We start from the raw sequence: 57,671 nt of genomic DNA on the forward strand, positions 1-57,671 counted from the left end.
TGTAGTGTCATAATAAAACTGGACAGCAACTAAGAGGTTATACTAACTTAAAAAAGGAACTTAGTATGACCAAACAGCGTAGCAAATTCACCCGAGAATTCAAACTTGAAGCCATTAGTGCCGTTATTGACGAAAACCGTAAAATCAAAGAAGTGGCCAACTCTCTGAACATTGGTATCTCAACGCTTGATAACTGGGTGCGTAAGTATCGTCAAGAACAGCAGGGTATTGGACCAGTCAAAGGCAATGCTTTAACTGATGAACAAAGAGAACTTCAGCAACTACGTAAGGAGAATAAACGCTTACGGATGGAGCGTGATATATTAAAAAAGGCTTCCGCTCTGCTAGCATTGGACAACCTGAAAGACTATCGCTAATTACTAAGTTATCAGAGCAAGATAAACAAATTAGTAAAAGCCAACTGTGTAACTTACTTGGTATTGTCAGAAGCAGTTACTACTACAGCACTAAGATTAAGCCAATCGATATCGAAGCTATCAAGGTTAAAGCGTTAATTCGCCAGATATTTAATGACTCTAATGGCTCAGCAGGTACGCGCACTATCACAGCTATCTTATGGCATCAACACGGTGTTAGGTTGTCTCGTTATAAAGCAGGTAAGTTTATGAAGCGTATGGGGCTTATCAGCAGACAGCTTAAGCAACCTAAGTACAAACACTGCGATGAGGGTCACAAGATTCATGACAATACCTTAGAGCGCAAATTTAGTCCCATAGCACCTAATCAAGTTTGGACTGGGGATGTGACTTATATCCGTATCAAGGGTGGCTGGTGCTACTTAGCAATCGTTTTGGATTTATATGCTCGGCGCATTGTAGGCTTTGCTGTGTCAGATTCACCTAATAGCTTATTAACTGGATCAGCTTTAAAGATGGCTTATCACACTAGATTAAACCCTGCTGGGGTAATGTTCCACTCCGATCAGGGGAGTCATTATACCAGTCTTGAGTTCTCTATCTATGTGAGTGAGTGCAGTGATATGACTCACAGTATGAGTCGCCGTGGCAATTGTTGGGATAACGCTCCTACTGAGAGATTCTTCAGAAGTTTTAAGACTGAATGGATGCCAAAGGTTGGCTATGAGAATATTAAGGAAGCTAAGTGTGCTATTAATGAGTATATTTGGGGTTATTATCAAACCATCAGACCACATACTTTCAACAATTATCTGACCCCATTAGAGAAAGAGAAACGTTACTTCAATCGAAACCTCTTATCTGTTGTCTAAATTTAGTTGACCACTACAGATTATAATATTATTATTTATTGGTTTTATTACGTTAAGAAGATAAATTAAACATTGATTGAGTCATTAATTATTCAACCCTCGATTTTAGTTGGTTAACTCATTAAATATAATGAGTTTTTGTAAATAAAGCGATGCGCTTGTGTGCTTATGGTTGATTTTGGTACCACTATCCTTATGTCTTTGCTAGGCTTACTAATATGAATGATATTTATCATAAAAATATGAGCAACGTAAGAAAACATAAGAAATAGGGGACAGTGATGACAGATAACACTCAAGACATATCCAAACAAGCAAACCCCATTAATGATGCCAATAACCCGCAGGTAAAAAATCTTATTGAGAGGCTCTCGGGTGAGCATATCAGCAGTGGCAATAATTCTGACAATAAGGCAAAACAAGCCATCATCTTTCGTATGGTGATGGACAAGCACATTTGTCCATTTGGCTTAAAGTCATTAGATGCGCTAAAACACGCAGACTATGACATTATTGATCGTCATATCACCAATGATGAGGAAAACAAACTGGTCAAAAACACCTTGGGTGTTAAGACCACACCGCAGACTTTTATTAATGGTAAACGTATCGGTGGTAATGATGACCTGCAAGTGTTTTTGGGCAATGCTGAACCCGAAAGCGAAGATGATACTTCCTATACACCGATTATTGCGGTGTTTGGTGTGACCGCTTTAATGACTTTGGCATTGTGTTGGGCATCATCAGTGTCAGTGTTGTCCATGCAAGCGTTAATGTGGTTTGTGGCGTTCTCTATGTGCGTCTTAGCCATCAAAAAATTAGAGGATTTGCAAAGTTTCAGCACTGGATTTTTGGGCTATGATTTATTAGCTCGTAAGGTGGTACGTTATGCCTATGTCTATCCATTTTTTGAGGCATTTGCTGGCGTGTCGATGTTGGCAAATCAGCCGTGGTTAAGTGTTATTGCAGGTATTGTGTCATTAAGCATTGGCTTGATTGGTGGTGTGTCAGTTATCAAAGCGGTGTATATCGATAAACGTGAGCTAAAATGTGCCTGTGTGGGTGGTAATAGTAATGTGCCATTGGGGGCTATCTCATTGACCGAAAATGTGATGATGGTGGTGATGGGGGCATATATGCTCAGTCAGGCATTTTAGCCGCTATATTGGACAATATAAGAACCTGTATTCACAACCCACAATGGTCGCTTTTTGCCTAAGATAGACGTACTACTGCGTTAAATTTTGGATTAAATAGAATGACTATTCGCCCCAAAATTTGCCTTGTATTACGCCATTTTAGTCTAAAAATCCCCTGATTTTGGATTATGAATACAGGTTCTAAAAAAAGACAGCCTAGGCTGTCTTTTTTTATTGCAAGTTTATTGTCAGAGGCTTGAACTTAACACATAGCAAGCTAGGTTATCAGCTTAACGATATTGATCAAAGAAAGTTTGTGAAGCGGCTAAGCAGTAAGGCATGACTATACTGTGATATTGGCTAAAGACGGCAAAAGTAGCTGCTTGCGTGGCTTGGGCATTGGCTTGCTCTTGTGATGCCCCGCCTTGTAACGCTGTTGTATAAGCGACAGTATAAGTATTAGTTTTAATCATATTTAACTGCTGAGAAAACTGGCGCTGTAACGGTTTGGCGACTGTTTCAACCGCGCTATTAACCATGGTGGGTAAGGTACTGATATAAGTTTGTCTACCTGCTTTAGCACGTTCAATCTCATTAGAGGTGTCTATATCTAGTAGAGCGAATGTCACATTGATAGTTTTATCATTTTTCCAAATACTGGCAAGAGAGGTACTATTGACATCAAAGAATACGATTGGATCTTGGTTACCGCCACATAATAGCGTTGGTGCTTGTGGTACATAGGGACGCAAATCATTTTCTTTTAGTGCTTTACGCAAAGGTTGTTGCGGATTTAGTGCGGCAAAAGGCAGAGCTGTCAAGTCAGGATATAATCCATCAGGATTGGCTCGCATATCTTTGACATAGTTAGCACGATAATCGGTGCTCACTAAATAATTGTCGCCAAAACCAAAACTAAAGCGTGGGCTAGGTGGCGAGATTTTATCTAATTCAGGGACATTAGGATTGGCAGAAAATAGTTGTGATAGTGGCAGTTTTTGTTCTGCAACCAACTGCTCAAAAGGGACATCTGCTGGTAGTAGGGATGGTACAATTTTGGCATATTTATCAGCATAGATGCCTTGTTGAATGCCACCATATTCTGCTTCGTAGCTGTCTACTAATAAGGGTAAGAATGCGGTACCACCAATGTTGACATTACCATTAACAATGGTATCAGCAAATGCTGCCAAAGCATAAGGACCTGAACCTGGGCTAACTGCGGTTATAGGTGTGCCTTGGTGATCGAGTGCTTGAGCTGTGGCGAGTGCCACATAGCCACCTTGTGAGTAGCCGGAGACAAACAGCTTGTCACTGGGGGTAACATAAGTTGGTGCGTCAGTATTCTCAGCCAGTTTTTTTAGGGCAAGCTTACCTGCTGTAAGGCTATCAACGGTTTGTTTGCCTTGTTGTTTGGTTACATAAGGGGCATAGTCTAGTTTTGAAGCATCATATCCAGGATAATTAGAAGCAATAACAATATCACCTTGAGCAGCGGTGGTTGCGGCTAATAATAATGCTGTTTTATACGCAGGATTTTTATTGTCATTTAATGCTGCTAGGTTATAGTTTTTCTCTGTTGTTGTGCCATGTGCATACAAAGAGATGGGGCGAGCACCCTGACATTTTGGATCCTCACCTGTTGGGATCATCAATGCGCCTGTAGCATTAGTAGCTTCACCTTTTAACCCTGTCGTGGTGTGATTAATATATTCAACTGTCACTCCGCAGACAGGCGCCTTGGGCACAGCTTGGCTCAATCCTGCATTGGCGATTGCTTCGGCAAGTTGGGTTGCTGTAAATGTCTGAGTGACCACAGGATCTGTCAGCAGTTTGACTTCACTGGCAGTATTATTGGTAGCATTACTATTACTATGCTTATCATTATTATCGTCATTATCACCACAAGCAGTCAGTAATAAACTTGCTGATAGTGTGGTGCATAGTAGGGTGGCAAATTGTCTTTTTGCAGAGAAGTATTGTGTCATAAAGCACATCCTTGTGTGGTTACATTATCAATGATTAATGGCAATATTCATTGCATTATGCTAATGATTGCAAACTGTAGCGTATAATTTGTGGTTAATAATGGTGTAAGTCATTAAAAAACTAGGGACATCAATAATGATATAAATGAGTTAGTTTCGCTATAGTTAATTGAATAATAACATTTTATTGAAAATTTTACAGCGGATTTATGCTGACTACTCAATTTTGTGGTGCTATCTGTACTGGCATACTCAAACCTCGGGCAAATGGTTCGGCAAATACATATACATGCTCACTGGCTGCTACATCAGCCGTGGTATGCACAATCAGCCGTACTTCTTTACCATCGGTTAGCTCATGCGACACATAATTATCACCAAGTTGGTCAAACAGTGCAGGTAAGGGTTCATTACTTGCAGTGCCTACGGTTAAGCTATGCTGTGCTTCGGCGGGGGTGACATGAAAAAATTGTGCATAAGACTTAACTGGCTCACTGTCCAATGCAAATGGATATTCAAAGCTATCTGCTGCTATTGGTGTGACCCCCGAATCTATCTTAGCCCAATCTATTGGCTGTGGTGTGGATGTTCCTTTAATTTGCGACTGTGTTTTGGTGGTGGTCTCTGACTCAGCCTGTGCTGTAGTTTGTGCTTTAGTGTGTGGATTGGTTTGCGTGTCAGTTTGTGGTTCAGCGTTATCAGTTTGCGGTTGGCAACCCAATACAAATACGCCACTGAGCAATACCAAGCTATACAGTGTATATTTTTTACCCATATTTTTAACTTCTCTCATCTTGACTACCTTTAAAATGCCTTTGAACTATGTTGCAAATTTAGCTAATTTTTATATAAAAGTAAAAAACAGCTATATCTCTTGTAGATATTAGCCCAACGGGGTGAATGTTCAATAGACCCTAATCAAAGCGATAAATATCCATGCCCAAGCTGTGATGTGCCATCCGCTGTGACACCACTGATACCCGTTGACCTGCCCCCAGTGCAAAAAATAGCGGCAGCAAATGTTCATCTGAAGGGTGTATATGCTCACTATTGGCGTACTGTTGCCATTGTAGTGCCGCAGGAATGTCTGTTTTGAGCTGATGTAACAGCCATGATTTAAAATCTTTGGCAGCCTCATCTTCAGAGTCTGCTGCCCAGCGCATATTTTGTAGATTATGGGTGATGCTGCCTGAGCCGATGAGTAAAAGTTGTTCTGTGCGTAGAGATGCCAGCTTTGCCCCCAACTGATAGCAGGCATAAGCGTCAAATGAATGGGGCAGACTGATTTGCACAATCGGTATGTCTGCTTGTGGGTACAAATGTAGCAAAGGTGACCAGACGCCGTGGTCATAGGCTCGTATGGGGTTGGTACTGGCGCGTATGCCATGTTCGCTTAGCTGTTGTGCCAGTGATTCAGCAAGCTGTGGCTGCCCTAAAGCAGGATAGTTAAGCTGATATAACTTGGGGTCTAGTCCACTAAAATCATGCCAAGTGGTCGGTGCAGGATTACTGTTAATCTCAAGCGTGGGTGATAACCAATGTGCAGACATGATAATAATCGCATGTGGTTTGGGTAGGTTGTGACCAATGCGCCGCAATGCTTGTGTGGTTGCAGAATGTTCTAGTGCCAGTGTTGGTGCACCATGAGAGATAAACAAAGCGGGTAGGGTGGCACGCTTGCTGTGAGTGTCAGCAAATATGGATTGCACACTCAGTGGCTTTTTTACTACTGGCTGGCTGGCATCAGAGCAATTGAGCGGTGACTTTGTGGGATAGTTTGAATAAGGCATGTGTCTATTATGGGGGCAGTCACCACTGATTGCAAAAACGGCTTCATTTGTCATTAACTAGTCGCTATTAGCTAATCACGACTAACTAGTTGCCACGATGATAGGGGTGGTTGTGATTAATACTCATGGCTCGGTATAACTGCTCCATTAGTAACACTCGTACCAGTGGATGCGGTAAGGTTAAAGCAGACAATGACCATTTAAAATCCGCTTGCGCCAGCACCTCAGGCGATACCCCATCAGCCCCACCAATGACCAGTGCAACGTCATCGCCAAGCTGCATGGCATCGGCAAGTTTGGTCGCCAATGCTTCGGTTGAGAGCATTTTCCCTTTAACATCAAGCACCCATAACTGTTCACGACTGGCAGCGCCATGCGTTTGTAAAATGGCTTGCCCTTCTTGCTCACGGTATTGTGCTAAATTAGCTTCTGATGGATTTTTTGCCCGTTTGGCGGCAGCCAGCTCGATAATTTCGGTACTGAGCATCGGCTGGATACGTTTATAATATTCATCAAATCCCGTTTGTACCCAGTTGGGCATTTTGTTACCGACAGTTAGTAGGCGCAGTTTCATGATGATTCTCTTATTAGATGGGTTTCTTATTAATTGCTATCATTAAGATATTTGTTCAGTGATGCATATTGCATGGACAAGTTCAAGTTAATGGCTTGATGGTCTCAGGAATAATCAGCGTATCTGGTTTTTCGTTCGCATCATCAGGCTGTTTTTTTGGAATGACGGTCAGCTTAGCATCACTTTCAAATACAATCGCCTCGACATCTTTAAAATGATGGATACCGTCAGCACGCATGGCACATTCTAATTCTTGGCGATTGAGCCTCTCTTTTTTCATCGCTTCAGGCAAAAACTGTCCTTGATAAAATACCACGGTTGGTTCAGATAAAATCATCGCAGAGAACGGCGCTGAGATGGCAGAGTATTTGGTAACCAAATATTGTAATAAAAATAGGGTAATAATGGCAGCACTACCTTCCACAAAGGGAATGGATTCTAGCAAAATGGTACTTGCGCCGATAGAACCAATCATCACGGTCACCACCCAATCAAAGTTGTTCAGTTGTGAAGTGGAGCGTTTGCCTGATATTTTAGTGACTACCACAATGAGTAAATAGACCAAAGCTGAGGTGATGACGATGCGTCCAAGTTTATCTAAATTATCAAATAAAAGATGCTGCATGGGTTATCCTTAACAAGTGAGTGAGGGCTGATAGGAGATACATTCATAGTTACAATGATGGTTAAAGACATATAGGGTCTGTTGAACTTTCACCCCGTTAGGCTAATATCTACAAGGTATACAACTATTTTTTACTTTCATGTAAAAATTGGCTAAATTTGCCTTATTCTGTGTTAATGAACTTGTTAATATCCTGATATTATCTGTGTTCATTGCCTTGACTAAGACAAATTTATCTCAATTTTTCCTATGAAGATGAATGTTCAACAGACCCTACTATAAAAAGAAATTAAAATTTAATGAGGAGTAAAGTTATGAATACAGAACAAAATATAATATCTACTGTGGATATAAAATTGAATAATAGCCAAAGTGTATCACTACAAGTCATGCAGGCAGATATTACCACATTGGTGGTTGATGCCATTGTTAATGCTGCCAATAGCAGTTTGTTAGGGGGTGGTGGGGTCGATGGGGCTATCCACCGTGCAGCAGGAGCTGAGTTATTGGCGTATTGTCGCACGCTTCATGGGTGCAAAACGGGCAATGCCAAAATAAGCCCTGCTTTTAATTTGCCGTGTGATTATGTTATCCATACGGTCGGACCTGTCTGGCATGGCGGCAAACAAAATGAGGCAGCATTATTAGCCAGTTGCTATCGCAATTCACTACAGCTAGCATTAGAGCAGCAGCTTGGTAGTATCGCTTTTCCTGCCATTAGTACGGGTGTCTATGGTTATCCGCTATTGCAAGCTACTGAGATTGCCATTGATAGTGTGCATCAAACATTGCAGCAAGCTGCCACCCAAAATTCGATAAGCTTAAATAAAGTCATCTTTTGCTGTTTTTCTGCCAAAGATGCCCAAGTATATCAGCAAATGTTGGCAAGATTAGGCAGCTAGCTGTTAACCATTAACTATTAATCATTAACCATACTCAATATTAGTGCTGTGCTGTCCAATCGAGCATGGCATCAAGTACAGGGCGAGCTTTAGCGGCATTAAGCTTGTGATTGGTGTTGATGATGCCGACCACCACATAGTCTTGTCCAGATAATCCTTTTACGTAACCTGCCATAGAAGTCACATTATCGAGTGTACCCGTTTTTATCCATGCTCGACCAATGGCTTGTGAGTGTGGTCGCCGATGCGCATGTCCTGCAATCGTTCCGCTAACCCCTGCGATTCCTAATGAGTCGACATAGGTGGCAAATTTAGGGTGTTGATATGCATATTGTAATAGTTCTGCCATATTAGCAGCAGTTACTGTGCAGTCACGGCATAAACCTGAGCCATTACTCATCATCGGTGGCGGTGAGCTAAGATGAGTTTGCCACCAATCGCTAATTTGCGTTAATGCCGTAGGATAGTTACTGGTTAGGGTGGTTTTATTTGCGCTATAAACAGGCAAAGATAAAGTGAGCTGTTCAGTCATGACATTATTAGAGTAGTGGTTGATGTCATATATTTGTGCTGATAAGGGCAAAGATGGATAGCTGGCAAGTGGTAGCGGATATTGCCATGCTTTGAGTGCGACAATGGGAGGTGAGTTTTTGGGTTTTGTGGAGTGTACATTCGCTGAATGGGTGGCTGTTAATTGGTTATGGGTAATTACCTGACCGTTTAAGCTATTACCTAAGTCTAGCCATTTTTGCTTTACTACACGTCTGGCATAGTCAGTGACATCAGGATATGCAATATAAAACTGGTGTTCGCCGCAGTTACTGGGCATATTTTTATTAAAAGATAGCTGATTTGTTTGCCATTTTGGAGCAAGACTATATTCGATTGAGCCACAACTTGCATGACGTTGTGGTAGTGTTGCGGGCAGTTGATAGTCTGCCAGCATGGGGGTGTAACTGAGTTGAGAATTGCCATGATTATCTGGCAAAGTGGTGATTTGGATGCTGTTAAAATTGATAAGTAACCCATCAGGACTGGCGTTATAAGGACGCAGTGGCTCGTTATCAAAGGCGGCTGGGTCTTTGCCAACTTGCTGAAAGATTGAGGTATCTAAGATAATATTGCCATCAATATGAGAGATGCCCGCTTTTTTGGCTTGATACAGCAGTTGGGTTAAGCGTTCATGAGTCAGCTTAGGGTCGCCACTACCTTTAATAATCATATCGCCATATAGTGTACCGTTAATAATCACCCCAGTATGCAAGATTTGTGTCTGCCAAACAAAATCTTGCCCAAGTGTGTCTAATGCCACAAAAGTGGGAATCAGCTTCATGGTACTGGCGGGTGTACGGGGTTGATTGGCTAAATGATACAGTGGGGTTGTCAATGGTTGTATGGCAGGTTGAGGGTTAGCATCGACCATAGATAACTCATTATCTTGCACTAATAATGGCGCAGACTCTTTAAATATCGGCTGAATCACACTACCATCTTCAAGTGTCACCGGCTGAGTTAGCGTCTGTTCAGTCTGCTTGTTTTCAGTCATACTGACGGTAGTGACATCGGTTGGTAAAGTGTTAGCTGGGTTTTTAGGCAGGATAGCAGCAGGTAAATGATTGTGCTGTGTATCATCACTGACAGGTAGGATGACCATACTAATATCATTGTCTTTGAGGTTGGCAGCAATAAGGGATTGCTCAATCATATTGGGTAGCGCGGCTTGACATAAAGGGGCACTGAGCAATACAGACATGGTCAGTAGCGTTTGGCGATAATAAGTGGTCAAAAGTACACTAAGAGTGGTCATAACGGTCTTTTTTGAGTAAAAATTTTAGACAAAATAAAAAGGCATAAGCTGCCATTTTAGACTAAAAGCCCTTGCTTGTGGCGGTGGATTGGCTTTTCAGTCTGCCTTCTATTTATAGTATCTTTAATAGTAGTTTGAATAGCAGTGGTCGTGACCTTAGCAAATACAGTTGTAATTGAAGTGAGTTAGATTGATCACGATATTCTAAAAATTAACGTAGATGCAAAAAAGCCATGGCAGTCATCACTGCATCATTATAGGCATCATGGCTGCCTAAGTCAGGAATATTATATTTTTTTAATATTTGCGCTAAGTGTTGTCCCTGATGTGACACCCCAGCAGTACGATCGCCTGTTTTGCGATTATACATATCACGAATATCAATAATAGAGTTGGGCAGGGGTATGCCCATATAGGCTTTGGCAAGTAGATTTAAAAATGCCATATCAAGCTGTGGGCAGAATCCCACAATGGGGCGGTTACCAACAAACGGTAATAGCAATGCCAGCATCTCATCATAGCTGATACCATGTGCGACATCATGCGGACGCAAGCCATGAATAACAATGCTGTCCGCTTCAGGCATCACTGGAGGACGACATACCATATAGCGTCCATTACCAGTATCAATATGATCGCCATTAATATGAATGGCGGCAATAGAGAGTAGATGATGTTTTTTGGGATTTAGACCCGTCATTTCGCAATCAATGGCTACCCATTGATCGGGTAAAGGTGGAGTTAATAAGTATGCCAACTCAGGACGAGTTAATGATCGTTTATACCAGTATGATTTTAGTTGGTGTATGAGCGTTGTCATATTTAGCATCTCAGGCAGAAATTTTTGTATTTACCATATTTATCAAGCTTGGCGATTTGTCATGGCGATAGAACAATTTAATATATTTATTCAATGACATCAGTTGATTTCAAGTTGATAATGCTGGCGCAACTGATTTTTAAAGCTTTTGACCACTGCAAGACATTCTTTGAGTAGATCACGCTCAAGGGCGGATAGGGTTGTGGGATCAACTTGGTGTGCATTTTTATCATGAGATGACAGAGCGACGGCAAGTCGTTGTCCGATAAAAAACTCTAAGGTTTCATTGAGGGTTTCAGCTCGTTTTGATGTCAGTACCCCACAGCGAGTCAGTGCTTGTAGACGTGCTTTAGTATTGGTCACTGCAAAAATTTGTTGTTCTAACGCCATGGCACGGATACCATGTACCAGTGGAAAGATTCCCGCTTTTTTTAGATCCACATCTTGTACAGCAGGCTTACCAATTAAGGGAGCAAAGCTTTTCCACCACTGATTAACATCTCCAAATTGTAGGGCAGCACGGGCAAATCCACGTACAAACATAGGATCTGCTTGTTTATAAGCAATGGCAAGATGTTGGCGCAAACTGTCAAGTAAGCGTTCGTCACCACAGACATAAGCCGCATCAAGCAATGCTGCCAGCCAGATGCTATGATTGGGTTCTTTGGCTTTAAACCATTGGCTAATTTGTGTTTTAAAACGATTGAGTGGTAATCGCCATAATGGATTACTCATCATGATATTACCATCACACAGTGGATAACCCATATCAGCCAAATGTTGGTTAAATTGCTCAGCATATTCAGGCAACTCAGGGTGATTAAAGCCATTACGAATGATCAGTGCATTGTCTTGATCAGTACGCATGATTTGTTCACCTCGACCCTCTGAGCCCATCACAATGACACAGGTATTTTCAAACACCATGTCAGGTACAATCAACTGCCAAAGTTTGGTAAATACTTGCGCATTGAGTGTCTGCACCATACGACTGATGACACCCACCTTAATGCCATCATGCTGCTGTGCACGAATGTACTGTCCAATTTGATCTACCGCACTGGCAAGCGTTTGAATGTCTTGTGCTTGCTGTATTTGTACACTAATCAGTTGTGAGTGATGGCTTATATATGCCAAAAGATTACTCTGACCTAAAATACCAATAATTTCACCAGTGGCATTGACCACAGGTAGGCGATGTACTTGATAACGTATCATAGTTAATAAGGCATCACTGACATCATCATGTTCACTAATGGTACGTAGCTTAAAGTTGGCATAGGTATGACACGGAGTCGATTTTGGCTCAGCTGATTCGCTGATGGCACGACAGATATCCGTATCAGTAAGGATACCAAAATTACTGTCATAGGCACGAGTAGGGTGCCGCTCAGGTGATGGTGTGCGCTGGATTAGTACATGTTTTAAGCCAGTATTAGTCATAATTTGCGCGGCTTCAAATAATGACGCGGCTTCATTGATAATTTTTACAGGTAATAAGGTAATGCTGGTGACAGGCTGTAGCATAAGCTGCTGTGCTTCTGCTTGATTGCTATTGTGATTTGCATGAGTTGTACTGTTTTGTGTCGGGTTGTTTTTTTGAGAGGTCGCTTGTATTTGGTGGCTGGTTTTTTGCCTATTTTTACGCATATTTAACGCCTGCATACGCTCACTTAACTCACCTGATAACAGTTGGCGCACAAGGTGATTTTGTGCTGAGAGTCGATCAATGGCAGCCGCTTCTACTTGTAATAACAAAGTATCTTCTAATGCTTGATAGCAATATGATGATGATTTTGGAGCATTCTTGTTTGTATTGTTATCGTTGGTTGGCTCACTGATTGTAGTGTTGGCAGAAGCCGTATTGTGATTGTGCTCACTAGAATAGGTGTTAAATTGCCGCCGTGCATCAAACCAGTCGTTGCTATATTCATTGGCAGTAAAATCACCAACATAGTCATCATTTAGTTTTTGTTGTATGCGACCTTTAAGCACCACATAAAAATAATCTAACTCTTTGTCTGTCAGGCTATCATTTTTGCCCAGATAGCGTACTTGGGTATGTTTTTTTAGACTTTGACGCTCTGTGGGGGTGAGTACGTCAAAAGGGGGCTGAGAAAAATCAAGCTGAGTCATGAGCCGTCCTCCATGTTGGCAAAGCCCAGTGCAAACAAGATTAATCCATTAATCTTAAATTTTTGTTAAAACACTGAGCGGGCTAAGCTTAATATTAACCCCATGACTGGAGGAATACAAGATAGAGCTGAGTGTCATGCAAACAATCCTCTATCTTTGTGAGTTTGGTCTTCTTGATGGCTGATGCAAAAATTATGACTTATACCAAAATATTGGCGGCTACGATGATGCTACGAGTTTAACAACTGCTTAATACGGCTTATGGCTTCTCGGCTTTCATCAACACTGGCAACGAGTGCAAGACGCACATAGCCTTTGCCTGCATTTTCACCAGCCACGTCACGAGACAAATAACGCCCTGCCAAGGCATGAATATTTGCTTGCTCATACAAAGCTTTCACAAATGCCTCATCATCAGCTTCACCATGCTCATCAACAAATTGCTTGGGTGCTTTGACCCAAAAATAAAATCCAGCGTCAGGGTGACGTAACTGTAGTAAATCACCAAGTTCTTGCATCCATAGCTCAAACTTTTCTTTATACAAGGCTCGGTTGTGTGCCACATGCTCTTCATCTTGCCAAGCAGCGATGGACGCTAATTGGTGATGGATCGGCATGGCGCAGCCTTGATAGGTGCGGTATTGCAAATATGGGGCAAGCAGTGTGGCATCGCCTGCAATAAATCCTGAGCGTAATCCCGGCAGATTAGAACGTTTGGATAACGAATGAAATACGACGCAGTTTTTATAATCATCACGTTGCAGCGCAGCACAGGCTTGTAATAGACCCACTGGTGCGCTATCAAAATACAGCTCGCTATAACACTCATCACTGGCGATGATAAAGTCATGCTCATCGGATAGGGCAATGAGGTCTTGCCAGTCTTGCATCTGCATCACACTGCCTGTGGGATTGTTTGGGCTACATACAAATACCAACTGTGCACGCTGCCAAACCTCAGCAGGCACGCTGCTATAGTCACCTTTAAACTCATTGTCTGCATTGCAAGGCACAAAATAAGGTTCTGCCCCTGCTAACAGTGCCGCCCCTTCATAAATTTGATAAAAAGGATTGGGCATGACGACAAACGGTTTTGCAGTTGAAGTGGTTGTAGGTGTTGGTGTGTCTATGACGGCTTGGACAAAGCTAAATATCGCTTCACGAGTACCCATCACTGGTAAAATTTGACTATTGGCATCGATATGGTTGAGCTCAAAGCGTTGTTTTAACCAAGTCGCAATACAGTCTCGTAGCTCAGGTAGTCCATTGGTGGTGGGGTAGTGTTGTACCTTGGCTAGATTTTGTTTGAGTACTTCTAAGACAAACTCAGGTGGCTGATGTTTAGGTTCACCGATGCCCAGTTTTATCGGTTCATATTGCTCAGCAGGGGTGCTATTAGCAAGTAATTTACTCATCTTAGCAAATGGATAAGGGTGTAGTTGGTTGAGATTGCTATTCATAAAATTCTTCTTTTAGATATTAATTTATCGATATGGATTAACTGAACAACTGGTTGATCAATTGAAAAATAGGGTTGGATTCATATTTGATTTACTTATCATCTAATGCTGCAATAATGGCAGTTTTTAGTAGGTCAAGTTGTTGCTCAGTGAGTGCTTCATCTTTTTGATCACTGATATAAAACATATCCTCGGCACGTTCACCAAGTGTGGTAATACGGGCCGCATGAACTTCAATACCTTGTTGCAAAAATACTTGACCTAATTGGGCAAGCAACCCAGGTTGATCTAAAGTCGTAATACTCATGATATGTTGATTACTTGCCTCATTATAAGAAAAACTGATACTGGTTGGCACATAAAAGTTTTTTAATTGCCGTGGCAGGCGTCTTTGTACCAGTTTAGGTGTATTGGGATTGGCAAATGCTTGAATCAAACGTGATTTGAGTTCATCTTGGCGTTCAGTGTCGGTGAGCAGTGTCCCATGACGATCCAAAAGTACATAAGAGTCCAGTGCAAATTCGCGAGTGGCAGTGATGATGCGCGCATCAAGTACATCCAAATCCATCTGATCAAACACAGCCATGGTCACAGCAAATAGATTGGTTTGATCTTGGGTATATACAAAAACTTGCACCGCATCAAGTGCCAATCCTCGGTGTTCCCGTAGTACCACTAATGGCTTGCTGTCTGCATTAGAAGCTTTACCAATCGGAGGGTGATTTAAGATGGCTTCGGTATGCCATAGTATGTCCTCAGGAATTTCACGTAAAAAATACTCATCACCCAACTCATCCCATAAAATCAGCACCTCTTCACGATTCATGTGATCCACTTCTGCAAGCAGTGCAGTGGCACGTTGGCGAGTCTCAAAGATCATATCTTGGCGGTTGGTGGGTGCATCAACATCTGCACGCAAAATTCGTCGAGTCTGCGTATATAGCTGTTTCATCAGCGTTGCTCGCCAACCATTCCAAAGCTGTGGATTGGTGGCATTCATGTCTGCTACAGTGAGCACATATAGATGATTGAGATGGGTTACATTACTGACCAACTGTGCAAACTCAGTGACTACCTCAGGATCAGAGATGTCTTTTTTCTGTGCAGTTAAAGACATCAACAAATGATGACGTGTCAGCCAGCCTACCAGCTTAGCATCAGCTTGCTGCATGCCATGTGACAAACAAAATTCAACCGCATCTGTCTCACCAAGCTCACTGTGGTTGCCTCCCCGACCTTTGGCAATGTCATGGAAGATTGCTGCCAATATCAATATCTCTTTTCTTTCTATACGCCGATAAATAGAACTGACAAGAGGAAAGTTATCATGATATTTATCATCGGTAAATCGGTGTAACATTCTCACCAAAAGTAAGGTGTGTGCATCGACAGTGTAGCGATGAAACAAATCATATTGCATCAAACCTGTGACTGCCGCAAATTGAGGTAAATAACTGCCCAACACCCCATAACGTTTCATAGTACGTAAGCGATGAAACAGATAATTTTGCTCTTTTAGATTGTTCAAAAACAAGGCTTGATGGGTAGGATTGTCACGATATGCTTGATCAATACCCCGAGCTGCAATCTTTAACGAGCGTAATGTGCGCGTACGTACCTCTTTAATGCCATGTTGCCCCATCAGTAAAAATAACTCTAAAATAGCCGCTGGATATTGAGCAAACACACGGTGATGGGCAATGGCGATTTGATTACCAATGATATTAAAGCGGGCATTGAGGGTGGTCTTATGGGGACGCTCGTGTATTGGCAGACGTGCCTCAATCACTGTTTCATAGTAATGTGAGGTCAGCATTTCCGATAGGGTTGAGATTTGCATGGCACAGCGATAATAATCACGCATAAAAGCTTCAACAGCCGCATTGGGTGGGTCACTAGGCAACTCTTCGTATCCCATTCGTTTAGCAACTTCACGTTGATAATCAAACAACAGCTTATTTTCGTTACGCCCAGTAATTTTATGTAGATGATGGCGAATTTCCCACAAAAATCCTTCAGAAAAAGTCAGCTCATCATATTCTTTTTCGGTTAAAAAATCTTGTGGTACTAAGTCATACAATTTATTAATACGAAAATAACGTTTGGTAATCCAGCCAATGGTATGAATATCACGCAGACCACCTGGTGCATTTTTGATATCAGGCTCAAGATTGTATTCAGTGGTATTATGGCGTAAATAACGTTGTTTGGCCTCTAGCATTTTGGCTTCAAAAAACGCACGCTGTGGCCATGTTTGATACACCAAATCTATTGGAGTCTGAGCCAATGCTGTATTACCAATTAACAACCTTGACTCAAGTAATGAGGTGGCAACCGTAATGTCTTCAGCAGCTTCTAAGCACTCTGCTACAGAGCGCACTGCCAGACCTGGCTCTATGCCCACATCCCATAAAGTTGCCACAAACTTATTAAGCTTATCTTTGGTAGACTCCGTGATTTGATTGGTAAATAGAAGCAAAATATCCACATCTGAGTGTGGTGATAGCTCCCCCCGTCCATAGCCTCCCGTCGCAAATAATGCCAAATCTGTATTGTGTAGATCAAAGCGTTTAAATAACGCAATGAGTAAGCTATCTATAGCGCAAGCTCGGGCATTGACCAAATGACGGATATCCATCTTATGTGCCAATCGATTGTCAATGTCTGTCTCAATTTGAGTCAACCAAGCAGTAACTCCCAAATCTCGTTCATGATTGTGTGCTAGATCAGGCAGTGGGGTTAGTAAAGGATCGGCAGGATTGCAAATAAACATGGCTATGTACTCAAATTAAAGTTTTAGCAAAAAAAGATATAATCCATCTAATATAATGTCACCACAAAAGGCAAGCAAGCACAGAATAACAGACAAGTGTAAACAAACAGGCAAATCAAAGCCGAAAAAAAGACCGCCGTAGCGATCTTTTAAGTTAGCTTAACTTTTTAAAAAGCTTAAATCTTCTTCTGGTCGGGTGGTAAATACCTCACAACCATTATCCGTCACCACCATGGTATGCTCCCACTGTGCTGATAGTTTACGGTCTTTGGTAATCGCTGTCCATTGATCGGGCATGATTTTGGTTTTCCAAGTGCCTTGGTTGATCATTGGCTCAATGGTAAACGTCATACCTGTTTTTAGTTGCATACCCGTACCTTTTCTACCATAGTGCAATATTTGTGGTTCATGGTGAAACGAGTTACTGATACCATGACCACAAAACTCACGTACAATACTAAAACGCTCAGGCTCAACCACTGCTTGAATGGCAGCACCAATGTCACCGAGATATGCGCCATCTTTGACCACACTCATACCAGCATACAATGCCTTTTGTGCCACATCACAGATACGCTTTGCCATGATAGAGCCTTCACCGATGATCCACATCTTTGATGTATCACCATAATAACCATCTTTGATAACAGTCACATCAATATTGATGATGTCACCATCTTTGAGAATTTTGTTATCATCAGGAATGCCATGACACACCACATGATTGACTGAAGTACAAATAGACTTAGGAAAACCATGATAATTGAGCGGTGCAGGTACAGCTTGTTGCACATTGACAATATAATCATGAGCAATTTGGTTTAGGGCCTCAGTGGTCACACCCGCTTTAACATGTTCATCAAGCATCACCAAAACATCACTGGCAAGTTTACCTGCCACCCGCATTTTTTCAATGGCTTCGGCAGATTGGATTAAAGAATTGTTGTTCATAGTCATCATTCATATCATTTTTATAAATAGTGGCGGTCATTATAGCATAGCGATTCTTAATTACGCTTGTCTAATCTTGCTGAAAATATTAACCTTAAGTTATATACACCTTATATATTTTCTGACCAATTAGTTAAGTTTTTGTTTTTAACTTTTCAATGATACCATTGTGGTGTATTTAGTGCACATTTGTGCACAAATGTTTAATAAGTTAATAATAATTAAATGGCAATAATGATTGATTATAATGTGGTGTTGTTTTACTATAATTTGTGCATCACTTAGTTAAAGTGATATGAAGGTGATAGTAATTGCATTTGCTTTAATTACCTTAATGTGTATAAACTAAGGTGTGTAGTGGATTGATATTCCAAAACTTAGTTTATTTTAGTTTGCTGCCATTAGAAAATTCATGTATAAAATAATTTGGTTTAGATATTAAATTTTTTTATTTATGAATACTGGTATTTTTACTTAATAAAATGACCAATTTTAAAAATATATATATTATTATAATGATGGTGGTTTTATAAATATATTTGAAAAATACACAAAATATAAAGGATTAAAGATTAAGCTAAATAACCAAATTTAAGAAAAAATACAGAACAACAGAGACGGTTATAAGACAGCTATAAAAATAGGGACACAATGATTAATTTAAATTTTTATTGGCGTATATTTTACGTTTAAAATCCTTAGATCCCATGTGGTTATTTACTGTACTTGTTTATAACGTTGTTATCCATGCTCCACACCTGTATAAGTTGCGGTGCAACAGATAGGTGATTATGTTAGCAGTAGTTACATGCTCCCTACAGGATGTTGCTAAATGACTGACAACTTACAATGTGGAAATAATGATTTAGATAAAATTAAAAAAGATGATACTTATGATATGATACGCAAAAATACTACTGTACATCAGCAGTCGCATCATTTGGAGTCGAGGTTAGAAGTTAAGTTGTTAACCATCTCAATTAATAGAGAATAGATAATCTTAAAATAGAGTAAACATATTATGAACTTAAGTAATGTAAATATCTCGGGTCGTTATCGTGGATTGGTTATATCGATCACCTTATTTTTGGCATTGATTAGTGCGTTGCTTGTCTATACTTTCTATACATCAAGTTTATTAGAAGAGAATACGGCTGCTATTGATACTTCAAATCAGATAGCTAATAATGCTCAGGCGGTTATTAAAGACATCTTTGATTTGCAAAATAGTTATGGAGAAGATATTAACTCTCCTCACATTCAGACTGTATTACAGCGTCTAGAAGAAAACTCTGAAGAAATTGATACGTTACTTGTCGCCTTAAAAACAGGTTCAGCGTATGTAGACACAAAAGGTGAGACAGTTCAACTTCCTTCTATTACCGATCCTACAACTCTACAAGCATTAAATAATACAGAAAAAGAATGGAGCATGTTACGTCCTAGAGTAAAAGATTATTTAGAAATTGCTGATGATGTGCGTCAAGATACTTCTGTTCGCTTGGCTTTGGTGGGAGAGCAAGCGAAGACCTCAAGTTTGGCAATGAATAGTTCTCTTGAGGAATTGACGGCGAATATCTTTACTGTTGCCGCAAATCAAGCTAGAAATATTCGTTTGATTCAGATCTTGGGTGTTGCCAGTATTTTTGCTTACTTTTTGATTTTCATTTTCTTCTTTGTACGTCGTTTGCGTGAATCGGATGCAGAAACATTAGAAGCACGTCGTGAAACACAAGAGATCATGCAGACGGTGAGTACAGGTCTTTTCTTATTAGACAAAAATTTGCAGATTGGTCAGCAGCATTCACAAGCATTAGAATCAATTATCGGTTCTGATCGCTTGGCAGGAGAGAACCTAACCCATGTATTACGTGGACGTATTTCTGATAAAGATCTAGATACAACGCGGCAATTTATTGAGCAGTTGTATAACCCACGGGTAAAAGAAAAATTGGTTAATGACCTAAATCCATTGCATAAAGTGATGCTGCATACCGAGAGTGAATCTGGTCAAGAAAATAGATATTTGGACTTTAAGTTTTCACGGGTTTATGAAAATAAAAATATTGCCCGTATTTTGGTGAACGTGACTGACGTTTCAGATGCAGTACGACTAGAGCAAAAGCTTGAACAAGAGCGTGCACAAAATGATATGCAAATTGAGATGTTGACCACCATCTTAAATGTAAATCCTGTGGTAATTCAAGACTTTATCAAGAACACAAAACAGCATATTGAAAAAATCAATAATGTGCTTAAAAATCCAGGCAGTTCACAGTTTGAGTTAGAAAATAAATTAAAACTTATTTTTAGGGAAATGCATAGTCTGAAAGGTGAGTCCTCAGCATTAAAACTGCATAGTTTTACCAAGATTGCGAATGCTGCTGAAGATAAATTGCAGGCATTACAAAATCAAGCAAAATTATCAGGAAATGACTTTTTGCCATTGGCAGTCGATTTAGAAGAGCTATTAAACCTATCTAATACGATTGAGCGACTTGGTGAGCGTATTAATCAAGCCGCACCTCAGGTATTTACTTCACTACAAGAAAATGAGCCAACAAAACGAAGTGAACCAACAAAAATAAGTGAACCAACAAAACTAAGTAAGACAGTCGCACCAACAAAAGAAGCTGTTACAACAGCTAACATACAACAGCAAGAAAACGCAGCAGCAGAAACTTCGGTCATCACTACGCCAGTGAATGAACCAAAAGTTATTATTACTGAGCATACTCAGGATACAATAGAGACAGAGAATGATGGTCTAATAAATATTATAGACAGTAATAGTTTGTTAGCTTCAAACTCATCTAAAGAGCATGACTTGGTCGAATATTATCAAGATTTTGCACAGCAAATAGCTCAGCGTCAAAATAAGAAAATTCAGCTAGAAATATCAGATTTAGATTTATTAAATGTATCTAGCAATGCCGTATCCACTGCTAAGGAAGTGATCATTCAGTTGTTACGTAATGCCATTGTACATGGTATTGAAGTACCCGAAGTAAGACAAGCAGTAGGTAAAGATGAAACGGGTAAAATATGTTTAAATGTGAACCGTACGGATAAATGTCTTTTTGTTATTATAGAAGATGATGGTGCTGGTATCGATTATGAAAAAATTCGTCAAAAGCTCATTGATGCTGGAAAATATGATGCTGAAACTGCATACAAACTAAATCAGAAGCAGTTATTAGGTGTGTTATTTTCATCTGGTTTTACGACTAAATCTCAAGCAGATGAAGATGGCGGGCGTGGTGTAGGTCTTGATATTGTTAAGGATCGTATCCAAGAGAGCAAAGGTCAGCTGAATATAAAAAGCCAGTTAGGAGAGATGACTAAGTTTGTGATCACTTTACCAATAGAATCATAAATTTTCATTTAATAGAATATATCGTTGAAAAAATGTAGGTTGATTATTTATGCGTAAACTTATGATAGTTGATGACTCTAATATTATTCGAAATCGTATCCAACGAGCTTATGATTCTGATACATTTATGTTAGTGGCAACAGCATCAACTGGTAAAGATGCAATAGAAAGATTTAAGATTCATCGTCCTGATGTGATTACTATGGACTTGACCATGCCACAAATGGATGGTCTTGAATGTATCGAAAAAATTGTTGCAATAGATGAAGACGTACGTATCTTAGTCGTATCTGCTCTTTCTGACAAAGCAACGGGTATACAAGCCTTATCGCTGGGAGCGAATGGGTTTTTATGCAAGCCTTTCTCTGAGGATGATTTGATTGAGGCATTAAACGAGCTTATAAGTGATTAAGAATGAGATTTGGTTATGAAAGAGAAACGATTGCAAATTTTTATTGATGTTATCAAAAATTATTTCACCCAATTTGGGGAAGAGGAGTTGATATTAGATACTCCTTATTTACTAGAAAATAAGCAGCCTCGAGTACTAGATTATACAGGGGTGATTGGTATCTCTGGAGTGAATAAAGGCGCAGTCTATTTCACGGCGACACAACAACTGCTTGAACAAATTATGCATGAGATCGGTGAGACAGACCTTAGTGAAGATAACTACGTTGATCTTGTGGGAGAAGTTGCGAATACAGTTTCGGGAAATGCCCGCTCGGAGTTTGGGCCTGAGTTTCATATATCAGTACCCATTGTATTTAAAGGTGCGCCGCAAAGTATTATTTTGCCAAAAAAAGGGCAATCCTTTATTATCCCCATTTCTTGGCAGCAGCAAATAGGAGAAATCGTTATCTGCTTGCAAGATTAATAACAAAATTAATAAAAATTATTAAGAAATCATAATGCAATCGGTTTAGAATGCATAACAAATGTACCATAGTATCGGTTCGCCATCTGATAAGCATCATAGTGCAATATAGCAGCATAAATTAAAAAAGCTTTATATTATATTATGATGAATGTATGAAACCCTAGCTAAGTTAGCAAAAAATACAGTTGGCTTAAAAGCATCATTTTGTACAGATCATAACTTTATATCAGTTTAGTTCCTAAAAAGACATTACATAGTATGTCTATTATTCGGTGCTTTTTTGTTTGTATCTTTATTATTCTGTAGAGCGAGATTATTAAAAATTATGAAAGCAGAAAAACTTAACGTGTTTATTGAATCAGTGATGGCCTTTTATTCACAAATAGGTAGTGAGCTAAAAGGTATTAGCACGCCCTACTTGAATGAAAATGCTCAGCCTTTGGGTTATGATTTTAGTGGTATTATCAGTATTTCAGGCCCATTTACTGGATGTGTCTATGTAAGTGCGCCTAGTATTATGTTGCGTGAGATGTTAAAGGTCATGGGTGAGCCTGATATTTCAATTAATAACCTTAAAGACTTGGTTGGTGAGGTTGCTAATACAGTCTCAGGAAATGCGCGCACTGAATTTGGGCCAGATTTTATTATATCACCACCTGTTATTGTAGAAGGCATACCAGGTACTAATTATTTACCAAAAAATAAGCGATCTTATATCATTCCATATCATTGGCATGGTAAAGATGCTCTGATTGGGATTTGTTTAAATTAGCGAATAATAAGTATCTAGCTAGCTAACGGTATCCACTGTAGCTAGATAAAAAATCCTGTGTATTGTGTCCTGTATATATTGAAAACAGCTGATAATTATTGTTTATTATCGGCTGTGGCTGTTTAACGGATTCTAATTGGCTGTACCAGGTATGGGATTGGCAAGTATACTTTGGGTTTGTCTTTGGCGAAACTCATTGAGTTGGTTTGCAAGCTTCTGATCATGTAAAGCCAATATTTGAATGGCAAGTAATGCTGCATTATAAGCACCCGCTGTTCCAATCGCTAAAGTACCTACCGCCACACCTTTAGGCATTTGTACAATAGATAACAAACTATCCCAACCACTTAATGTCGATGATTTAACAGGTACGCCCAATACAGGTAGTTCTGTTTGACTGGCACACATACCTGGTAAATGTGCCGCCCCACCTGCCCCAGCAATGATGATTTGTAACCCTTGATCTTTGGCTGATTTGGCAAAATCAAATAGTTTATCAGGTGTACGATGAGCGGACACTACTTCACACACAAAGCTGACCCCAAAATCTGCCAACAATTGTGCTGCTAAAGACATGGTTGCCCAGTCAGATTGTGAGCCCATAATAATACCAACTTTGGCAGGACCTTCTGGAGAAGTAATGGGGGCAGGTTGTGACATATTTGACATGATTATTCCTAGTAATTGTTTCTTAGTATCTGCTTATTTTCTATATAGTCACTTTATTATAACAGCAAAAATCCACTTGCTGTTTTATGACTGATCTGTTGGGCGATATTGCACAAAATTAGCGGCGGTTAAAGGTAGGGGATTGGTGGTATCAAACTGATAAGCCGTCAAAAATCCTTTACCTGCTGCTGAGTAATCGGTACAAACGACTTGTGGGCTAAGTGGCATGGGTGTACCTGTCAACCAGTAATGTCCAACAAATACTGGCTTATCTGTTTTCAGCATAAAATCAATATCACTGGCAATAATATCCGCAGGAATTTGTGCCAAATCCTGTGTCGGTGCACGTGCGATATCAATGATACGTTTACCCTGTAAGTTATCTAGCCACCATTGTACCCGCATATTACGGCGTACTGCACCATCTTTATCAGTAAAAGATACTCCATCAGGCAGGGGCATTTCTACGCCCTTTAATATGCGCTCTAAAGCATCGTATTCTGGTGTGCCTTTTTGTGAGGTTAGCTGTAATGCTTTGGGGGTGAGACAATGATCTGCTGTTAATAGAGACTCAAGTTGCGCCATTTTATCGACGTGCCAACAAGCATGAACAAAGCAAGCATGTTCCGTTTCTATCCATAAGGGTAGCTCATAAAAACGATTCAGCCAGTATTGATGTGCTTCTGAGCCAAAAGGAATCTCTGCTAGAAAAGCTTCATGCTGCCGAGTATGGGTTTGGTTATGGACACGTAAATAGGTTTTTGTCTCTGTTGCACAGTTATTGACAGTGGCATAAGCCAAAGCATTGTATTCATGATTACCCATGACGGCATCTGCCACTCCTGCATCGAGCATGGCAAATACAATTTGCAGTGTTGCCACCTCGCTTGTACCACGATCAATTAAATCGCCGATAAATATGGCTCGATGCCCATCTGGCGGCGCATAATAAGTTTGATTATTGCTGTGGTTTGTTTTTAGTGTATAACCAAGCTTTTTAAGCAGTCCAATTAACTTATCTGCATGTCCATGCACATCACCAATCACATCATAAATCATCATAAATTCCTGTTATCTAGTCGCTTTATCAAGTGCTGAATGCAGCTATTATAACAACACAAAACTGACTTAACACAAATAAAAAGGAAGGCATCCTTTGATGCCTTCCTTCTAACTTAGTATATCGGTATAAACAAACTCAAACTATGGTTTTATCTACTCAAATCCCATATCGTGATACATGTCATGGCTAAATAATCTCAATAATAGAGACATCACAATATCTGGTGCACATGCTTATTTTTAAATTTTACGTAAGAAAAAGCTAGCAACAAATAATATGACTGCCACGATTAAAAATATATAAGCAAAATCAGCACTGAGTCCTGCTACACCACCAAAACCTAGCAGACTGGCGACCAATGCAATCACTGCAAAAATAATAGCCCATCTAAACATAAGATACTCCTTTGGGTTGTATATTAGCTTTAAAGATTGATTAGACTTTATGGTGTTTCATTTATTAGTTACATGAGTTTCATAAAAGGTAAATAAATAATGCATACCATAAGTAAGTGAGCACATCTAAAGTAGCATTTAAAAAGGTTTATTTGGATGAGTTTTATCCGTATAAATTGTGTATTTTGTATCTATACTGTACTGTACTGTACTGTCGTATGTCCATTTATCTATTCATAACTTAACTCGTGGGCAGATAGGTGTGGCGAGATTTTACTGTGTTGTATGTTATTAATTTGCATTAAGTTTATAAACTTATTGTAAATAGTAATAATTATCGTTATTATAGTAGGGTACGATATATAGGGATAACCACTATTATTTCTAACTTAGAAGAAATAATTAGTTATAAGTCATGTTGTTTCATCCTAATTCATTAGGATTGAGCACATTAAGCAATCGCCAGACATATAACCAGGAGTATAATGATGTACGTGTGTATTTGTAATGAAGTGAAAGAAAAACAAATCAAAACTGCCATAGCTGCTGGTATTGATACCTTAGAAGGTCTAAAAACCGCATTGGATGTGGCTACTTGTTGTGGTTGTTGTGAACCTATGGTGAATGACTACTTAGATGCTAATCAAGACAGTACTCTTGCTTCGGCAGCATCTTTAGCCTATGCAGTATAACTGATTTATAACTGTTTTTTTGTATCAGAAGAAGCCAGTGCCATTGTAATAATTCCAAACAATAACACCAACTGTCGGATTTAGCTGCATCAAATAACTAAATAGATAAAAATAATAAAAGAATAAATAGCAGCTATTTACATTTCACATGGAATGTTAATTCTTAATAATAAAAATCATAGGTAGCAATTATTTTTATAATTGCTACCTATTTTTATGTGGTTTTTATGCAGTTTTTATGTAACTTAGTTGTGCAATCTATGCTTACCTTTTATACGTTTCATATTATCTATCTATTTGTAATGACTCACTTAATCAATCCATTTAGAATACTCCTTTTAAGTTAGTTTTGGATTAGTTATTGGTACTACATACACTGATACTGAATCTTAAACAGACTCATTCTCAATTGTGACCTCATTCCCAGTTCAAAAAACAACTGGTTTATTGTATTGCTTGTGTTAGCATGACCTCATTGAAACTTAGGACTGGCTGTTAACGCACTCTATTAAATATATTCTTTAAAAACTTTAACAGTAGTTTTAACTGTCAAAGAGTAGTAAAGAGAATAAGGATAGAGGCTGCTTAATAACAGTACTAATTGAATCCATAAATTCATGTTAATGAGGGTAGTCGTATGAAAGGTAGTAAACAAGTTATCGAATATTTAAACTTTTTATTAGGTGGTGAGCTGGCTGCTCGTGATCAGTATTTTATTCATTCTGAAATGTATGCAGAATGGCATTATGGCAAGTTATATGATCGCATCCATCATGAGATGGAAGATGAAACGTTGCATGCACAAGCCTTGATTCGCCGTATCATGATGTTAGGTGGTACGCCTGACATGACAGTCAATGACATCACGGTCGGTAAGAATGTTCCTGAGATGCTACAAGCAGATTTGGATCTTGAATACCAAGTGCAAAAACATCTAAAAGAAGGCATTACCTTGTGTGAAAAAGAGCATGATTATGTGACTCGTGACATGCTGGTAGCACAGCTAGAAGATACAGAAGAAGATCATGCACATTGGCTTGAGCAGCAGCTTGGTCTAATTGAAATGATTGGTCTACCAAATTATCTACAAAGCCAAATGGGTGAAGTATCCCCTAACTAAAATCACAGTATAGTGATTGAAGGTGATTGGTTAGATAACAATCAGATAACGACCAGTGAGTAATGATTTTCAATTTTATAAATATAAGAGGTATTCTATGCAAGGTGATAAAGAAGTTATCAGAGCATTAAATAAAGTATTGGGACAATCACTGATGGCGATTAACCAGTATTTCTTACATGCTCGTATTGCCAAAAACTGGGGTATTGATGAGCTTAATGAGCATTTTTATAAGCAGTCTATCCAAGAGATGAAATGGTCAGATGCCCTGATAGAGCGCATTTTGCTGTTAGAAGGTCTGCCAAATCTCCAAGACTATGGCAAGCTATTTATTGGTGAAGATGTAGCAGAAATTATTGAATGTGATGTGCGTTTAGAAGAGCAGAAGTTCGATATTATCAAAGATAGCATTGCTTTGTGTGAAAGCAAGGAAGACTATGTGTCTCGTAAGCTGCTATTGGATCTTAAGGATGGTAATGAAGAATACATCGACTGGCTAGATACGCAACAAGATTTGGTACGTGATATGGGTATGGAGAATTATATCCAAGCTAAGATTGATGACTAATAGTAAAAAAAATTAGTTATAAGCGGCATTTATAGCTTATATAGACAGTAATAAAATAAGCCAGCATCGATAAGGTGCTGGCTTATTTTTTGGGTAATGTCTGCTTGAATATGGTGGTTTGCTAAAAATCTATCAGGTATTAAGAACCTGTATTCACAACTCATAATGGTAGCTTTTTGCCTAAAATAGACGTACTACGGCGTTAAATTTTGGGTTAAATAGAGTGACTATTTGCCCCCAAATTTGCCTTGTATTACGCAATTTTAGTTTAAAATTCTCCTGATTTTGGATTATGAATACAGGTTCTAAAAACTCGGATGTAATAAGGCATTAATAAAATGTGGAATAATGCTGGGTTCAAGTGCAATGGTGGCAATGACTCCAAAAGCACCACCCCATAAATGTGCTAAATGGTTGATGTTTGAGTTACCTTTTTTATCAGCATAAATACTGTAACCAACATAAGCAATGGCAAAAATAATGGCAGGGATAGGTAGTACGGCAAATAAATATAAAGTGCTCCATGGTGCAATTAATATGTAAGCAAATAATACCGCAGATACGCCACCTGATGCTCCTAAGCTTAAATAGCGTGGGTTGTTTTGGTTTTTAAGATAACTTGGAATGATAGCCACAATAATGGCAAGTAAATACATAGCAACAAACCCATATCCACCAAGAAAATTACTATATAAACTTTCAATCGCCTTACCAAAGAAGTATAGAGTAAACATATTAAATAGCAAATGCATACTGTCAGCATGGATAAAACCATGGGTGAGAAAACGATCCCATTGCCCTTGTTTTATTGCTGGTGGATAAAATATGAGGCGGTCAAATAAATTTTTATTTTGCCAAGCAAGCAGGCTTACAATAACAGTAATGATAATAATAATTATCGTATGACTGAACATTAGATTTTGCAACTCATTGTCCTCGTGGATAAAAACTCAAGTTTAAGATGGAAGGTAGTATTAGTGTATTTAGGTGCTTATCATTATGGGCATATAACGTGTATATTATGGTTTAGTCAAATCTATTAAAATAGATAGGCTTATTTATGAATGATAGCGTGTTAGATTAATTGAATCGTGGTATTTTTTGTTTATAGCTTGGTATATATATCACTTTAATTTTCGCTTTATATCCATTTATGCTGTTAACTTAATAACCATTTTATTTAAAAATATGATTACTAAACTCTATTTTATTTTACATTTTGACGCTAACTCATGCTTTTTGTAACAATGAGTTACGGATAAATTACTTTAAGATAACGATACAGCGTATTTTTTGCGCTATCTTAAACATGCATCTATCTCAATATTTATTGTGTGATTTAGTGATTTTAAATCATACATAGGGCAAATGATATATTGTTTTTTTTCTGTCATTTGTAATCAAGTATCAGTAAGTACAAGCAGTCGCTATTAACTCACGATAATTAAGTACCACAGTTGAGTATCAAAGTTAGTTAAGTACCAAAGTTAACTGGCATAGAGTGATGTAAATAAACATCATTTAATATACACCGATGTTTTTTATATCTGGCTATTTGATTCTAATAGGATTTATTTTTAAATCAATGCCAGTTTAAAAATAAGCTATGTTATAAACTAAGTTTTTTATCAACTTTATCAACTAAGGCTTTTATAATATTTCATCTAATATGATTTTATATATTGGGATTTAGAATAAATAATGTAAACTTATTTACCGACTGTCATATTCACTAGCAGTTATGGGTGGTCATAGAGGATTGAGATTGAATGAGTCAATGCGAACAAATATCTGTACTTAATTTAATAGATAACACAGCACTTAAACTTTTATAGGAATAATTTTATGGATATTATCAATCATTTATCACGTACTGTCACCCCTGCTGTACTCGGTGATCAGCGTACGCCACAAAGTGAAGGGTTACTTGAGCAGTTTTATGCCATCTTTTCTGCCCGTCTTGCTGATCAAGATACCTATGGTCGTTTTGCTGGACAAGAGATTGCACGTGATGATCTCGGATTTTATGATCGGGTTTGGACAGACGAGACTCATCGTAGCAGTATTGCACGTGAGCTTGCCGCTGAGCACAATCTTGATGAAGCTTCAGTACAAAAGTTGACGGCAGCTGCTGCACCATTGGCTTATCTTGAGCTTAGTGAGTTGGCAGGTAGTACACCTGTGCCTCAATTTTTGCGTGATAATCTATCAACTTACCGTAGCCATATTCCAGCATGGGCGGGTGCAGTTATTCCAGCGGGTTTGTTGGCTGCTGAGCCTGCAGGTACGCGTATTTCTGATACTGTCAGCACGGCACCTTTGCAGCGTGAAGAAGAGCCTAGTGGTAGCTTTATGAAAGCGTTGTTACCTATTATTGGTTTGATTATTTTGGGTGCATTGGCATGGGCGTTATTACGTGGCTGTCAGGATAAAGATAGAGTTGAGCCAGTTGCGACACCAGCCGTAGTAGAAGAAACGGTGGTAGAAGAAGCCACACCAGTTGTTGCCACTGATGTAGATCCTGCGGCACTACGTATCAGTAGTGGTGATGGTAATACCCTATATGCTTGCCATATTGATGCGGGTAATGATGAGCTACAAAACAACATTCTTGCTGCGGTACGTGGTGTATTTGGTGATGAAGCAGACAAGTGTCGCTCTGATGTTGATGATAATTTTGCAGTAGATATGCCTGCTGCTGCCAGTCTACCTGCCATTTTACAGCTTATCAAAGCTGTACCTGATGCCAGCGCTATTATTAAAGGCGATACGGTCACTGTAAACTCACCTGATGCGGCAACGCTTGAGAAATTGGTGGCTGATATTCAGGCTGCTGCGCCAGATTTACAGGTAGTTGCTGAAGGTCCGCTAGATTTGACCAATGAGATCGCAAATAGTGTGACTGCGGCAGATACAGCAATGGATCGCTTGGGTGATAATCCAGATCCTCGTGATGTGGCACGTGCACTTAGCTTACAGGTCATTAATTTCCAGTTTGACAAAGCATTTATTCCTGATGTGAATAAGCCTGTATTGGATCGTGCTGCTAAAATCATACAGGAAGTCCCCGATATGCATTTGATGATCATTGGTCATACCGACAATAAAGGCACAGATGCTTATAACAAGAATCTATCACGTGAGCGGGCACAAGCAGTGAAAGATTATTTAGTTGAGCAAGGTGTTGATCCAAGTAAACTTACCACTAAAGGTATGGGTGAGCATGATCCTATTGCTGATAACGCAACAGATCAAGGTCGTTTCCATAATCGCCGTATTGAGTTTACTGTCTATGATGAGAGTCAAATGCCAGGTGATGGCACGGTTGGTGATGGTATTGCGGTCAATGATGACGCTAGTAAAGTAGATACAGTGGCTTTACCCGATCCGGATCTGAATCCATTAGATGCTAATAATGATGATTTGCTACCTGATAGTGATGATCCCACCCAAGGTACTGTGTTAGATCCAAATGCAAACAACTAAGCTGATGATTTAGCTGACGATTTAACTGATGACATGCTTATAGTATAAAGTGAGTAGCATCTACCTGTAACCAATAAAAAACCGCTTAGCTTTGGCTGGGCGGTTTTTTTATGCACGCTGGTAGATACTGGTAGATAAAAGCCTGATAGATAAAATATGTTAATAGACTTTCAGCCTATGATTGGTGTGGGGTATTTGGGTTTATTTGTATGCAGTGGGATCTTTGGTAGCGGCTGTTATTGTATTATCACAATGGTTATCTACTGGTAGGTTGTCTTCTGCAAAAAAAGTGTCCATAATCGCTTGCCGAGCTTGTGCCCAATATTCAAATTGCTCACAAGTTTTTGTCAGTGAGCCTTGCCATACAGGAATTTTGCCACAAACTGCCCGTAGCCGCTCTTGATTGGGATAAGGCAAAGATTGTGCTGCCATTGCTGCCTCATTGGCTGCCACTCTATCGTTACACACCAACGCCATGTCACAACCTGCTTTAATTGCAGCAGTGACTCTTTGTGCCACATCACCAACCACATGCGCCGCTTTCATAGATAAATCATCAGAAAAAATGACCCCAGTAAAACCAAGCTGTTGCCGCAGGATATCTTGTAGCCATATTTTTGAAAAGCCAGCAGGTTTATCATCAACAGCACTAAATATCACATGTGCAGGCATTAAAGCATTAAGCCAAGGCAGGGTTTGTATAAATGGCTGTAGATCAATGGCTTCAATTTGCTTATAGCAGCGAGTATCTATCGCATCTGCTACATGCGAATCAGGCGCAATCGAACCATGACCTGGAAAATGCTTACCTGTGGTTGCCATACCTGCTTTGTGCATACCTTTCATAAATTCGCTTGCCAAGGTCGTCACCCCTTCAGGTGTTGGGTGAAAGCTACGATCGCCGATGACTTGACTAATGCCATTAATATCAAGTACAGGTGCAAAGCTCATATCAATACCAACCGCCAAGACCTCAGCTGCCATCAGATAGCCACAGTGATGTGCCAGCTTTAATGCTTTGATAGGCTCATGGTCAAATAGTGCTCCTAGCTTTCCCATAGCAGGCAAGGGAGTAAAGCCTTCACGTAGACGGGCAACACGTCCTCCTTCTTGATCTACGCCAATTAATATGTCTGCATTGTGATAGCGTATCTCATCACATAGCTCTCTGACTTGGGCAGGTGATTCAATGTTGCGAGCAAATAAAATAACCCCACCCACTTGTGCTTGTTGGATTAAGTTTATATCCGCTGCGGTGAGCTGAGTACCCTCAATATCAATCATTAATACGCCATACATTTGCTTATCCTTACTAGATGTCTGGTTGATGTCACGATATTATGCCAGTATTGTCGTGAAATATCAGTGGCTTATTGACTTGTATATGGCGTTATCCTATGAATACACGATAGTTTACCTACGATAAATCCACTCCAAACTATTAATTGATAATTTTACTCATGTCACCACAGTACTCGCTGTGTTTGTTTTGTGGTGAAATTAGATTAGATTGGCTATACTATTTATGTGTCTGCCATTAACTGTCTTTGTAATAAATAAGCTTTAAAATTAAGAGAGGTTATCCATACAGTTTGAGACAGTTTATAAAATTAACTTATGTTACTATTTGTGCTAAATTGACTGGTGATTTACGATAAAAATAATTTATCAAAGTGTGATGTGTGATTAATATTCCTTTTTTAATAAAAAATTTAATAAAATGATATTGACAACAGGTGACCAAAAAATTTTATTGTTTATTGAAAGTATAAAAACCTTTGGTATATCAAAACGATTCAAATATTCAAATACATTCAAATAATAGGTAAGCAAATTTATGAAAAAACAATCAACTCAGTGGTTATTAAGTGCCGCCGCAGTGGGTATTGCAGGTGTCATATTTTCACAAAGTTATCATGCAGCAGAAGCAGCAGATAAAGGAGCATTTGAGACCACACCTGAACAAAAACTAACCACTCGCCAAGTAGCGGCATTATTGGATCGCAGTCATTATCTGAATCAACCTTTAGATACAGCCATGGGACAACGCATATTACAAATGTATTTTGATCGTCTTGATCCCAACCATACTTTGTTTTTGCAGTCTGATATTGATGAGCTGACAAAGAAATATGGCGATACATTTGCTGAACGCTTAAAGCGAGGTGATTTAACAGCAGGTAAAGCCATATTTGAACGTTATCGTTTGCGTTCAAATCAGTATTATGATTTTGCTAAGAAGTTTTTAAAAAGTGACATCAACTTAAAGCGTAACGACAGTATAGTGTTGGATCGTGAAGAGGCACAGCCGTTTACAAGCACAAAAGCACAGCGAGATTATTGGCAGCGACAATTGGCGTTTCAGGTCATTAGTATGACATTGGCTCAAGAGGGTGATAAGGCTCGTGATAAGCTATATATGGAAAACCCTGATTTGACTTTGGGTCAGGATCTGATATTGGCTGAGGAGCGCACACCAGCGGAGGTGTTATTAAATCGTTTGAATCGTCAGTCACAGCAGCTATCAAGGCTGACAGGTGATGAAATTATGGAGACGCTGCTCAATACTGCCACATTGACTTATGATCCCCATAGTAACTATTATGCCCCCATTCAAGCCACTGAGATGCAAGTACAATCCAGTCTACAGCTTGAAGGCATTGGGGTGACGATTCGCCCTTATCGCAAAAATCCAGATTATACGCAGATTGTCACATTGGTCGATGGCGGCCCTGCGGCAAAAACTGGCAAGATTAAGCCCAATGATTTGATATTGGGTATTGCCCAAGATGGCAAAGATATGAAAGATGTGGTGGGCTGGTCAACGCGTGAAGTCGTTGCCCTTATCCGTGGTAAACGTGGGACGGATGTTGTTCTAAAAGTAAAACAGCCCAATACACCAGATACAGCAGCACGATTGGTGACCATCACCCGAGATATTATTGAGCAGGAGGATTCTGGTGTCGAGCATCGGGTGATTGAGATTGAGCGAGACAACCAAAAGCCTGCCCGTATTGGTGTATTAGAAATTCCCAGTTTTTATTTGAACTATCAAGCTCGCCGTAATGGTGAGAAATATCGTAGTGTCAGTATTGATACCCAAAAAGCACTGGAGGCACTCAATAAACAAGATATTGATGGCTTAGTGGTCGATTTACGTAATAACCCTGGTGGTTCACTTGATGAAGTGGCAAGAATGCTTGGGTTATTTATCAAACAAGGGCCTTTGGTACAAATACGTGATAACCGTGGTAATGTGCAAGTTTATAAAGATGAAGATGGTGGACATCAGTTGTATGATGGCAAAATGGTGGTCATCACCAATCTTGCCTCTGCTTCAGCCAGTGAGATTTTTGCGGCTGCCATTCAAGATTATGGACGTGGCTTAGTGGTAGGAAGTACCACCACAGGTAAAGGCTCAGCGCAAATCCAACTTGATAGCTTAGCGTTAGGTTCTGCCACCCTAACACAGCGTAAGTTTTATCGAATTACAGGAGGAAGTACGCAAAATAAAGGCGTTGTACCTGATGTAGAACTTGTTAATATCTATGATGGTGCAGATTTTGATGAGCGTTCGCAAAAAAATCCATTGAAGTGGGATACCATCAAAACGTCACCTTATAAACCTGAGGGTAAGTTTAGCAGTGATACGCTACAGACTTTAAATCAGCAATCAACCATTCGTCAAACCACCAATCCACAGTTTGTTTATCTTAATGAGCTTAATAAAATCCGTAATATGGAAGATGAAAAACGTCCTGTTAAGCTTAATATAGATGATCGTCGAGCGCACATGAAAGACGTGGAAGCAAAAACATTGCAGGCAGAAAATGTCCGCCGTAAAGCCATGGGCAAACCTGAATATAAGGATTGGACAACCTATCAGGCAGCATTAGAAGCAGAATTTGAAGAGCGCAGTCATCTGAAAGAATCAGAGCGTCCAAAATTGCCAGAAAATGAGGTATTTATTATTGAAGCGGCACAATTAATGCTAGATGCTGATGGTACCGAAGAGCCTGTTAAACAAAGTGATGAGGTGGTGATAGATCCAACAACAGAAGTCGTGACTGATGTAGAAGTAGATCCTGATTTAAATACCGCTCCAAAACAGGACTCATAAAGTAGCATTAATGAGTTATACAGGTCTTGTAAGTATATGCTTACAAAGTTTTCGGTTTTTACCTCTTAACAAAGGTGAGTAAATTTGAGATGATGACCTCACAGCACAAGGGATTGTTGCTCAAGGATTGAGTTGGCTGTAATAAGGACAAAGGTAGCGTTTATTCACTACCAATTAATCAGGAAGATTAACGATAAAAGCCGTGTGATATAAATCATACGGCTTTGTTGTGTCTGGCTGGATAGTCTATCTTGCTAGATGCTCAATTTTTTGGGTATGTTTATAAACTCATACTAATTCTCTAAAATAACTTATCGTTGTCAAACTCGTTTAGCCTACTATTTGTAGTACTTGTATTGTAGTACTTGTACTGGTTTTCCTTGGTAGAATTGGTAGATTAATTAATAGAAATGGTATCACTTAATAGTAGGTAGATGATAGTAGATTGCTATACCACTTGCCCGCAGGCATGTCCGCTTGCCCATGCCCACTGGAAGTTATAGCCTCCCAGCCAACCTGTAACGTCCAACACTTCACCAATAAAATATAAGTTTTTTTGTAGGTGGCTTGCAAATGTTTTGGAAGATACATTGTCAGTTGACACCCCCCCACGAGTCACCTCGGCGGTACGGTAGCCTTCTGTCCCCGAAGGTTTGAGTGTCCAATCATTGAGTGTATGTCCGATATGTGTGAGCTGTTCATCTTTGATATTGGCAAGCTCAGTATCTTTTAATGGCTGCCATAGATGCTGTTGTAGGGCGAGTAGCAGTTTTTTTGGAAAATAATCTGCTAACACGCTACGCAAAAGTTGCCGAGGGTGCAGGGCTTTTTGCTCAATAAGCCACTCTGCCATGCTCAGGTTGGGAACCAGATTAATGTGGATATACTCTCCAAGCTGCCAATAGTTAGAAAGTTGTAGCATGGCAGGCCCTGATAAACCACGATGGGTAAACAGTAGCGGACGGGCAAATGAAATTCGTTCATTAAACGCCACCACATCAATACTAATACCAGCAAGTGAAGCAATGAGGTCACCTATTTGGTCGGTAAAGGTAAATGGCACTAGACTGGCAGTGGTGGGGATAATGTGATGTCCAAATTGAGTGGCCACTTCATATCCAAACCCAGATGCACCCATAGTAGGAATGGATAATCCACCAGTGGCAATGACCAACGAGTGACACTGAAAATCCCCACGAGAGGTTGTCAGTACAAAGCCTTTATCCTCTGCTAGGGCAGTGATACTTTGAACCTCGGTGTTGAGTTGTATTTGTGCGCCAGCTTGTTGACACTCTGTCAGTAGCATAGTGAGAATATCTTTAGCAGAATGACGACAAAATAGTTGTCCATGTTCACGCTCATGATAGTCAATGCCATGTTTTTCCACTAAAGCGATAAAATCCCAACTGCTATAGCGGCTTAATGCCGACTTACAAAAGCGTTGATTGTTACCAACAAAATGTTCAGAGTTGACATCGTAGTTGGTGAAATTACAGCGTCCACCACCAGACATGAGTATTTTTTTCCCCGCTTTATTGCTATGGTCAATGACTAAAACTTGTCTGTCCCGCTTGGCGGCTGTCATGGCACAGTATAATCCTGATGCACCCGCCCCGATAATGATAACATCTAATATTTTTATATTAGAGTTTGCAGAAGATGCCATAAAAAATCCATTAAATTAATAATTGTTAATATCTTGATAATCAGTAAATACAGTTGATGCAATCATCAAGTAACTGCATGGCTTGATATACACTGGATAAATATAGCCATGTGCTAAAAAAATGAGCAAAAAAGAAGATAAGAATTTAAAAAAATTGATAAATCCTTAAAAAAACTAAGGTTTTATATAAAGTCACAAATAACAGTTTACAATTGCGCTAGAATCTAGTAAAACTATGGGTAGGGCAACGACAAGGAAGTGACTAGTATCTAGATTGACTTAACCATGACAATCACAACAATATTGTTATGGTTAATTATTAATTTATATACGCCCTTATGTTTATATGGAATAATACGCTGCTTGTGGCTATTATTATACTGCCTTTTATTATAAAGCCTATTTGGGCACAGTGCTCATTATGATAAAAGCAATAGGATAAATAATAGTTAGAAGACAGGCTGCTTTTCCTATAAAGATAAAATTTCAACAGAATCTAGTGTTGATTTTATAAATCTCCTTGTCATAATATGGGCAATTTTGCTAACTTCATGTTTATGTCTATTTATCAAACAGTTAAATAGCTAAAAAACATAGAAAAAATATATTAGCAAAACTGATAGTTATTGATCCCAGCATAAAGACTTTGTTAGTTAACCGATTTATTATCCTATTGGTTTTGTTAGCTAACTTAGCACTTTAGCAAGGATTCTATCAGCATTCGATCTATTTTCTATTCAAAAAAAGGACTTTATTATGAAAACCTTTCCACATAGTGCTGAGTTTGCAGCACAAGCCAACGCCACGCCAGAATCCTATCGCAATACTTATCAAGAATCCGTCTCTAGCAGTGGTAATGAAGCGTTTTGGGCCAAACGAGCAGAGCTGATAGATTGGATAAAAAAACCGACTAAAATCAAAAATGTAAACTATGATTTAGATAATTTTAGTATTAAGTGGTTTGAAGATGGTGAACTGAATGTATCTGTAAACTGTCTGGATCGTCATCTAAAAGATAATCCTTATAAACCTGCCATCATCTGGGAAGGTGATCACCCCTCTGAGCATAAGATCATCTCTTATAAAGAGCTGCATGCTGAAGTTTGTCGTTTGGGTAATGCCATGCGTAAAATGGGCATTAAAAAAGGTGACCGAGTCACTTTATATATGCCAATGATTCCAGAGGCATTAGCTTCTATGTTGGCGTGTGCACGTATTGGTGCTGTGCATTCAGTAGTGTTTGGTGGATTTTCAGCCGATAGTTTGGCAAGTCGTTTGATTGATAGCCAATCTAAATTGGTTATTACTGCTGATGAAGGTATCCGTGGTGGTAAACACACACCACTTAAAGCCAATGTGGATCGTGCGCTTGATGTCGATGGGACAGAGTGTGTGGAAAAAGTTATCGTGGTGCATCGTACAGGTACATCAATCCCAATGAGTGGTCGCCGTGATGTGTGGTATCACACGGTGATAGATACTGCCAATGAAGACTGTCCACCAGAGCCAATGAATGCTGAAGATCCTTTATTCTTACTATATACCTCTGGCTCAACAGGTAAGCCAAAAGGGGTGTTACACAGCACAGGTGGTTATTTGACTTATGCATTGTCTACCTTTAGAGATGTATTTGATATCAAAGATGATGATGTATTTTGGTGTACCGCAGATGTGGGTTGGATTACAGGTCATAGCTATGTGACGTATGCACCACTAGCAAATGGTACGACCACAGTGGTATTTGAAGGTGTACCACAATATCCAACTTGGGCACGTATTGGACAAATTATTGATAAACATGATATCAGTATTTTATATACTGCACCGACTGCTATTCGTGCAATGATGAAAGAAGGCGATGCCTACGTGCGTGAGTCCAATCGCTCTAGCTTACGCTTATTGGGATCAGTGGGTGAGCCAATCAATCCAGAAGCATGGGATTGGTATTATCATGTTGTTGGTGAAGGTCGTTGTCCAATCGTGGATACATGGTGGCAGACAGAAACGGGTGGTATATTAATGACCCCAATCCCAAATGCGGTTGATTTAAAACCAGGTGCTGCGATGACGCCGCTTTATGGTATCAAACCTGCCATTGTTGATCCTGAAGGTAATGAGATTGAAGGACCTTGTGAAGGTAATTTAATTATCAAAGATAGCTGGCCAGGACAGATGCGTACCATTTATGGTGATCATAAACGCTTCTTAGAAACCTATTTTAGTACTTATCCCGGTAGCTATTTTACTGGTGATGGGGCAATGCGTGATGAAGACGGGCATTATTGGATTACTGGTCGTGTTGATGATGTATTAAACGTTTCAGGACACCGTTTGGGTACAGCAGAGATTGAAAGTGCATTGGTGGCACACCCTGCAACTGCTGAGGCAGCGATTGTCGGTATGCCACATGAGGTTAAAGGGCAGGGTGTTTGTGCTTATATCATCTTAAAGGCAGGTGAGGAAGTGACAGAGAACCTTAAAGGTGAGCTAAGTCGTCATGTTCGTGCTGAGATTGGTCCTATTGCCAACCTTGATGCCATTCATATCGTTGATGCTTTACCAAAAACACGCTCAGGAAAGATCATGCGTCGTATTCTACGTAAGCTGGCGGCAGGTGAGTTTGATGGTTTAGGTGATACCTCAACACTAGCCGATGCGGAAGTGATTGATGACTTAATTGCTGTGGTCAAAGCAGATTCAGCTAAGGGTTAATATCCTTAAGCAGATAGCCAATAATTAACCGCTTAAGTTTAAGTTTGTATCGTAGAAAAAAACCCCATTCGCTCAATAGAGTGAATGGGGTTTTTGTTAGTCTTTAAACTTTTTAAAAGAAGCAACAAAGTATAAACCTCATTGCCTTTTGATGTGATAAAAAATGATATGATAAAAAAATTTGGTTAAAGTTAGCTCATTTCAGGCGTTTTGCCTTCATTAATTACTTCTTCTGTCACCACGACTTTTTTGATGTCTTGCATAGATGGCAGCTCATACATGGTTTCAAGTAGGGCGTTTTCGACGATAGAGCGTAGTCCACGTGCACCTGTTTTACGCTCCATGGCTTTTTTGGCGATGGCATCGAGTGCCCCTTCGGTAAAGCTGATTTCTGCACCTTCCATATCAAAAAGATACTGATATTGTTTGACCAGTGCATTTTTGGGTTCGGTTAAGATTTGCATCAATGCCGCTTCATCAAGCTCTTCTAAAGAAGCAATAACGGGTAAACGTCCGATCAGCTCAGGAATCAAACCAAATTTAATCAAATCTTCTGGTTCTACTTCTTTAAATAGTTCCGTCAGTTGGCGAGAATCTTCTTTCGATTTAACATCGGCATTAAAACCAATGCCTGTTTTTTCGGTACGCTGCTGAATAACTTTATCCAGCCCTGCAAATGCGCCACCAACAATAATCAAAATATTACTGGTATCGACTTGGATAAGTTCTTGCTGTGGGTGTTTGCGTCCACCATGTGGCGGAATGGCTGCGACTGTACCTTCGATAAGTTTGAGTAAGGCTTGTTGTACCCCTTCACCCGATACATCACGGGTAATGGACATGTTTTCACCTTTTTTGCTAATTTTATCAATCTCATCGATATAAATAATGCCTTGTTCTGCTTTACTAACATCATAGTCAGAGGCTTGTAGTAGCTTTTGTACGATGTTTTCAACATCTTCACCCACATAGCCCGCTTCGGTTAATGTGGTGGCATCTGCCATAGCAAAAGGCACATCAAGCAGACGTGCTAAGGTCTGTGCCAGTAGGGTTTTACCTGATCCCGTAGGACCAATGAGCAAAATATTACTTTTTGCCAACTCTACCATGGCATCATCTGCACCAATTTTTGCTTGTTTTTTATCTTGTGCCAGTTTTTGACTTACTTTTAGGCGTTTGTAATGGTTATAGACAGCGACTGCCAGAGCTTTTTTTGCAGTATTTTGTCCAATGACATACTCATCTAAATGGGCACGGATCTCTTTTGGTGTGGGTAGTTTTTTATTGACCCAAGAGGTATCAATGTCATCATCATCTATTGCAGAGTGGGTATCTCCTTCTGCAATCAGATCAGTACATAGTTCAATACATTCATTACAAATATTGGCATCTTCTGCGGCGATTAATTGATCGACATCATCTTTTGATTTACCACAAAATGAGCATTGTGGCGTTTTATTTTTTGCCATAAAAGGCACTCCTAAAAATCGGGGTTGGCTATTGATTTGGTAGCATTATTATCACAATGAGCTATCAGACTTATTTATGATGCTTCTGGGCGGCGTTCAAGCACTTCATCAACTAAGCCATATTCTTTGGCTTCTTGAGCATCTAGCCAATAATCACGTTCGACATCACGAGCAATTTTTTCTAGTGGTTGTCCAGTACGTTCTGACAAAATACGATTGAGACGGTCACGAATTTTTAGGATTTCACGGGCATTAATTTCAATGTCAGTTGCTTGACCTTGAGCGCCGCCAGAAGGTTGATGAATCATCACACGTGAGTTTGCCAAGGCATAGCGTTTGCCTTTTTGTCCTGCTGCTAGTAGGAATGAACCCATGCTATAAGCACCACCCATACAGATGGTAGAGACTTCTGGTTTGATAAAGTTCATGGTATCAAATACCGCCAGACCTGCGCTGACTGAGCCACCAGGTGAGTTGATATATAGATGAATGTCTTTGTCAGGATTTTCTGCTTCTAAAAATAGCATTTGAGCGACAATAAGATTTGCCATATTATCTTCAACTTGTCCTGTCAAAAAGATAACTCGTTCACGTAGTAGACGTGAGAAAATATCAAATGAGCGTTCGCCACGGGCAGATTGTTCAACAACCATAGGCACAAGTGCGCTTTGGGGTGTATTGGTGATATGTTGCTGTGCGCTCATTACCATGTCAAAGTAAGGATTATGGGTTATACGGTCATGATCGGTCATGGGGTTTCCTTTATTCATTATTCATTAAATAGCAAAAATAATTTTCGGATATATTCATTTTCATCACACGTTATTTGCATTGTTTTGTCTGCATTGTATTGTGTAAAGATGATGACATATCGTGATGGCATCAATAATGGGTTTAATTGAGTCTATTGGGGTGTTTGATTCATATATCAAGATACGAATATGCAGCCATTATGCCAATAGTTATCGAGTTTGGTTAAACAAAAATGCCCCAACTAATGATGTCAGGGCATAGTATTTAGCAATAATATTCAACAACAGTTGATTAATGGTTTATTAACATAGGGTGATAGTCACCACTATTATCAATAAGTTATACCATTTGTTGTTGCTGTGCTGCTAATAGATCCTGATAGCTGACATCTTTATCAGTGACATTTGCTTGTTCTAAAATATAGTCGACAACTTGGTCTTCTAGAACCACTGATTCAATATTGGCACGTTGTTGTTTGTCATTGGTATAGTATTCGATGACCTCTTCTGGATCTTCGTAATTCTCTGCTGCTTCTTTGATGTAAGTAGTCACACGCTCTTGATCCACTTCCATGTTTTGAGCTTCAATCAAACGTGACACAATGATACCTAAGCGAGCAGCACGTAGTGCTTGTTCTTCAAATAGCTCATCTGGCAGCATGTCTTTGTTGAAGTTATCTGGGTTTGCACCAAACTGTTGTGCAAAGCGTTGCATCATCATATTACGTTGACGGTCAATTTCTTGCTCTAGCATGGCTGCTGGTACTTCAAACTCATTTTTTTCAAGTAGTGCTTCAAAGGCAGCTTGTTTTACTTGATTGCGTGCAGCATTTTTGATTTCACGTTCCATATTTTTGCGAACATCAGTTTTTAGCTGCTCAAGACCACCTTCTTTTACTCCAAATAGCTCAAAGAATGCTTCATCTAGTTCAGGTAGCTGTGCTGCTTCAACTTTTTTGACATTAATTTTAAACTGAGCTTCTTTACCTGCTAGGTTTTCGGCTTGATAATCTTCTGGGAAAGTCACATCGATGGTTTTTTCTTCACCAGCTTTTAGACCTTTGATGCCATCTTCAAAACCAGGAATCATCTGATTGCTACCAAGGACTAATTTGAAGTCTTCACTGCTACCACCTTCAAATTTTTCACCATCAATGCTACCTTCAAAGTCAAAGGTCACTTGATCACCATCGTCAGCTACGTCTTCTTTTTCGACAAATTCTTGACGCTGTTTGCGTAAGTTTTCAATCATGGTATCAACGTCTTCATCTTTTACTTCAGCTAATTGACGTTCTACTTCGATTTCATTCACGCCTTGTACTTCTATTTCTGGGAAGATTTCTACTGTGGCTTGATAAACTAAGAAGTCATCTTCTAGTTTTACATCATCAATATTTGGCATACCAACAGCGCGCACATCTTCTTCACGAATGGCTTCAAAGACTGTATCACGAATGACATCGTTAATCACTTCTTGTTGGATACCAGCACCATATTGGGCACGGACATGTGACATTGGAACTTTTCCTTTACGGAAACCATCAATTTTTGCTGTTTTTGCAACTTGACGGATACGGCCTTCAACTTTGTTTTGAATCTTTTCGACAGGTACTTTAACTGTCAATTGGGTTTGATTATCAGACACTTTATTGGTCGTGACTTGTAGATCTGTTGCCATGTTTGTTACACCTTGTTTTGTTAAATAATTAAACGACTATCGCTAAACGAAAGGGGATTGCTATGGTTGGCAATCATGCTGCCAATAAATACTCAGATAATACAGCATTGATTGTCCACCTCATCTAGGTATCTAATCTAGGGTATCTAGGGAAAATCACCAGATAAACGATATAACCATTGACCATATATTAGATAAATTACATATAAGGGTCTTACAATAAAATTTTAAAAGTAGAACAGTATAGTCTATCTGACTATTAAAGTAAAAACTATCATTACATTGGCATAAAACATCGGTAGCAAAATATCGTGATAAATACTTTGTAGTCTGTCATTAAGTTAAGGTGAAAATATTGAATCTAATCCATTACGCATTAAGCAGTTGCTTCAGTAATGTGTGCATGGCTTGCCCACGATGACTGATACTATTTTTGTGCTGAGAGGATAATTCTGCGGCACTTTTTTGTAGCTCAGGTAGCCAAAATAAAGGGTCATAGCCAAAGCCATTGTCACCTTTAGGAGCGGCTAAAATCTCGCCTTGCCAAAGTCCTTGAGCAATGATGGGAAGAGGGTCATCGGCATGTTGTACTAGGGCTAATACACAGACAAAGTGACCAATAATAGGGGTGTCTGAATGTGCCTCTCGATAGGGTTGTAAGGTTTGTATCAGTTTAGCATTATTGTTTTGGGCGTTGCCATGTTCACCTGCATAGCGTGCTGAGTAGATACCAGGGGCATTATTTAAGATGGGTACACATAAGCCTGAGTCATCGGCAATGGCTGGCAGACCACTGATACGGCTGGCATGGCGGGCTTTAATAATGGCATTTTCAACAAAGCTTAAACCATCTTCAATGGCATCAGAGATATCGAGTTGTTTTTGTGGAATTACTTCGATATCAAGATTGGCGTCTGTAAATAAATTACGAAACTCGGCAAGTTTGCCTTGATTGTTGCTGGCTAAAACCCAGCGTGGGTGTTGTAGAATGGTATGGGTCATAAAATTACCTTTTATAAACAAGAATATTTTATAAATAAGGATAAACGATGAATCCTCAGTTATGAGGATGCAAGTTATTTCATCATAAAAAAGTAATGAGGCAGTGGTATTGATAATATGGTTTATGGGTATTTATTATCAATAATCCCAACATTATAAATATAAGATTATCTGAAAAAACTTTAGTAATAACAATAAGTAACGGATATTTTATAGGATATTTGCTACACTGCTTGGCAAGTTGATTGAGGCATAGTTGTGAACTCAACATAATTGACCAAATGCTCAACGACAGTGCTTGTAAATAGTGTTGATAACTCATATATGAAACTTATGATAAACACCCATAATGCGTTTATAAGCTCATATATTGACGGATTTTGTTTTTAAATGCACCGTTTTTAAGTACAAAGGTTTTAACTTTCAACAATCAATTAGCCAATTTGTCGTATTTTAGAGGTGTTATTGAGTGTAATATCTCTCATAATACGGACGGACTAGCCAAGGATAATAAAATATGTCAAACATTACTTTACCTAATCTGCCTTATGCCAAAGATGCGCTAGAGCCTTATATCAGTGCAGAGACTCTAGAATTCCATCATGATAAGCACCATGCTGCTTATGTTAACAAACTTAATGAGTTGCTTCCAAACTCAGGCTTAGAAGATAAAACATTGGCTGAAATTATCAAAGCCACTGCTGTAGACGACAGCAAACAAACCATGTTTAATCAAGCTGCACAAGTATGGAACCATACTTTTTATTGGAATTGCATGACCCCAGAAAATGGTGGTGGTGAAGCGACTGGTGAGCTAAAAGCGAAAATCGAAGAAGATTTTGGTAGCTATGAAAAATTCCGTGAAGAGTTTAAAAATGCCGCAACGTCACAATTCGGCTCAGGTTGGGCTTGGTTAGTTGCTGATAGTGAGGGTGGCAAGTTATCTATCATGAAAACTGCCAATGCAGACACCCCATTGGCGCATGGCAAAGTGGCTGTACTAACATGTGATGTGTGGGAACATGCTTACTACATTGATTATCGTAACCGCCGTCCAGATTATGTGGATACTTTCTTAGACAAGTTAGTAAACTGGGACTATGCCAATGCCAAGTACAAAGGTCAAGATGCAGGCGTAGAAGAGTAAGCTTAAGCTAAGATGTTTAAGTTTTCATAATGTGCGATATGTCAATTGCAAAAAAGGATACCGTCAAGGTGTCCTTTTTTTATGCCTGTTTTATGTGACATAAAAATATATGTATAAAAACTACTCCTAGTCTCTTGATTAAAAAAGATGACCTACCCCATAAGCCTAAGATTTATTAGCATAATTGGTAAATTTTATTATAAAATTGAAACTATAAAAATGAGTTCTATTTACATTTAGGTATTTTCACGTTATGGTTAGCAGGTCTTGGCACAACATTAACTATGATTCAATGTGCCAAATGCGTTGAATATAACTGATTAAATATAGATATAAAAATCGTCTATCTTAGCTGACTTTATGTAAGTATCTATTATTTATTAAGTTATTTAAGCAGTTATTGATGCTATTTACTTTCACAAGGAGTTCGTTATGTTACATAAACTACTACAAAAGATTGATCAAAAACACGCTTTTTCTCAAGTATCTGCTCATTGCGATATCCCTTGTGGTATCTATGACAGCACCCCTGCACAGATTTTTGCGCTAAGTGTGTTACGTTATTGCCAACAAATTGATGGTTTGGGTGACAGCAAAGAAGACCAAGCCAAGCTAGTACGTTTGGTTGCCGATAAAGAAAAACACGCTGAGTCTGTAAAACATGAAATCCGTGTCATTTGGGGTGATTATTTCAAAGGTGAGTTACTAGAAAAATATCCTAATATCCATGAGCTAACCCATAATATTATGATGGCAGGCTCTGCTGCTAAGCAAAGCGTTAGCGTGGAAAAAGCTCAAAAGCTTGTTGACTTGGTTAATGAATTTGCAGAAATCTTTTGGGAAACCAAAGGTGTTGAGACGTATCGTGCCACTTGCCCTTATGAGCCAAAAGCTGAAACCGTTTATCCAAAATTGGGCTAAACTAATATTAGACCCCTCCCAAACCCTCCCCTTGAGTTAAGGGGAGGGATTAAAAGCTGGTTCCTCCTACTTTTAAAGGAGAAGGGCAGGAGGGGGTTAAGTTGAGAGTAGCGTATAAATATACTTAACAAGATAACAAGAGAAAACTACTTGTTTCGATTACGTATTTTAAAAGTCACTGGTAATAGTATGCACCCGACCCTTGAGTCGGGTGCTTTTGTATTGGTGATGGGTTTTGTAGTCAATATCAAAAGGCTTGGGGTGCAGTGGCAACCATCGCTAAAAGTTGGTGATATTGTTGCAGTACGTCATTCACAGTATGGCGATATTATCAAACGTATTTGTCAGATAGAGTATGATGATAAACGTAGCATTACAGGGCTATATTTAGTAGGGGATAACCCCAGTCACAGTGTTAGTACTGAGCAGATGGGGCTGGTAGAAGTGGAACAAGTGATTGGTAAGGTGGTGTGGTGGGTGAATGGTTGAGAGTTTGTGTGGTTGGTTAATATTTATCTGTGCATTTGATTTACGATGATATGTGGATTATGCTAAGTTGAGTATCAATATTGGAGCAAAAGGGCATTATTAGGGAGGTTATTATGACCACCATTACCATGGATTTACCTGATGAGCTGATTGAAAAAGCCAAACAACAAGGCGTGTTTAATGAGCAGGATTTAAGCAATGTATTAAAGGATTTTTTAGCCAGTCAGCTTGAGCAAGAACAGCCAGTAATTCCTAGAAGAATGGGTACATTAAAGGGAAAAATTACTGTGCCTGATGATTTTGATACAGCTTATGCTGATGAAATTGCTGAGTTGTTTGGTTGCAAATAATGAAATATTTATTAGATACTCATGTGCTAATCTGGTTTTTAACACAAAACTGTAAACAATTATCAGCACAAACACTAAAAATACTAAATGAGCCGAGTAACATACTTTATTTTAGTACAGCCAGTATTTGGGAAATGACGATTAAGGCAAGTTTGGATAAGCCCAATTTTCAATATGACCCAAAAATGATAGTTGATGAGTTATTAAATTTGGGATTTATTGAGATGAATATTTTGTTGCCTCATGTGCTTGATGTAGGTAACCTACCACAAATTCATCGTGACCCTTTTGATAGATTATTATTAGTACAGGCTAAAATAGAAGGTGTTAAATTATTAACGGCTGATAATCATATTGTTCAATATCAACAAAGTTATGTGATTGATGTAAGATGCTAATAGTTTCTGCTAAAATCAAGGCACTTCCCAACCATCTGTTCCCTCGTTTTCATTAAGCATACGGCGAAAGCCATTTTTGACCATCTCGAAGCGAGCATCTGGGACAGGTTTGCCCGTTTCGGTGACCTTATCCTTTTCAAACTCTATCTTATGCAGACGGCTATAATCTGGGGTTATCGCTTGCCAGTTGGCTTGGCTATAACTACCCTTACCATTATTGCTATTGTCGCCATCTGCTGTGGCAACCACAAAGCTAAATAACGGCTCATCACCCACCATCATCCGCAAATCCTCAATCACCAATCCTTGTTTATTATCTGCCATTGATTGTTGGCGATACACTGTCCAACCATCAGTAAACCACGTTAACCGCTCGGTATGGGGCTGGCTGGCTGTGGGTACTTGTGATTTTAGAGCATTGGATTGTTGATATTGGTTTAATTGCCGATATTCGGGCAAGCGTTTATCAAGCAAACTGCCTCTTACTTCGTATAACTGACCTGTTGGTGTTTCAACAAGGCTACGCCACATAATGGTTGAGGGTAACATCGGCATGGTTTTGATACGGGCGATGTCAATATTGGCATTGGCAAGTGTCTGTTCGGCTTTATTTTGGGCGATATATTTTAGCCCAATGGATAGCAGCAGATAGCTACTCGATATAAGAAGCATATATAGGGTAAAGCGTTGACAGTTGGCAAACCACTGCTTGGATTGGTGCTTTAATTGATGTGTTGATTGACCATCACTCACCCCTTGCACATACGCAAGCCGTTTACCTTTAATAAGTCCTACAATCATGGCGATTAATAGCGGAATGGTATAAATCGGGTCAATGATAAACATTGAAGCAATGCTGGTCGGTGGTGGGGTAAACGGCCAAAATAGCTGGGTGCCATACACCGTCAGGCTATCAAGTAATGGGTGGGTGGTCAGTGCCAACGTCATTGCCACCGCTAATCGGCTGGTAGAATAGGGTAGCGGTTGCTCTCGCCACTGATAAAATTTGCTAATCAGCCATGCCCCACCAATCCCCACTGCCGTCAACACAAACAGCGAATGGCTAAATCCTCGATGATAAGTCATACTGCTAATCGGGTCAGGGTAGGATATCAACACGTCCAAATCAGGAAGCGTACCCAGCATTGCCCCATAAATATAGGCTCGGCGACCTTGATATTTATCCAATATTGTCCCTTGCACACTTGCCCCTAGTACGACTTGTGTTAATGAATCCATAAAGTTTGCCCTAGTTTTATTCTAATTTGGCTATAGCACCTCAAACCCTAAATTTATCAATTCCTTAGTTAACATCTGAATATTATAATAAGAATGAGCTTTGGTGGTGTTTTGAAAGAATATATAAAGCGTATCAAAATGTTGTCGCTGATTGGCGATGGTATTTGCCCAACCTTGCATCTCTATCTGAGTATAGCGGTAATCGTGGCGTTCGCTTGCTGACTTGGCGTCCCACCAATTCAGATTATTGCCATGTAAGCGTAGATAACCTGTGCGCTTGGTTAATAAAAACCGAGAATTGGGCAAACCATTAACCTTAGGATAATCAACACTGCACCAAATCAAACCTTGCTTAACAAAGCTGTCCTCAACTTGGGCAACGTGCCAACTGGCATGACGAAATTCAATCGCCAATTCAACCCCTGCAAAATATTGTACCAACTGAGCCAAATACAAACGATTTTCTCGCGTACGGTCAAAGCCATGCGGAAATTGTAGCAGTAGTGGGGCAAGGCAATCTGCCTCTATCAGTGGTGATAGAATGTTTAAAAAGGCTTGGGCATGTTTGGTAATGCTGTCATCTGTATGCGAACGCACATGGGTGAAATCTTGGTGTAGTTTTAAGGCAAATTTAAGCGGTGGCTTTTTGCTATTTACTGAGTCTGTTGTTGTACTTGGTGTTATATCTGTTGGACTATCAGCAAATAGGTCGGGTAATGGTTGATTTGATAAGATAGTGGAGAAGTCTTGCGATTTTTGCAACATACCTGCAATGGCTTTTTGCCCAATGGGGGCATAAAAGGTGCTGTTAATCTCAACTGCTCCGTAATGGTTGGCGTAATGAGTTAAAAAGTCACTCTTTTTGGTGCCAGTAGGGTATAGCGTACCAAGCAAATCGGTATCGCTATAACCGCCAGTGCCGATATAGATTTTTTGCGTGGGATTGTTCATCATTTAAAAAGCTAAAACCAATATTTAAAAAGCTGGTAGTGTTTCAAAAAGTATGCTGTGGTTATTTTTAATAAATTACCATAGTCTCAGCCCTCCCCCTAGCCCCCTCCCAGTGGGAGGGGGAACAGTTCCCTCCAACTTTGGGGGAGGGTTAGGGAGGGGGTAGCATACTTTTTAGAACACCATCAAAAAGCTGACGCTAATGCCATCACCCACAAAATAAATAATAGGGTTAATGCCAAAAACTGGGCGGCAGAACCGACATCTTTACCAATTTTTGCTAAGGGGTGACGCTCGGTGGAGGTGTGGTCAATACTTGCCTCAATCCCCGTATTAAATAGCTCAACAATCAAGGATACAAACGAGGCAAACACTAGTATCATTTTAATCGCTAAAGCAAACGGCATAAATAACAGTGCCACAAATAGCCCTAAATTTAGCCATAGTACCTGCCGAAAAGCTGCTTCATTTTTGTAGGCTGCCATAAAGCCATCACGAGAATAGCCGAATGCTTTGACAATACGGCTAACACCACCTTTACCTTTGACTTCAGCCGCAAAACTTTCTGCAACTTGTTCCCCTGCATCGGGGGTATACTTGGCGTGGCGAGAATGTTTGGGGTCTTGCATACTGTGTGCCTTTTTTTGCTTATTTACTTAATTTAGTTATTTATTGCGTTGCCATAGCCATTCTGCCAATTCAATCAACGCATTATTTTCGCTTATATTGTCATTAGAGTTAGAATTAGTAAATTGTGCTAGTAAATCAGCTTTTGCCTCAATAAAAAGCTGTTTGGCATAGGCTTTGGCAGGCTCAATCCCCATCAATTTCACATAGGTAGATTTATCCAATTTTTCATCACTGCCCGCAGGCTTGCCCAAGTCGTTAGTGCTGGCAGTCACATCCAAAATATCATCTTGTACCTGAAATGCCAGTCCAATTTGAGTAGCAAAGCTCTGTAGTGCTGTGCTTTGCTCGCTATTGGCATGAGCACAGATACCACCCATCATGGTTGCCGCTTCGATTAAAGCTCCTGTTTTATCACGGTGGATGGCTTCTAATTCATCTTGACTGATTTGCTGCCCCTCAGCATTTAAGTCGAGCATTTGTCCTGCCACCATACGTCTAGCACGAGGAGCAAAAGTATTTAGTAGTTGTATGGCAATGCTGTCATCTATGCTCTTAAAGCCTAATATATCTGATGTTAGCACCTCAAACGCTAATGTCTGCAATACATCACCTGCTAGTAGAGCAGTTGCTTCATCGAAGGCAATATGACAAGTTGGACGTCCACGGCGCAAATCATCGTCATCCATACAAGGTAGATCATCATGAATAAGTGAATAAGCATGTAGTAGCTCAACAGCAAGCATGGCACGGCGGCAAGCATGGTTTAATGGTTGCTGAGGATTAACGCTACTAAAAGCACAAGCAACTAATAAAGGGCGCACCCGTTTCCCACTGCCTGTCATGGCATAGTGGCAGGCTGCTTTAAGTGGTTCAGGTAAGGTGACAAACGTAACATTTGATAAACTGCTTTGTTGTTCATTGCCAAATAGAGCGGCAATATCATCTTCTAAAACAGACAGCACGTTTTGCATAAATACATTAAAGTTTGGCGTTTGCTGAAAGCTGAATTGAGTATCATCAGTATGATGAGTAGGGTGGCTTGGCTGAGTGGTTTGGGAAGTTAAAGATGACATATAGGATACGGTAAGCTAAAGGTGAATGTTTGATAAAGTCTATTTTCTGCTGAGTACATATTATATTGTCGCTGTCATATTATATATGGCTTTGTGCATTTATTATGTGTCAATCTCTATGAAACGCTTGTTTGCTCAATTTTTTAAATAGCTGTTTCAATGAGTATGAGTGCTTTTGTTATATAAGATGAAGTTTTTATATTATAACTGAGGTGAATACGTCTTAACTGCTGAATAAATCAGTATTACTGTCTTTATTTAGAAAATAAAAGCTTTGTGACAATTTATTAATATTTTTTATTTCACTATATTTCGTCATTTTTTTAGTCTAAAGTAAGGGTAATCTAAATTACACAAAGCTAGATGCTACTTCATTTTCATCACTTTTACGATAAAAAATTGTAAGAAAAATTCATAGTCGTGCAAGAGTTTATGACTTGTGAGTCAGGCGTTACATTGTGACAGTGAGGGGGCAAATCCCCTACACTAAGTAGCGTTCTGAATGAATATCATAACAACACAAACAACCACAGAAAAAACGAGGAGAGAGGAATGATTTATCAAGGTAATCGCATTTCGGTATCAATGCTAGATGATGGCATTGCCAATATGCAGTTTAATGCCGAAAATGAGAGCGTCAATAAATTTGATGCTGAAACCAATAAACAGTTTGCTGAGGCAGTCAGTGCCTTAGAGCAGGCGGATGAGGTCAAAGGTCTTGTCGTTACTTCTGGCAAAAGCGTGTTTATCGCTGGTGCTGACATTACCGAATTTTTAAGTATTTTTGAAGAGCCAGAAGAAAAAATCCTATCTTGGCTACTTGAAATTAACCAAATATTTAACCGTTTTGAAGACCTACCATTCCCCAAAGTTGCTGCCATTAATGGGGCTGCCTTAGGCGGTGGTTGTGAGATGACATTGGTATGTGAATACCGTGTGATGAGTGATAAAGCACAAATTGGTCTGCCTGAGACTCAGCTTGGTATTTTCCCCGGCTTTGGTGGTAGCGTGCGTACACCACGCTTATTAGGTATCGACAATGCACTAGAGCTAATCGCTACTGGTAAACCACAAAAACCTGCCGATGCGTTAAAACTTGGCTTGGTTGATGCGGTGGTTTCTGCTGATGACTTACAAAATGCTGCCATTGATTTGGTCAAAAAGTGCATCTCAGGTGAGCTTGATTGGCAAGCCAAACGTGAAGAAAAACTAAACCCTGTTAAGCTAAACCAACTTGAGCAAGCGATGGCATTTAACAGTGCTAAGGGCATGATTTTTGCCAAAGCCAATCCAAAACAATATCCTGCTGTTGCCTTAGCCATTGAAGCGATTGAAAAACACGTGAATTTGCCACGTGACAAAGCCATCGAAGTAGAAGCCAATAACTTTGTCAAAGCCGCCAAGACACCACAAGCAGAAAGCTTAGTTGGTATCTTCTTAAATGACCAAGCAGTGAAAAAACTGGCAAAACAGCACAGTGCCAAAGCTCACGACATCAATGAAGCGGCAGTATTGGGCGCTGGTATCATGGGTGGTGGTATCGCTTATCAAGCCGCCAGCAAAGGCTTGCACATCATCATGAAAGACATCAAAGCTGAGCAGCTTGATTTGGGTATGGGTGAGGCAAGCAAACTGCTTGGCAAAATGGTTGAGCGTGACCGCATGACCCCAGCACAAATGGGCGAAACTCTAAGCCGTATCCGCCCAACCCTAAATTATGGTGACTTTGGTGAGACTGATATCGTTATCGAGGCGGTGGTCGAAAATCCAAAAGTGAAACATGACGTATTAAAAGAAGTCGAAGGCTTGGTTAAAGACGACTGTATCCTAGCCTCAAACACTTCAACCATTTCTATCACTTATCTAGCCGAAGTATTAGAGCGTCCAGAAAACTTTGTCGGTATGCACTTTTTCAACCCTGTACACCGTATGCCATTGGTCGAAGTTATTCGTGGTGAAAAGTCTTCTGAAGAGGCGATTGCTACTACCGTTGCCCTAGCACAGCGTATGGGTAAAGTGCCTGTTGTGGTCAATGACTGTCCCGGATTTTTGGTAAACCGTGTGTTGTTCCCTTACTTTGGTGCATTTGATTTACTGCTTAAAGAAGGAGCAGACTTTGTACACATTGATAAAGTCATGGAAAAATTTGGCTGGCCAATGGGTCCTGCTTACTTGATTGACGTGGTTGGTTTAGACACTGGCGTGCATGGTGCCGAAGTGATGGCAGAAGGTTTCCCAGACCGTATGAAACCTGACTATAAAGGCGCGATTAAGCACTTATTTGAAAACAATCGCTTAGGTCAGAAAAATGGCGTCGGCTTCTACAAATACGAAAAAGACAAACGTGGTAAGCCACAAAAAGTCGCTGACGATGCCACCTATGAGCTACTAAAAGCAGTGACAGATAATGGCAGCCAAGAGTTTGATGACCAAACCATCATTGACCGTATGATGCTGGCTTTCTGTAACGAAACCGTGCGTTGCCTAGAAGATAACATCGTCGCTACCCCTGCTGAGGCTGATATGGCAATGATTATGGGCGTTGGTTTCCCACCGTTCCGTGGTGGTCCTTGCCGTTACATCGACCAAATGGGCTTGGATAACTACTTAGCATTGTGTGAAAAATACGCTCATCTTGGCAAAGCCTATGAAGCACCACAAAAAATCCGTGACATGGCAGCCGCTGGTGAGAAGTTTTATCCCACTGCGTCAAAAACCGCTTAGTATAACGATGACACCAAAATATAAAAAAATTGAAAGGAGTTTAGTATGACAACTTTAAGTCCAAAAGACGTGGTCATCGTAGATGGCGTACGTACGGCAATGGGTAAATCAAAAAATGGTATGTTTCGCAACGTGCGAGCCGATAGCATGTCAGCCGAATTGGTGCGTGCTTTAGTCGAGCGTAATGACTTTGATACCAATGATGTGGAAGATGTGATTTGGGGCTGTGTCAATCAGACCTTAGAGCAAGGTATGAACATCGGGCGTAACATCGGCTTACTTGCTGATATTCCAAAAACTGCGGGCGGGCAAACAGTCAACCGTCTGTGCGGCTCATCTATGCAAGCTCTACATACTGCCGCAGCACAAATTATGACTGGTCAAGGCGATACCTTTATCATCGGTGGTGTTGAGCATATGGGACACGTCGGTATGATGCATGGTATCGACATCAACCCTGAAGCCTCAAAGCACTATGCCAAAGCCTCAAACATGATGGGCTTAACCGCAGAGATGCTGGGTCGTATGAACGGCATTACTCGTGAACAGCAAGATGCGTTTGGTCTTGAGTCACATCGTCGTGCTTGGGAGGCGACACAGCAAGGTCGCTTTGATAACGAAATCATTGGTATCGAAGGTCATGACGAAAACGGACATCTACAGCTTTGTACCGTTGATGAAGTGATTCGCCCTGACGCCACTTTAGAATCTATGCAAAAATTACGTCCTGCTTTTGACCCTAAAGGTGGTACTGTGACTGCCGCGACTTCATCGGCATTGTCTGATGGTGCGTCTGCCATGTTAGTGATGTCAGCACAAAAAGCACAAGATTTGGGGCTAAAACCACGTGCACGTATTCGTGGTATGGCAGTAGCAGGTTGTGATGCAGCCATCATGGGTTATGGTCCTGTTCCTGCTACCCAAAAAGCGCTAAAACGTGCAGGCATGAGCCTTGATGACATGCAAACTATTGAGCTAAACGAAGCCTTTGCGGCACAAAGTTTGGCGGTATTAAAGTCGCTTAACTTGTTAGATAAGCAAGACATCGTCAACGTCAATGGTGGTGCAATCGCACTTGGTCACCCACTGGGCTGTTCTGGTGCTCGTATTACCGTTACTTTGCTCAATGCGATGGAGCAAAAAGGTACGCAGTTTGGACTTGCGACCATGTGTATTGGTCTGGGTCAAGGTATTGCAACCGTGATTGAGCGTATCTAATCATCGATTTATTTAACTGTTTTTGATTAATGTTAACTTTTGAATGATGTTAAAAAGGCAGGTTGCTAATGGTAACCTGTCTTTTTTATTTGTTATGATTCTTATTTATTGTAGCCATGAACACGAGGTATGGTACGTAAAAAATCTTTGACAGGTTTTGATAACTCAGTCAGTGGATTGCCTGTTAAATCAAGTTGCCTTAACTCTTTTAGATGACAAATACTTTCAGGTAATGTGCTGAGCTGATTATAACGAATATTAAGCTCTGTTAATTTAGTGAGTTGCCCAATACTTTCAGACAGTTGGGTTAGTTGATTATTCCCAATACTAAGCCTTTCTAAATTAGTCAGTTGTCCAATTTCATTAGGTAAATAGGTAATTTTGGGCAGGTGAGCTTTGTTCTCATCATAGCGATTAAGATTTAATTCTGTTATCGCCAGCAGTTTTTCTTTATCTCTTGGTACTTCATTCTCTGGAATCTCAAACTCATCTGCCCACGCAAAGATTTTTTGTGTCCAGTTATCATGATGAGCCAAAGTCATACTTATCTTTCCTATTTGATGTCATATTTATCGTTGAGTCATTTTGTCGATAAAAAATGTATTTTGAATTATATTCAATAATAATTAATTTTTAACTGCTTTGTTAGGGTTTAAGGATAAATTCTTGTGTTAGTCTTATTTATATTATTGTAAGTGAATGGTAATATATGTGTCATAATTGGCATTTAGTGATATGGAATGAATCATGATTGCCATGTAGGATTCATGTGAGGAGTGTGTGGAAGGAAGTCAGCAATAGCAGACATGGTTTTTAGTGGCTTTTTTAAGTCATTTAGTCGCAAATAGATAGTAAAAATAATTAAATAATGAAAGTTTTTTATTAGTATTATCATGTTACATATTCACCATCATCGCTTTACTATGGATGGTAGGGTGAGTAATTCTTTTATATTTATATTTTATTCTTAATAATACCATTCTTAATATTGTGAGTTTTTTATGTTGTCATTTTTTAGCAAGCTATTTCGATTTAGAGTGTTGTTTTTATCTTTATTGGCTTTTGTACTATTAATCTCAGGTATTTTACTGAGTAACTATATTGTTAATTATCACGTAGAGCGTAACTCAGGCATCATTTATGCTGCTGGTGAGATGAGTGACCAATTTTATAACTTAGCTTTGGATATTCAACAACTGAGTTTGGCACAACCCAATGAGCGACCACAGATTATTGAGCAGACACAAAAGGCGCAGGCAGAAATTAATACTTTAATTGAGCGACTGGATAAGGGTGGGACTTATGAATATAATTATGGAGATGAAGGTTATATTGATGTTTCTGCCCTTGATTCGGAGACTAGTCGGAAAGCATTAAGCGAACTACGTCAAGTTTGGCAAATATATCAAAATAATATTGATTCTACGATTGATGGAAACAACTATAATAGTAATCAAGCATTAGCAAATTATGCTTATGAAAATAAAGATAATATTTATGATACCATTGATAAGATCTATGCAGATAGGTTTGAAAATAACCAATATTGGACAGAAATTGCTAAATATATTTTGTTTATTGATATGATTTTTGCGGCGTTATACTTTTTATGGTTTATTTTTTATTTTGTTCGTAGACTATTAATTTCTGAAGAAAATTTACAAACATCAAATCAACAAATTCAAGATATTCTAATAACCATCAAGGAAGGGTTATTTTTAGTAGATAAAGATTTGGTTATTGCTGACCAGTATTCAACTGAATTAAAAAGAATGTTACAAAAAGAAAATATTGCTGGTAAAAAATTTACTCAGCTATTAGAAGATAGTATTAGTGCAGAAGATTTAGAGAATACCAAAACCTTTATTGATCAACTTTATAGTCCTTGGGTAGTAGA

General features: G+C 39.6%; 48 protein-coding genes (1 of these 48 running past the window's edge). 22 read left to right on the forward strand and 26 right to left on the reverse strand.

Going from position 1 to position 57,671, the window contains the following annotated elements; genetic code table 11:
• Positions 1–65: 65 nt before the first annotated feature.
• From FHK89_RS14355 to FHK89_RS14365, 3 genes are all read left to right on the forward strand, one after another.
• Positions 66–377, forward strand: coding sequence for a transposase (locus FHK89_RS14355; RefSeq protein WP_230656861.1), 312 nt, complete (start codon positions 66–68; stop codon positions 375–377).
• Positions 378–406: 29 nt separating this feature from the next.
• Complete coding sequence (locus tag FHK89_RS14360; protein WP_329958684.1) at positions 407–1,249, forward strand: IS3 family transposase; 843 nt, start codon at positions 407–409, stop codon at positions 1,247–1,249.
• A gap of 281 nt (positions 1,250–1,530) precedes the next feature.
• On the forward strand, positions 1,531–2,406 hold the full coding sequence (locus tag FHK89_RS14365) for a MauE/DoxX family redox-associated membrane protein (RefSeq protein ID WP_230661672.1): 876 nt from the start codon (positions 1,531–1,533) through the stop codon (positions 2,404–2,406).
• 272 nt (positions 2,407–2,678) lie between these two features.
• Here the strand turns inward: FHK89_RS14365 and FHK89_RS14370 are convergent, their stop codons facing one another.
• The 5 genes from FHK89_RS14370 to FHK89_RS14390 form a co-directional block, all read right to left on the reverse strand.
• Positions 2,679–4,376 carry an alpha/beta hydrolase family protein gene (locus FHK89_RS14370; protein ID WP_230661674.1) on the reverse strand — a complete coding sequence of 566 codons (1,698 nt, stop codon included), beginning with the start codon at positions 4,374–4,376 and terminating at the stop codon, positions 2,679–2,681.
• Positions 4,377–4,596: 220 nt separating this feature from the next.
• Complete coding sequence (locus FHK89_RS14375) at positions 4,597–5,169, reverse strand: hypothetical protein (RefSeq protein ID WP_230661676.1); 573 nt, start codon at positions 5,167–5,169, stop codon at positions 4,597–4,599.
• A 121-nt stretch (positions 5,170–5,290) separates the two neighbouring features.
• Positions 5,291–6,220: a DODA-type extradiol aromatic ring-opening family dioxygenase gene (locus FHK89_RS14380; protein WP_230661678.1), complete on the reverse strand. Its 930-nt coding sequence runs from the start codon at positions 6,218–6,220 to the stop codon at positions 5,291–5,293.
• A 31-nt stretch (positions 6,221–6,251) separates the two neighbouring features.
• Positions 6,252–6,740, reverse strand: coding sequence for a 23S rRNA (pseudouridine(1915)-N(3))-methyltransferase RlmH (gene rlmH, locus FHK89_RS14385; protein ID WP_230661679.1), 489 nt, complete (start codon positions 6,738–6,740; stop codon positions 6,252–6,254).
• An 82-nt stretch (positions 6,741–6,822) separates the two neighbouring features.
• Positions 6,823–7,365, reverse strand: a complete 543-nt coding sequence (locus FHK89_RS14390; RefSeq protein WP_230661681.1) for a DUF421 domain-containing protein — start codon at positions 7,363–7,365, stop codon at positions 6,823–6,825.
• Positions 7,366–7,679: 314 nt separating this feature from the next.
• Between FHK89_RS14390 and FHK89_RS14395 the strand changes: the two genes are divergently transcribed.
• Entirely contained in the window at positions 7,680–8,267 is a 588-nt protein-coding gene (locus tag FHK89_RS14395) for an O-acetyl-ADP-ribose deacetylase (RefSeq protein WP_268993062.1), read from the forward strand.
• Between the two features lie 40 nt (positions 8,268–8,307).
• On the opposite strand, the gene FHK89_RS14400 is transcribed toward FHK89_RS14395, so the two are convergent.
• The 6 genes from FHK89_RS14400 to map form a co-directional block, all read right to left on the reverse strand.
• Entirely contained in the window at positions 8,308–10,074 is a 1,767-nt protein-coding gene (locus tag FHK89_RS14400; protein ID WP_230661683.1) for a D-alanyl-D-alanine carboxypeptidase/D-alanyl-D-alanine-endopeptidase, read from the reverse strand.
• A gap of 211 nt (positions 10,075–10,285) precedes the next feature.
• Complete coding sequence (locus tag FHK89_RS14405; protein ID WP_230661685.1) at positions 10,286–10,894, reverse strand: 3'-5' exonuclease; 609 nt, start codon at positions 10,892–10,894, stop codon at positions 10,286–10,288.
• 99 nt (positions 10,895–10,993) lie between these two features.
• Entirely contained in the window at positions 10,994–13,030 is a 2,037-nt protein-coding gene (locus FHK89_RS14410) for a DUF294 nucleotidyltransferase-like domain-containing protein (RefSeq protein ID WP_230661687.1), read from the reverse strand.
• Between the two features lie 230 nt (positions 13,031–13,260).
• Positions 13,261–14,490 carry a succinyldiaminopimelate transaminase gene (gene dapC, locus FHK89_RS14415; protein ID WP_230661689.1) on the reverse strand — a complete coding sequence of 410 codons (1,230 nt, stop codon included), beginning with the start codon at positions 14,488–14,490 and terminating at the stop codon, positions 13,261–13,263.
• A 91-nt stretch (positions 14,491–14,581) separates the two neighbouring features.
• Positions 14,582–17,263 carry a [protein-PII] uridylyltransferase gene (gene glnD, locus FHK89_RS14420; RefSeq protein WP_230661691.1) on the reverse strand — a complete coding sequence of 894 codons (2,682 nt, stop codon included), beginning with the start codon at positions 17,261–17,263 and terminating at the stop codon, positions 14,582–14,584.
• A gap of 159 nt (positions 17,264–17,422) precedes the next feature.
• On the reverse strand, positions 17,423–18,214 hold the full coding sequence (gene map / locus FHK89_RS14425; RefSeq protein WP_230661693.1) for a type I methionyl aminopeptidase: 792 nt from the start codon (positions 18,212–18,214) through the stop codon (positions 17,423–17,425).
• Between the two features lie 1,021 nt (positions 18,215–19,235).
• On the opposite strand from map, the gene FHK89_RS14430 reads away from it, so the two are divergent.
• The 4 genes from FHK89_RS14430 to FHK89_RS14445 all read left to right on the forward strand — a co-directional run bounded on the left by FHK89_RS14430 (position 19,236) and on the right by FHK89_RS14445 (position 23,242).
• On the forward strand, positions 19,236–21,590 hold the full coding sequence (locus FHK89_RS14430) for an ATP-binding protein (protein ID WP_230661694.1): 2,355 nt from the start codon (positions 19,236–19,238) through the stop codon (positions 21,588–21,590).
• Between the two features lie 49 nt (positions 21,591–21,639).
• Positions 21,640–22,002, forward strand: a complete 363-nt coding sequence (locus FHK89_RS14435; RefSeq protein WP_230661696.1) for a response regulator — start codon at positions 21,640–21,642, stop codon at positions 22,000–22,002.
• A gap of 15 nt (positions 22,003–22,017) precedes the next feature.
• Entirely contained in the window at positions 22,018–22,467 is a 450-nt protein-coding gene (locus tag FHK89_RS14440) for a chemotaxis protein CheX (protein WP_230661698.1), read from the forward strand.
• A 328-nt stretch (positions 22,468–22,795) separates the two neighbouring features.
• Positions 22,796–23,242 (forward strand): chemotaxis protein CheX, encoded by a 447-nt coding sequence (locus tag FHK89_RS14445; protein ID WP_230661700.1) that lies wholly within the window; start codon positions 22,796–22,798, stop codon positions 23,240–23,242.
• A gap of 132 nt (positions 23,243–23,374) precedes the next feature.
• Here the strand turns inward: FHK89_RS14445 and purE are convergent, their stop codons facing one another.
• From purE to FHK89_RS14460, 3 genes are all read right to left on the reverse strand, one after another.
• Positions 23,375–23,911: a 5-(carboxyamino)imidazole ribonucleotide mutase gene (gene purE / locus FHK89_RS14450; RefSeq protein WP_230661702.1), complete on the reverse strand. Its 537-nt coding sequence runs from the start codon at positions 23,909–23,911 to the stop codon at positions 23,375–23,377.
• An 84-nt stretch (positions 23,912–23,995) separates the two neighbouring features.
• Positions 23,996–24,970 carry a metallophosphoesterase gene (locus tag FHK89_RS14455; RefSeq protein WP_230661741.1) on the reverse strand — a complete coding sequence of 325 codons (975 nt, stop codon included), beginning with the start codon at positions 24,968–24,970 and terminating at the stop codon, positions 23,996–23,998.
• 243 nt (positions 24,971–25,213) lie between these two features.
• Positions 25,214–25,369, reverse strand: a complete 156-nt coding sequence (locus tag FHK89_RS14460; RefSeq protein ID WP_230661704.1) for a DUF1328 domain-containing protein — start codon at positions 25,367–25,369, stop codon at positions 25,214–25,216.
• Between the two features lie 488 nt (positions 25,370–25,857).
• On the opposite strand from FHK89_RS14460, the gene FHK89_RS14465 reads away from it, so the two are divergent.
• From FHK89_RS14465 to bfr (FHK89_RS14475), 3 genes are all read left to right on the forward strand, one after another.
• Entirely contained in the window at positions 25,858–26,061 is a 204-nt protein-coding gene (locus tag FHK89_RS14465; RefSeq protein WP_230661743.1) for a (2Fe-2S)-binding protein, read from the forward strand.
• A 637-nt stretch (positions 26,062–26,698) separates the two neighbouring features.
• Entirely contained in the window at positions 26,699–27,181 is a 483-nt protein-coding gene (gene bfr / locus FHK89_RS14470; RefSeq protein ID WP_230661706.1) for a bacterioferritin, read from the forward strand.
• A gap of 97 nt (positions 27,182–27,278) precedes the next feature.
• Positions 27,279–27,749 (forward strand): bacterioferritin, encoded by a 471-nt coding sequence (gene bfr, locus FHK89_RS14475; protein WP_230661708.1) that lies wholly within the window; start codon positions 27,279–27,281, stop codon positions 27,747–27,749.
• A 305-nt stretch (positions 27,750–28,054) separates the two neighbouring features.
• On the opposite strand, the gene FHK89_RS14480 is transcribed toward bfr (FHK89_RS14475), so the two are convergent.
• The gene (locus FHK89_RS14480) at positions 28,055–28,663 is read right to left on the reverse strand and encodes a rhomboid family intramembrane serine protease (protein ID WP_230661745.1); all 609 of its coding nucleotides are present in this window, start codon (positions 28,661–28,663) and stop codon (positions 28,055–28,057) included.
• 931 nt (positions 28,664–29,594) lie between these two features.
• Here FHK89_RS14480 and FHK89_RS14485 point away from each other — a divergent pair.
• Positions 29,595–31,235 (forward strand): OmpA family protein, encoded by a 1,641-nt coding sequence (locus tag FHK89_RS14485; protein WP_230661710.1) that lies wholly within the window; start codon positions 29,595–29,597, stop codon positions 31,233–31,235.
• Positions 31,236–31,436: 201 nt separating this feature from the next.
• Here FHK89_RS14485 and nagZ read toward each other — a convergent pair whose 3' ends face one another.
• Positions 31,437–32,534, reverse strand: a complete 1,098-nt coding sequence (nagZ, locus tag FHK89_RS14490; protein ID WP_230661712.1) for a beta-N-acetylhexosaminidase — start codon at positions 32,532–32,534, stop codon at positions 31,437–31,439.
• Positions 32,535–33,072: 538 nt separating this feature from the next.
• Here nagZ and FHK89_RS14495 point away from each other — a divergent pair.
• Positions 33,073–35,355 carry a carboxy terminal-processing peptidase gene (locus tag FHK89_RS14495; RefSeq protein WP_230661714.1) on the forward strand — a complete coding sequence of 761 codons (2,283 nt, stop codon included), beginning with the start codon at positions 33,073–33,075 and terminating at the stop codon, positions 35,353–35,355.
• 448 nt (positions 35,356–35,803) lie between these two features.
• Here FHK89_RS14495 and FHK89_RS14500 read toward each other — a convergent pair whose 3' ends face one another.
• A complete protein-coding gene (locus tag FHK89_RS14500) occupies positions 35,804–37,021 on the reverse strand; it encodes an NAD(P)/FAD-dependent oxidoreductase (RefSeq protein ID WP_230661716.1) in 1,218 nt (405 codons plus the stop codon).
• 756 nt (positions 37,022–37,777) lie between these two features.
• Here FHK89_RS14500 and acs point away from each other — a divergent pair.
• Positions 37,778–39,733: an acetate--CoA ligase gene (acs, locus tag FHK89_RS14505; protein WP_230661718.1), complete on the forward strand. Its 1,956-nt coding sequence runs from the start codon at positions 37,778–37,780 to the stop codon at positions 39,731–39,733.
• Positions 39,734–39,924: 191 nt separating this feature from the next.
• On the opposite strand, the gene clpX is transcribed toward acs, so the two are convergent.
• From clpX to rdgB, 4 genes are all read right to left on the reverse strand, one after another.
• The gene (gene clpX / locus FHK89_RS14510) at positions 39,925–41,202 is read right to left on the reverse strand and encodes an ATP-dependent protease ATP-binding subunit ClpX (protein WP_230661720.1); all 1,278 of its coding nucleotides are present in this window, start codon (positions 41,200–41,202) and stop codon (positions 39,925–39,927) included.
• Positions 41,203–41,276: 74 nt separating this feature from the next.
• A complete protein-coding gene (gene clpP / locus FHK89_RS14515; RefSeq protein WP_230661747.1) occupies positions 41,277–41,906 on the reverse strand; it encodes an ATP-dependent Clp endopeptidase proteolytic subunit ClpP in 630 nt (209 codons plus the stop codon).
• A 388-nt stretch (positions 41,907–42,294) separates the two neighbouring features.
• Positions 42,295–43,632 carry a trigger factor gene (gene tig / locus FHK89_RS14520; RefSeq protein WP_230661721.1) on the reverse strand — a complete coding sequence of 446 codons (1,338 nt, stop codon included), beginning with the start codon at positions 43,630–43,632 and terminating at the stop codon, positions 42,295–42,297.
• A 369-nt stretch (positions 43,633–44,001) separates the two neighbouring features.
• Complete coding sequence (gene rdgB / locus FHK89_RS14525) at positions 44,002–44,634, reverse strand: RdgB/HAM1 family non-canonical purine NTP pyrophosphatase (protein ID WP_230661723.1); 633 nt, start codon at positions 44,632–44,634, stop codon at positions 44,002–44,004.
• A 517-nt stretch (positions 44,635–45,151) separates the two neighbouring features.
• Between rdgB and FHK89_RS14530 the strand changes: the two genes are divergently transcribed.
• The 5 genes from FHK89_RS14530 to FHK89_RS14550 all read left to right on the forward strand — a co-directional run bounded on the left by FHK89_RS14530 (position 45,152) and on the right by FHK89_RS14550 (position 47,939).
• Positions 45,152–45,781: a superoxide dismutase gene (locus FHK89_RS14530; protein WP_230661725.1), complete on the forward strand. Its 630-nt coding sequence runs from the start codon at positions 45,152–45,154 to the stop codon at positions 45,779–45,781.
• A 432-nt stretch (positions 45,782–46,213) separates the two neighbouring features.
• On the forward strand, positions 46,214–46,702 hold the full coding sequence (gene sodN, locus FHK89_RS14535; RefSeq protein ID WP_230661727.1) for a superoxide dismutase, Ni: 489 nt from the start codon (positions 46,214–46,216) through the stop codon (positions 46,700–46,702).
• A gap of 150 nt (positions 46,703–46,852) precedes the next feature.
• Positions 46,853–47,191 carry a S26 family signal peptidase gene (locus tag FHK89_RS14540; RefSeq protein ID WP_230661729.1) on the forward strand — a complete coding sequence of 113 codons (339 nt, stop codon included), beginning with the start codon at positions 46,853–46,855 and terminating at the stop codon, positions 47,189–47,191.
• A 113-nt stretch (positions 47,192–47,304) separates the two neighbouring features.
• Complete coding sequence (locus tag FHK89_RS14545; RefSeq protein ID WP_230661731.1) at positions 47,305–47,541, forward strand: DUF6364 family protein; 237 nt, start codon at positions 47,305–47,307, stop codon at positions 47,539–47,541.
• Entirely contained in the window at positions 47,541–47,939 is a 399-nt protein-coding gene (locus tag FHK89_RS14550) for a type II toxin-antitoxin system VapC family toxin (protein WP_230661733.1), read from the forward strand. The genes FHK89_RS14545 and FHK89_RS14550 overlap by 1 nt, the downstream gene beginning before the upstream one ends.
• 15 nt (positions 47,940–47,954) lie before the next feature.
• Here the strand turns inward: FHK89_RS14550 and FHK89_RS14555 are convergent, their stop codons facing one another.
• The 4 genes from FHK89_RS14555 to FHK89_RS14570 form a co-directional block, all read right to left on the reverse strand.
• Positions 47,955–49,178, reverse strand: coding sequence for a metal-dependent hydrolase (locus FHK89_RS14555; protein ID WP_230661735.1), 1,224 nt, complete (start codon positions 49,176–49,178; stop codon positions 47,955–47,957).
• A 30-nt stretch (positions 49,179–49,208) separates the two neighbouring features.
• The gene (locus FHK89_RS14560; protein WP_230661737.1) at positions 49,209–50,132 is read right to left on the reverse strand and encodes a DUF72 domain-containing protein; all 924 of its coding nucleotides are present in this window, start codon (positions 50,130–50,132) and stop codon (positions 49,209–49,211) included.
• 182 nt (positions 50,133–50,314) lie between these two features.
• On the reverse strand, positions 50,315–50,758 hold the full coding sequence (locus tag FHK89_RS14565; RefSeq protein WP_230659047.1) for a diacylglycerol kinase: 444 nt from the start codon (positions 50,756–50,758) through the stop codon (positions 50,315–50,317).
• A 36-nt stretch (positions 50,759–50,794) separates the two neighbouring features.
• A complete protein-coding gene (locus FHK89_RS14570; RefSeq protein WP_442966573.1) occupies positions 50,795–51,730 on the reverse strand; it encodes a polyprenyl synthetase family protein in 936 nt (311 codons plus the stop codon).
• 654 nt (positions 51,731–52,384) lie between these two features.
• On the opposite strand from FHK89_RS14570, the gene fadB reads away from it, so the two are divergent.
• Positions 52,385–54,556 carry a fatty acid oxidation complex subunit alpha FadB gene (gene fadB / locus FHK89_RS14575; protein WP_230659050.1) on the forward strand — a complete coding sequence of 724 codons (2,172 nt, stop codon included), beginning with the start codon at positions 52,385–52,387 and terminating at the stop codon, positions 54,554–54,556.
• Between the two features lie 45 nt (positions 54,557–54,601).
• Positions 54,602–55,774: an acetyl-CoA C-acyltransferase FadA gene (fadA, locus tag FHK89_RS14580; RefSeq protein WP_230659052.1), complete on the forward strand. Its 1,173-nt coding sequence runs from the start codon at positions 54,602–54,604 to the stop codon at positions 55,772–55,774.
• A gap of 101 nt (positions 55,775–55,875) precedes the next feature.
• Here the strand turns inward: fadA and FHK89_RS14585 are convergent, their stop codons facing one another.
• Positions 55,876–56,316, reverse strand: coding sequence for a leucine-rich repeat domain-containing protein (locus FHK89_RS14585; RefSeq protein ID WP_230659054.1), 441 nt, complete (start codon positions 56,314–56,316; stop codon positions 55,876–55,878).
• Between the two features lie 459 nt (positions 56,317–56,775).
• Between FHK89_RS14585 and FHK89_RS14590 the strand changes: the two genes are divergently transcribed.
• Positions 56,776–57,671, forward strand: partial view of an ATP-binding protein gene (locus tag FHK89_RS14590; RefSeq protein ID WP_230659056.1) — the 5' portion only. 1,615 nt of this gene lie beyond the right edge of the window; the window shows 896 of its 2,511 coding nt (coding positions 1–896); the start codon lies at positions 56,776–56,778; the stop codon falls past the right edge of the window.

Source organism: Psychrobacter sp. I-STPA10 (genome assembly GCF_021012795.1).
In the GTDB taxonomy this organism is placed as follows: domain Bacteria; phylum Pseudomonadota; class Gammaproteobacteria; order Pseudomonadales; family Moraxellaceae; genus Psychrobacter.

Excerpts from the sequence above, each read along its gene's own strand:
- fadB (WP_230659050.1), top strand. The coding sequence starts at position 52,385 with ATGATTTATCAAGGTAATCGCATTTCGGTATCAATGCTAGATGATGGC.
- FHK89_RS14495 (WP_230661714.1), top strand. The coding sequence starts at position 33,073 with ATGAAAAAACAATCAACTCAGTGGTTATTAAGTGCCGCCGCAGTGGGT.
- FHK89_RS14585 (WP_230659054.1), bottom strand. The coding sequence starts at position 56,316 with ATGACTTTGGCTCATCATGATAACTGGACACAAAAAATCTTTGCGTGG.
- FHK89_RS14460 (WP_230661704.1), bottom strand. The coding sequence starts at position 25,369 with ATGTTTAGATGGGCTATTATTTTTGCAGTGATTGCATTGGTCGCCAGT.
- FHK89_RS14565 (WP_230659047.1), bottom strand. The coding sequence starts at position 50,758 with ATGCAAGACCCCAAACATTCTCGCCACGCCAAGTATACCCCCGATGCA.
- fadA (WP_230659052.1), top strand. The coding sequence starts at position 54,602 with ATGACAACTTTAAGTCCAAAAGACGTGGTCATCGTAGATGGCGTACGT.
- FHK89_RS14445 (WP_230661700.1), top strand. The coding sequence starts at position 22,796 with ATGAAAGCAGAAAAACTTAACGTGTTTATTGAATCAGTGATGGCCTTT.
- FHK89_RS14365 (WP_230661672.1), top strand. The coding sequence starts at position 1,531 with ATGACAGATAACACTCAAGACATATCCAAACAAGCAAACCCCATTAAT.
- FHK89_RS14530 (WP_230661725.1), top strand. The coding sequence starts at position 45,152 with ATGTCAAACATTACTTTACCTAATCTGCCTTATGCCAAAGATGCGCTA.
- FHK89_RS14440 (WP_230661698.1), top strand. The coding sequence starts at position 22,018 with ATGAAAGAGAAACGATTGCAAATTTTTATTGATGTTATCAAAAATTAT.
- bfr (WP_230661708.1), top strand. The coding sequence starts at position 27,279 with ATGCAAGGTGATAAAGAAGTTATCAGAGCATTAAATAAAGTATTGGGA.
- clpX (WP_230661720.1), bottom strand. The coding sequence starts at position 41,202 with ATGGCAAAAAATAAAACGCCACAATGCTCATTTTGTGGTAAATCAAAA.
- FHK89_RS14355 (WP_230656861.1), top strand. The coding sequence starts at position 66 with ATGACCAAACAGCGTAGCAAATTCACCCGAGAATTCAAACTTGAAGCC.
- FHK89_RS14550 (WP_230661733.1), top strand. The coding sequence starts at position 47,541 with ATGAAATATTTATTAGATACTCATGTGCTAATCTGGTTTTTAACACAA.
- FHK89_RS14455 (WP_230661741.1), bottom strand. The coding sequence starts at position 24,970 with ATGATTTATGATGTGATTGGTGATGTGCATGGACATGCAGATAAGTTA.
- FHK89_RS14430 (WP_230661694.1), top strand. The coding sequence starts at position 19,236 with ATGAACTTAAGTAATGTAAATATCTCGGGTCGTTATCGTGGATTGGTT.
- FHK89_RS14560 (WP_230661737.1), bottom strand. The coding sequence starts at position 50,132 with ATGATGAACAATCCCACGCAAAAAATCTATATCGGCACTGGCGGTTAT.
- FHK89_RS14370 (WP_230661674.1), bottom strand. The coding sequence starts at position 4,376 with ATGACACAATACTTCTCTGCAAAAAGACAATTTGCCACCCTACTATGC.
- FHK89_RS14570 (WP_442966573.1), bottom strand. The coding sequence starts at position 51,730 with ATGCAAAACGTGCTGTCTGTTTTAGAAGATGATATTGCCGCTCTATTT.
- rlmH (WP_230661679.1), bottom strand. The coding sequence starts at position 6,740 with ATGAAACTGCGCCTACTAACTGTCGGTAACAAAATGCCCAACTGGGTA.
- dapC (WP_230661689.1), bottom strand. The coding sequence starts at position 14,490 with ATGAATAGCAATCTCAACCAACTACACCCTTATCCATTTGCTAAGATG.
- FHK89_RS14435 (WP_230661696.1), top strand. The coding sequence starts at position 21,640 with ATGCGTAAACTTATGATAGTTGATGACTCTAATATTATTCGAAATCGT.
- purE (WP_230661702.1), bottom strand. The coding sequence starts at position 23,911 with ATGTCAAATATGTCACAACCTGCCCCCATTACTTCTCCAGAAGGTCCT.
- FHK89_RS14480 (WP_230661745.1), bottom strand. The coding sequence starts at position 28,663 with ATGTTCAGTCATACGATAATTATTATTATCATTACTGTTATTGTAAGC.
- FHK89_RS14485 (WP_230661710.1), top strand. The coding sequence starts at position 29,595 with ATGGATATTATCAATCATTTATCACGTACTGTCACCCCTGCTGTACTC.
- FHK89_RS14410 (WP_230661687.1), bottom strand. The coding sequence starts at position 13,030 with ATGACTCAGCTTGATTTTTCTCAGCCCCCTTTTGACGTACTCACCCCC.
- FHK89_RS14500 (WP_230661716.1), bottom strand. The coding sequence starts at position 37,021 with ATGGCATCTTCTGCAAACTCTAATATAAAAATATTAGATGTTATCATT.
- clpP (WP_230661747.1), bottom strand. The coding sequence starts at position 41,906 with ATGAGCGCACAGCAACATATCACCAATACACCCCAAAGCGCACTTGTG.
- acs (WP_230661718.1), top strand. The coding sequence starts at position 37,778 with ATGAAAACCTTTCCACATAGTGCTGAGTTTGCAGCACAAGCCAACGCC.
- nagZ (WP_230661712.1), bottom strand. The coding sequence starts at position 32,534 with ATGTATGGCGTATTAATGATTGATATTGAGGGTACTCAGCTCACCGCA.
- FHK89_RS14395 (WP_268993062.1), top strand. The coding sequence starts at position 7,680 with ATGAATACAGAACAAAATATAATATCTACTGTGGATATAAAATTGAAT.
- map (WP_230661693.1), bottom strand. The coding sequence starts at position 18,214 with ATGAACAACAATTCTTTAATCCAATCTGCCGAAGCCATTGAAAAAATG.
- rdgB (WP_230661723.1), bottom strand. The coding sequence starts at position 44,634 with ATGACCCATACCATTCTACAACACCCACGCTGGGTTTTAGCCAGCAAC.
- bfr (WP_230661706.1), top strand. The coding sequence starts at position 26,699 with ATGAAAGGTAGTAAACAAGTTATCGAATATTTAAACTTTTTATTAGGT.
- FHK89_RS14465 (WP_230661743.1), top strand. The coding sequence starts at position 25,858 with ATGTACGTGTGTATTTGTAATGAAGTGAAAGAAAAACAAATCAAAACT.
- FHK89_RS14380 (WP_230661678.1), bottom strand. The coding sequence starts at position 6,220 with ATGACAAATGAAGCCGTTTTTGCAATCAGTGGTGACTGCCCCCATAAT.
- FHK89_RS14375 (WP_230661676.1), bottom strand. The coding sequence starts at position 5,169 with ATGAGAGAAGTTAAAAATATGGGTAAAAAATATACACTGTATAGCTTG.
- FHK89_RS14555 (WP_230661735.1), bottom strand. The coding sequence starts at position 49,178 with ATGGATTCATTAACACAAGTCGTACTAGGGGCAAGTGTGCAAGGGACA.
- sodN (WP_230661727.1), top strand. The coding sequence starts at position 46,214 with ATGTTACATAAACTACTACAAAAGATTGATCAAAAACACGCTTTTTCT.
- FHK89_RS14545 (WP_230661731.1), top strand. The coding sequence starts at position 47,305 with ATGACCACCATTACCATGGATTTACCTGATGAGCTGATTGAAAAAGCC.
- tig (WP_230661721.1), bottom strand. The coding sequence starts at position 43,632 with ATGGCAACAGATCTACAAGTCACGACCAATAAAGTGTCTGATAATCAA.
- FHK89_RS14405 (WP_230661685.1), bottom strand. The coding sequence starts at position 10,894 with ATGACAACGCTCATACACCAACTAAAATCATACTGGTATAAACGATCA.
- FHK89_RS14390 (WP_230661681.1), bottom strand. The coding sequence starts at position 7,365 with ATGCAGCATCTTTTATTTGATAATTTAGATAAACTTGGACGCATCGTC.
- FHK89_RS14400 (WP_230661683.1), bottom strand. The coding sequence starts at position 10,074 with ATGACCACTCTTAGTGTACTTTTGACCACTTATTATCGCCAAACGCTA.
- glnD (WP_230661691.1), bottom strand. The coding sequence starts at position 17,263 with ATGTTTATTTGCAATCCTGCCGATCCTTTACTAACCCCACTGCCTGAT.